Consider the following 55,703-nt stretch of genomic DNA (forward strand, 5'->3'; position numbering starts at 1 on the left):
TGTCATTCTTCTCGAGACCATGCTGGAGCAGGATCGTCGCAGATCTGCTCCCAATATGGACCCGACCCAACACCACACGTTCTTCGTGGCGAAGCACTATCTGCGCCAGAACTTCAGTCTTGGCCACGATGACCTACTGAGTGGGATCGTAGACGGAGAGGGCGACTGCGGGATCGACGCGATCCACCTGTTCGCCAATTCGATGTGCGTACGCGACGATACGCCCCTGGGCATGCTTGGGCGACGGACCCGGCTCGAACTGGTGATCACCCAGACGAAAAATACCGCCGGCTTCACCGAGCCTCCGATCGACAAGCTACTCGTCAGTCTCCCGAAGCTACTGACTTTCGGCCGGGACGAGGCGACGCTGGCCCAGTCTGCCAATCCCCGACTAATTGAGGTTACCCGGCGTTTCCTGGAGACGTACCGAGCCTTGGAACTGCCTGAATTACAGATCAACGTGGTCTTTGCCGCGCTACGAGCGCAAGAGGTGCATCCAGGCATTCAACGCAAGGCAAAGGAACTTGAACACTGCCTCTCCCAGCTCTTCGCTGCCTGCGAGCCGCAGGTACGGTTTCTCGGCGCCGTAGAAATCAGCAACCTCGCTCGACACGCGACCAGCATTACCCGAAAGCTGATTCTGGCCGAGAACCCGATTTCCACAGACATGGAGGGCGGATACGTCGCAGTCGTGCGACTCGCCGACTACGAAAAGTTCATCACCGGCCGGTCCGGGGAACTCGACTCGCCGCTCTTCGAGGCTAATGTGCGTGACTACGAGGGCGAAACCGCAGTCAATCAGAGTATCCAGGACACTCTGGAACAGCCCGACCCGGCTGAGGACTTTTGGTGGCTGAACAATGGGGTGACAATCGTCGCCGAGAAGGTGCAGCCAGCCAACAAGATGCTCGAACTCAAATCACCACAGATCGTTAACGGGTTACAGACATCTTGGGAAATATACAAGCGGCGATCATCGAACTCCTCAACGGACCGAAGAAGCGTGCTTGTCAAGGTGATCGAGGCACAGGACAACGCCGCACGGGAACGAATCATCCGCGCCACGAACAGTCAGACCGCATTCGGTCCCAGTACCCTGCGTGCGACAGATCAGGTGCAGCGTCACATCGAGGAATACCTGGGCAGCAAAGGACTCTACTACGAGCGACGGAGGCGCTACTACTTCAACCAGGGCATGCCGGTCGACAAGATCGTCTCCATCGACCAGATGGGGCAGGCAGTTCTGAGCATCCTTGTGCAAACGCCACACATCGCCCGCTCAAGTCCAAGCAAAATATTCGACCCGGGTATCTACGAAAAGGTATTCGCTCCCGACCGGGAGCTTCCCACCTACTACGCCTGTGTCAAGATCTTGCGGGCTGCGGGAGACTTCTTGGTGGTCGATGGCGGGATCGGCATCGTTGAGGATTTCCAGTACCACTTGGCGATGCTGCTGGGGATGGTCCTGACCGGCCACGAGCAGCCAGAGCCACGAGATGTCGCTTCTCTGGCCGAGGCCGATTTCAGTACCGGCGTGGCAAGGGAACTGCTGCGCCTCATTCAGGCCGAGTACGAGAGAGCGAACCGTTCGAAGCGGGTGCTGCTGCTCGACAAACTCGCCAAGGACGCTTTCGTCACTGAACATGTGCTGCAGCGGGGCAGGGAGTTCCTCCACGGCACTACGCAGACGGCCGCGCCCACTCAGCGACGAGCCTCTCGGCACCGCGAGCGCAGCAAAGGTTTTTGAAGACCCGATTCGACGTGGCAGGGCCGCAGTGGTCAGGAACATCGTCAACGGAGACGCTAACGGGGGGAAGCTGCGCTCGCCTTAGAGCTTGTACTCCTTGAGCAGGCCCCGCGAGATGATGGTCTTCTGGATCTCCGAGGTGCCCTCGCCGATGAGCAGGAAGGGCGCTTCCCGCATGAGCCGCTCGATCTCGTACTCCTTGGAGTAGCCGTAGCCGCCGTGGATGCGGAACGCCTCCTGGACCACCTCGGCGCAGTACTCGGAGGCGAGCAGCTTGGCCATCCCGGCCTCGACGTCGTTGCGCTGGCCGGCGTCCTTGAGTCGGGCGGCGTTGACCATGAGGGCGTGCGCGGCTTCGATCTTCGTGCCCATCTCGGCGAGCTTGAAGGCGATCGCCTGGTGCTTGGCGAGCGGCTGACCGAAGGTCTTGCGCTGCTGGGCGTAGCTGACCGCCAGCTCGAAGGCTCGGATGGAGATGCCGCAGGCGCGGGCGGCGACGTTGACCCGGCCCACCTCGATGCCGTCCATCATCTGGTAGAAGCCCCGGCCTACCTTCTCGGCGCCGCCGAGGATCGCCGAGTCGGGCACGGTGACCCCGTCGAGCACCATCTCGGTGGTCTCGACGCCCTTGTAGCCCATCTTGTCGATCTTGCCGGGGATCGTGAGCCCCGGCGCGGTCTCGCCGAAGCCCGGCTCCTTCTCGAGCAGGAAGGTGCTCATGTTGCCGTACACCGACTCGGCGCCCGTGTCGGTCTTGACCAGGGTGGCCACCACCGAGGAGTACGCGCCGTTGGTCAGCCACATCTTCTGCCCGTTGAGCACGTAACGGTCGCCGTCGCGCACCGCCCGGGACTTGATGGCTGAGACGTCGGAGCCGGTCTCCGGCTCGGACATCGAGAAGGCGCCGCGCACCTCGCCGGTGACCATCTTCGGCAGCAGCCGGGCCTTCTGCTCGGGCGAGCCGTGCTGCGAGATCAGGTACGCCACGATGAAGTGCGTGTTGACGATGCCGGAGATCGACATCCAGCCCCGGGACAGCTCCTCCACCACGAGCGCGTACGTGAGCAGCGACTCGCCGAGCCCGCCGTACTCCTCGTCGATGGTGAGGCCGAACAGCCCCATCTCGCGCATCCCGTCGAGGATGTCGGTGGGGTACTCGTCGGCGTGCTCCAGCCGCTGGGCGTGCGGAATGATTTCCTTGTCGGCGAACTCCCGGACGGTCTCCAGGATCGATCGCTGCACATCGGTCAGGCCGGGCGTCTGGGCGAGTCGGGCCATCTCAGCCTCCGAAGATCAGCGCACTACTCGTGGGTAACTGAACGCTGGGTCAGTATCGGCCTCCGGGCCAGCGAGGCCAAGGTGACCAGTCCACACAACCGCTGTGAAAAGGTTCACCGCTACGGGTAGCGTCCGGCAAGAGGGACTTTTCCGGCATCGGCAGGAGAGGACAGCCGTGAGCGACCCACCGCCGTCGGGACCGCCCGGGGCCGAGCCGCCACCATCGCCGTACGAGCCGCCTCGGGACCAGTCGCCCTACGCGCCGCCGCCACCCGGTCAGCCGCCGTACCCGCCACAGGACCAGTCGCCCACCTGGCCGCCGCCGGAACGCTCGCCGTACGGGCCGCCGGCCGACGACCCGTCGCCGTACAGCCAGCCTCCGTACGGACAGCCGGGGTCGCACCAGACGGGGCACTGGGCACAGCAGCCGCCGTACGCCCCGCAGGGTCCCTACGCCCAGTACGGCCCGCCGCCGGGGCCAGCTCGGGGCACCAACGTGCTGGCGATCCTGTCGCTGGTGTTCGCCTTCGTGTTCGCTCCCGCCGGCGTCGTCCTCGGTCACCTGGCCAAGCGGCAGATCCGCACCAGCGGTGAGGACGGCGACCAGCTGGCCACCTGGGGGCTGATCCTCGGCTACGTCTTCACCGGGATCGTCCTGCTGGCCTGCTGCGGCTGGCTGGCCCTGGTCATCTTCGGCAACACCGGCCGTAGCAGCGGGTACTGACCGGACGACGGTGGACCGGCCCGGTCAGCGGAACCGGGCCTCGCGCACGCTGTTGCCCCCGTCGACCACCAGCATCTGGCCGGTGATGTACGACGCGGCCGGCGAGCAGAGGAAGCTGATCGCGGCGGCCACCTCGTCCGGAGTGCCGGGGCGACCGACCGGTGTCCCCAGACCCTGCTTGATCTCGGCCATCGTGGACGCCGCGGTGTAGATGGTGCCGGGCGCCACCGCGTTCACGGTCACCCCGTCGGCGATCATCTCCATGGCCAACGCCCGGGTCAGCCCGACCACCCCGGCCTTCGCCGCGGCGTAGGCGGCCTCGGTGGGCAGAGCGTTGACCGGGCCGGCGGTGGCCGCCAGATTGACGATCCGCCCCCAGCCCCGCTCGGCCATCCCGCCGATGAACGCCCGACTGCACAGGAAGGCGGTGCTCAGGTTGCGGTCGATCTCGCCACGCCACTCGTCGTAGGTGAGCTGCGCGACCGGCCGCAGCACACCCTGGCTGGCCCGGCTGGCCAGGCCGGCATTGTTGACCAGCACCTCGACGTCGCCCAACTGCTCGGCGACCGCGTCGGCCAGCGCGCCGACCTCGGACTCGTCGGTCAGGTCCGCGACGAAGCCGGTCACCCCCAGCTCGCCGGCCCGCTCGTGGATGCGGCGGGTGGTGGAGACGATGGCCACCCGGGCGCCCAGGTCGGCGAGCCGGCGGGCCGTGGCGTACCCGATGCCGTCCGGGCTGCCCGCCCCCGTCACGAGGGCGACCCGCCCGTCGAGCCGCATGGTCACCGGGTCGGCGAGCGCGACCGGCTCGTCCGGGCCGGGAGCCCCGGCCGGCGTCGTCGCCCGACCGCGTCGGGCCGCGCCCGGGCGGCTGACGTCCCGTCTCGGTCGACTGCCGGAACGGTCCGCGGCGCGCGCGTCGAATGCCATGCCGAGATCCTGCCCGGTCGGATCGGCCCGAGCAACGCGGCACCCGGTAGTGGGGGCATCGGTTTTGTGTGGTGCTGGCTACCCTGACGGGCGCACCCGACCTGACGGAGAGATCGAATGACCTATCCCCCGCCGTCCGGCGACTGGAACGACCCCACCCGGTCGAGCCAGCAGCCGACCCCACAGACGGACCCGACCCTGGTGGCCGGTCCGTCGGTGCCCACCCAGCCCGGCCCGGCAGACCCGTACGCGCCGGTCGCACCGTACGCCGACCCGAATCAACCCCCTGCCGGGTACGCGGTACCCGGCTACCCGCCGCCGTACGCCGGGTACGGCTACCCGCCCCCGCAGAAGACCAACGGGACGGCCATCGCTGCGCTGGTGCTGGCCCTGATCGGCCTCTCGTGCGGCCTCACCGCACCGGTCGGGGCGATCCTCGGTCACGTGGCCCAGAAACAGATCCGGCTCACCGGCGAGGCCGGCGAGGGCATGGCGAAGGCTGCGATCATCGTCGGCTGGGTCCTGACCGGGCTTATCGCGCTGGTGATCCTCGGCTACGTGGTCATCATCATCGTGGCCGTCGCGACCGGCGCCAGCAGCGACAGCAGCTACTGACCGACGCGCTCACTCCGCCGGCGGGGTGAACGACGAGGTACGGCTCATCCCGGCGGCCCGGCCCTTTGCGGCGATCACCAGTGCCATCTTGCGGGACGCCTCGTCGATCATCTCGTCGCCGAGCATCACCGCACCGAGCCGGCCGCCGGCCTCCGAGGTGTAGTGCTCGTACGCGTCGAGGATCAGCTCGGCGTGGTCGAAGTCGGCCTGTGCCGGCGAGTAGACCTCGTTCGCCGCGTCGAGTTGGCCCGGGTGCAGCACCCACTTGCCGTCGAAGCCCAGCGCCGCCGAGCGCCTGGCCACCTCGCGGAAGCCGTCGACGTCCCGGATCTGCAGGAACGGGCCGTCGATGGCCTGCTTGTCGTGCATCCGCGCGGCCATCAGGATCCGCATCAGGATGTAGTGGTAGGGGTCCCCCGGGTAGTCCGGGATCAGCGCACCGACCACCAGCGACTTCATGTTGATCGACGCCATGAAGTCGGCCGGGCCGAAGATGATGGTCTCGACCCGGGGCGACGCGGCTGCGATGGAGTCCACGTTGACCAGGCCAGCGGCGTTCTCGATCTGCGCCTCGATGCCGATCCGGCCGACCTCCAGGCCGAGCGTCTTCTCGATCTGCGTGAGTGTCAGGTCCAACCACTGCACCTGGGCCGCGTCCTGCACCTTCGGCAGCATGATGCAGTCCAGGTTCGCGCCGGCGCCCTCGACCACCTCGATGACGTCCCGGTAGGTCCACGGGGTGGTCAGGTCGTTGACCCGGACCACCCGGGTCTTGCCGGCCCAGTCACCCTCGTTGAGCGCGGCCACGATGTTCTTGCGCGCATCCGGCTTGGCCAGCGGGGCGACGGCGTCCTCCAGGTCGAGGAAGACCTGGTCGGCGGGGAGCCCCTGCGCCTTGCCGAGCATCTTCACGCTGGAACCCGGTACGGCGAGGCAGGACCGGCGGGGACGACCGACTGCGGCCATGAATGTGCTCCTAGAACTTAACGATCCCAAAGGGCGTGGTGACGCCACGGTAACCTCACGCCATGACCGGGGTGAATGGACCTGTGGAAGATCTCACTGGGCGACGACTGGTGGTGGTGACCGGGGCCAGCTCCGGGATCGGGCTCGCGGCTGCGGTCAACCTGGCCTGCCGGGGCGACCAGGTGGTACTGGTCGGGCGGGACCCGGCACGCCTGCAGGCCGCGGCGGCACGCGTACGGGAGAACGCGGGCGAGCGTCCCGAACTGTTCCGAGCCGACTTCGCGGTGCTCGACGACGTACGCCGGCTCGCCGAGCAGTTGCGGGCCGCGTACGACCGGATCGACGTGCTGGCGAACAACGCCGGCGCGATCGCGCTCCAGCCGCTCACCACGGTCGACGGCTTCGAGCTGTCCATCCAGGCCAACCACCTGGCGCCGTTCCTGCTGACCAACCTGCTCGCCGACCGGGTCGGCCGGATCGTGGTCACCGCCTCCGGCGCGCACCGTAGCGGCGCGCTGGACCCGGACGACCTGAACAAGCCGCTGCGCCGCTACCGGCCGCTGGTCGCGTACGGCACCAGCAAGCAGGCGAACATCCTCTTCGCCAGCGAGGCGGCACGTCGCTGGCCGGCCATCCCCACGCACAGCTTCCACCCCGGCGTGGTGCGCACCCGGTTCGCCAACGACAGCCGGCTGGCCGCGCTGGGCATGCGGTTCCTGCCGTTCCGCAGCCCGGAGAAGGGCGCCGAGACGTTGGTCTGGCTCGCCAACCAGGACCCGTCCCGACTCGTCGACGGCGGCTACTACGCCGACCGGCGGCTGCGCTGGACGTACCGCAAGGCGCGGGATCCGCAGCTCGCCGCCCGGCTCTGGGCGGCCAGCGCCAAGGCCGTCGGGATCGATGGGTAGCGTGGCGAAGGTGCTGCACCTGGTCGCGGTGGTCGAGTTCGCCGCCGGGGCCGAAGAGGCCGGGAGACGGTACGAGGACGCGGTGCTGGCCCTCCTCGGCCGGCACGGTGGTCGACTGGACCGGCGGCTGCGCAGCACCGACGGGCAGGCCGAGGTGCACGTGATCCGGTTCGACGCCGCGCCGGATACGAGGCATTCATAGCTGACCCGGATCGGACCGCGCTGCGTGCCGCCCTCGGCGAGACCGCACCGACCGCCCGCGTGATCGAGGTGAACGAAAGCTAACCCCGTCCACTCCGTCGATCATGGAGTTGTGGTGAGCGACAAAGTGGTTGCTTTAGCACAATCGTGGCACCACGCTTGCATAGTCAACGAGGCCCGAGGTGCCCCTTCCCGCGATCTTGCGGTTGCTGCCTCGACGTAGCGGGCATCCCACGCAAATCGGCGACCGAAACTGCAAGATCGGCGAGGCGAGGCGAGGCGGGGAGGGGAGGGGAGGGGCGGGGAGGGGAGGGCGTGGCCTCCGGTCAGCCGTTCAGCGGGACCGGGTCGGCGGGTAACGCGGTGGGGGCGGCACGGCTGCCGGCTCGCGCACCGCCGAGCACCACGACCGCCACTCCGACCAGCGCCAGCGCTAGTCCCAGCAACGCCTGCGGGCGCGGCGACTGACCCAGCCAGAGCCACCCGAGCAGGGCCGCGCCCGGCACCTCCAGCAGGATCAGCACGCTGACCGTGGTCGCCGGTATCCGGTGCAGGGCGTAGTTGAACATCGAGTGGCCGAGCAGTTGGGCGCCGGCCACCAGGGCCAGGATGGCCAGCCAGGTACGCCCGTCGAAGCCGACCAGCCGGACCCCGCCGAGCAGGCAGACCACCAGCAGGACCAGTGCGCAGATGCCGTAGCAGATGGTGGTGTACGTGGTGGTGCTGATGCTGGCCCGGGCCCGCTCGCCGAAGGCGGTGTAGATGGCGGCGAACATGCCGCCGGCAACCGCCAGCAGGTCGCCCAGCACGGCCCGCCCGGAGATGCCCACGTCCGCCCCGGTGGCGACCACCGCGCCGCCGACCGCCACCGCGATGCCGATCCAGACCAGCGGTGGTAGCCGGCGACCCTGCGCGCGGGCGATCAGCCCCTGCCAGACCGGCTGGGTGGCGCCCAGGGCGGTGGCCGTGGCGATCGAGGTGAGCTGGGCGCTCGGCATCCAGGTGGCGAAGTGCGCGGCCAGCGCCACCCCGGAGAGTACGCAGAACAGGCCCTCCCTCCGGCCCACCCGACTGGCCAAGGCCCGGAACTCGACGCGCCGACGGGACAGCGAGAAGGGGCTCAACACCGCCACCGCGAGCAGGTTGCGCCAGAACGCGATGGCCAGGGCGGGGGCTGCGGCGTACACGATCAGCGGTCCCGACGACGAGACGGCGACCACGGCCAGGCCCACCGCCCCGGTGGTCAGCGGGTCCAGTGGCGGGCGGTGGTGAGGTGCGGGCACGGGGTGCATCCTCACACGATCACGGGACGGCACGGACCGTCAGCGCTCCGTTACGATCACGCCCGTCCGCGCGGACGACCCCCTACCGTCCGGAGGCGCCACCCCCATGCCCAGGTACCAGGCGGTGCTGTTCGACTTCTTCGGCACGTTGACCCGTTCGATCCAGCGGGGCGCCGCGCACCGGGGCACCGCCGAGCTGCTCGGCTGCCCCGCGGACGTGCTGACGGCGGTGCTGGATCGGACCTTCTACCAGCGGGCCACCGGCCACTTCGGCAACGCCGAGGCGACCCTGCGTTGGGTCTGCGCGCAGGCCGGCGTACACCCGAATGACCGTGCGGTGCGCGCGGCCGTGGCCTCCCGGCACGCGGCCGTCCGCGCGGACACCCGGCTCCGGGCCGACGCGGTGCCGGTGCTGACGGCGCTACGCCAGCGGGGGGTGCGCACCGGAGTGATCAGCGATTGCACCCACGAGCTGCCGGCCTTCCTGCCGCAGTTGGCGGTGGCGCCGCTGCTCGACGTGCGGGTCTTCTCCGTGCAGGTCGGGCGGTGCAAGCCGGATCCGGCGCTCTACCTGGCCGCCTGCCAGCGGCTGGGGCTCACGCCCGCCGACTGCCTGTACGTGGGCGACGGCGGCAGCCAGGAGTTGACCGGCGCCGAGCGGGCCGGGATGAGTGCGGTCCGGCTGGCCGCGCCCGACCTCGGCGAGCACATGGTGTTCAACGCCGACCTCGACTGGCAGGGCCCGGTGCTCGGCGCGCTGCCCGAGGTGCTCGACCTCGTCGGCCCAGAGGTCGTCGGCGCGGGCGGTCGGGCCGGCTGACCACGGCGTTTGCGCGGGTCAGCGTCGGCGGACCCGGTGCAGGCGGAACGGCTTGCGGGTTGCCCGGACCGCCGGAGTGTCCCGGGGTGGCTCGGCCTGCGCGTCGGCCGGCAGGTCGGCGCCGGCCAGCGGCTCGCCGGCCGGGGCGAGGCGGTTGACCGCGCACCCGTCGGCAGCCCAACGGGCCACCAGGTCGGCCGTCGGGCCCGGGGCGTTCAACCGCTTCCCCGCCACCAGCGGCGCGGTGGTGGCCCAGGCCTCGGTGTCCGGCAACAGCCGGGTCACCCGGGCCGGCCAGGTGACGATCCGGCCGCCGTGATCACCGCGCAGGGTGACCTGCGCCTCGGTCGCGTCGGCAAGCCCCGGCGCGGCCTGCTCACCGGGGCCGCTGACCACGAGGAGCGCGCCCTCCAGCGGGGCACACCACAGCGCCAGCGCCGGACCACCGGCCACGCTGACCCAGGCCACGGCGGCCTTCTTCATCGCCTCGTCGACCAGCGGCGTGCCGGCCGGAGCGCCCTCGTCGGTCACACCCGCATCCTTCCCCATCGAGCCCCGCGTGCGGCCTCAGCCCACGAAGGGTGGCACGGCGATCTCACCTCGGGCCACCGGCATCACCTCACCGGCGACCGTCGCGCCGACGGCCGCGCCGTTCGCCGCGGTGACCGTGCAGGTCAGCGCGGACGGTCGGTTCATCTCCGCGCCCTGCCGCACGGCGAAGCGGGACTGCCCCTCGCCGGGCAGCAGACCGCTGGCCACCAGCCAGACGCCGAGGCCGAGCGCCGCCGAGCCGGTCGCCGGGTCCTCCGGCACGCCGATGCCCGGCACGAAGACCCGGGCGTGCGCGGTTTGCGTGGCGGCGTCCCAGGAGAAGACGCTGACGTGCGACACCCCGTACCGTTCCGCCGCCGCCGGACTCACCATGGCGCGAGCCACCGACTCCGGCCGTACCGGCAGGTACGGGAACTCCAGCCCGCACCCGGCGACCCGCGGCGCCGGCCCGACGTGGTCGGCCGCGACCAACCCGGCGATCTCCAGCAACGGCTCCGGATCCAGTTCGGGGCCGAGGGTGGGTGTGCCACCGGTCAGCGTCGCCCCGGACGCGGTCACCTCGATCGGCAGCACACCCGCCCCGCACTCCTGCGTGACCTGCCCCACACCGAACATTCCGCGTCGGCGCGCGGTGACCGCGGCGCCGACGCTGGGATGCCCGGCGAACGGCAACTCCTCGACCGGGGTGAAGATCCGGGCCCGGTAGGTGGCGCCGACCTGCGTCGGCGGCAGCACGAACACCGTCTCGGAGAGGTTGAACTCCAGCGCGAGCGCCTGCATCTGCTCCGTGGCCAGCGCCTCCGCACCGAACACCACGGCCAGCGGGTTGCCGGCGAACGGGCGATCGGTGAAGACGTCCACGATCTCGTAGGCCAAGGTCGACATGTTGATAAACACTAGGCGCTTAGGCTGATGCTGTGAGCACGCCGACCCGGGTCTACATCGCCCGCCTCGCCGGAGTCGCCGTCTTCGATCCGAACGGCGACCAGGTGGGGCGGATTCGCGACGCGGTGGCCCGACTCCGGGCGACCAAGCGCCCCCCGGAGGTGGTGGGTCTCGTCGCCGAGATGCCCATGCGTCGGCGGATCTTCCTGTCCATCAACCGGATCACCTCGATCGACCCGGACGCGGTGGTGCTCGGTTCCGGCACCCTCAACCTGCGGCGCTTCGAGAAGCGGCCGAACGAGCTGCTGGTGCTCCAGGAGTTGCTCGACCGGCGGGTGCAGGTCGACCCGGGCGGCCAGCCCGGTGCGGTGGTGGACATCGCCATGGAGTGCACCCGCGGCGGCGAGTGGTCGCTCAGCCGGGTCGCGGTCCGCGAGCAGACCGGCCGGCTCACCCGCCGTGGCCACCTGCACCAGGTGGAGTGGGACCGCGTGCGCGGACTCAGCGGCATCGCCGACAGCCGGGGTACGGCGAACCTGCTCGCCGTACTGGAGGACATGCGCCCGGCCGACCTGGCTAATGCGCTACAGGACCTGCCCGACGCGCGGCGCAACGAGGTCGCGGCCGCGCTGGACGACGAGCGGCTGGCCGACGTACTGAGCGAGTTGCCGGAGCACGACCAGGTCGAGATCCTCGCTGCACTGGACCGGGAGCGGGCCGCCGACGTGCTGGAGGAGATGGACCCGGACGACGCCGCCGACCTGCTCAACGAGCTCCCTCCGCCGGAGCAGGACGTCCTGCTGGACCTGATGGAGCCGGACGAGGCCGACCCGGTCCGCCAGCTGCTCAAGTACACCCCCGGCACGGCGGGCAGCGTGATGACCTCGGAGCCGGTCATCATGCCGCCGGACGCCACCGTCGCCGAGGCGCTCGCCCGGATCCGGGAGCCCCAGCTCTCCCCCGCCGTCGCCGCCCAGGTCTTCGTGACCCGGGCGCCGCAGAACACCCCGACCGGCCGCTACCTGGGCATGGTGCACTTCCAGTCGCTGCTGCGCGAGCCACCGGCGGATCTGCTGGGCAAGGTGGTGGTCAACGACATCGACCCGCTGCGCCCCACCACTCCGTTGCCGGAGATCACCCGCCGGATGGCCACCTACGACCTCGTCGCCATGCCGGTGATCGACCGGAACAACCGGCTGGTCGGCGCCGTGACGGTGGACGACGTGCTCGACCACTCGTTGCCTCGGGACTGGCGGGACCGGGACGCCGTCGGCAGCCCGAGCGCCACCGACCCGGTGTTGGATGGCGCGGATGGCTGACCAGCGGCGGGCACCACGACTCGACCAGCCGCGCGAGCCTCGCGGCGTCAAGCTGCCCCGCTTCGACGCGGAGGCGTTCGGCCGCTGGTCGGAGGGCATCGCCCGGAGCATGGGCACCGCGAACTTCATCGTCTACATGACGGTGGTGATCGCGGTGTGGTTCGGCTGGAACACGCTGGCCCCGGCCAGCCTGCGCTTCGACCCGTACACCTTCACGTTCCTCACCCTGGTGCTGTCCCTGCAGGCCAGCTACGCGGCACCCCTGATCCTGCTGGCGCAGAACCGGCAGGCCGACCGGGACCGGGTGGCGCTGGAGGAGGACCGGCGGCGGGCGACCGCGCAGAAGGCGGACACCGAGTACCTGGCCCGGGAGATCGCCGCACTGCGGATCGCGCTCAGCGAGGTGGCCACCCGCGACTTCCTCCGCTCCGAGCTGGCCCGGCTGGCCGAGGAGCTGGACGAGGCGGGGCAGCGCCGGCAGCGGTTGGAGCGCCGCCAACAGGACAGGGGCGGCCCGGAGAAGCGCGGTCAGCGGGCGATCGGCGGCGAGGGGCTGGACGAGCCTCGCGACGACCTGGACGGCGACTTCGCACGCGACACCCGGCCGGATGGCGCGGGGCCGCGCCGACAGGACAGCTGACCGGCCGCCGAGACGGGTCATCGATTCGCTCACACCGCCCCGGCCAGCGGCTGGCGCGGATGCCCCGCGACGTAGCATTGCGGGCATGTCAGCACCCGTGCGCACCGTCGAGGACGCGATCCAGGCCGCCCTGGCCACCGTCAACGACCCGGAGATCCGCCGGCCCATCACCGAGCTGGGCATGGTCCGCTCCGCCACGATCGCCGACAGCGGCGTCGTACGGGTCGAACTGCTGCTCACCGTCGCCGGCTGCCCACTCAAGGACAAGCTGCGCACGGACATCACCGCTGCGGTCGCCGCAGTGCCCGGGGTGACCGGCGTGGAGATCGACTTTGGGGTGATGAGCACCGAGCAGCGGCAGTCGTTGCAGTCGCAGCTGCGCGGCGGTGGCGCCACCGAGGAGCCGGTCATCCCGTTCGCCCAGCCGGGCTCACGGACCCGGGTGTACGCGGTGGCCAGCGGCAAGGGCGGCGTCGGCAAGTCCAGCGTGACGGTCAACCTGGCGGCGGCGCTGGCCGCACGTGGGCTCTCCGTCGGCGTGGTCGACGCGGACATCTACGGCCACTCGGTGCCCCGGATGCTCGGCGCGGACGGCCGCCCGACCCGGGTCGAAGACATGATCATGCCGCCGCAGGCGCACGGCGTGAAGGTGATCTCGATCGGCATGTTCACCTCGGGCAACGCCGCCGTGGTGTGGCGTGGCCCGATGCTGCACCGGGCGTTGCAGCAGTTCCTGGCCGACGTCTACTGGGGCGATCTGGACGTGCTCCTGCTCGACCTGCCGCCGGGCACCGGCGACGTGGCCATCTCGCTGGCCCAGTTGCTGCCCAACTCGGAGATCCTGATCGTCACCACCCCGCAGACGGCCGCCGCCGAGGTGGCCGAGCGGGCCGGCGCGATCGCCCTGCAGACCCACCAGCGGGTGGTCGGCGTCATCGAGAACATGTCCTGGCTGGAGCTGCCGGACGGCTCCCGGATGGAGATCTTCGGTGCCGGCGGCGGCGCGGCGGTCGCCGAGTCGCTGAGTCGGACGATCGGCGCACAGGTGCCGCTGCTCGGGCAGATCCCGCTGGACACGCGCGTCCGGGAGGCCGGCGACGCCGGCAATCCGATCGTGCTGGCCGAGCCGGAGTCGCCGGCCGCGCAGGCGCTCGGTGTCGTGGCCGATCGGCTCGCGCTGCGTCGGGAGTCGCTGCTCGGCAAGCCGCTCGGCCTCAAGCCCGCCGGGCGCTGAGCGCCCGATCCACCGCGCGCGGCCTACAGGGCCGCCGGGCGCTGAGCACCCGATCCACCGCGCGCGGCCTACAAGCCCGCCGCCGGCATGATCGACTGGACTTTCAGGAAGTCGGGGCATCTCCGCCGATTGATCGACCGACTTCCTGGAAACCGAGTTGATCACGGCTCGATCCAGGGTCGGTGGGTCCGGCTAGACAAGTGCGGGCCGGACGGGTGGCGGGTCGGTCAGGTGGCGTCGTCGTAGCTGACCCGGGGGGCCGGCGCCGACGGGGTCCCGGTGGCCGTGCCGGAGCGGGGCCCACTCGAGCGCAGGTCCGCGGCGTTGGCCACGTCCTTCAGGTCGTTGTGCACGCCGGTGACGTCCGCGCGCAGGTTGTCGTAGACGCCCTGCAACGGCTTGCGGATCGCCGCCTCGTCCTCCTCGCTGAGGAGGTGCTTGCGGATGAACGCCTTCGGGTGCAGATCCTCGAGCTGGATGTCGGTGCCCAGCTCGCGGCTCAGGTCACCGGTGGCGTTGCGGGCCATGTTGCGCAGGTTGCGCACCATGCGCATGCCGTCGTTGATGACGGCGGGCAGCCGGTCACCGAAGATCAACAGCGCCAGGAGCAGCAGCGCACCGATCTCCCACCAGTTCAGGTTGTCGAGCATCCCGCGGGCCTCCTCTCGGCGTCAGCAGCAAGACTACGCACGCCGGGCACCGTTCCGGCAGGGGGTGACCCGCAGTTCACTTGGCATCCGCGGCGAGAGTGACCGAAGTGTTCTGCCGGCTGGCCCCTCGCCGGAACTCGACGGTCACCACCGAGCCCGGGGCGAATTTGCGGACCAGAGCGATCAGGTCCGTGGGCTCGGTCATCGGCCGGCCGTTGAGCTTCAGGATGACGTCGCCGACCTTCAACCCGGCATCGGCCGCCGGCCCGGACGGCTCCACGGCGGCCAGCCGTACGCCCCCGCCACCGCCCCCGCCGCCGGCACCCGGCCCGCCGACCTGGGCGCCGATCACCGTACGCCGGGCCTTGCCGGTGCCGATGATGTCCTGGGTCACCCGCTTGGCCTGGTTGATCGGGATGGCGAAGGCGAGGCCGATGTTGCCCGCCTCCTGCCCCTCGGCGACGAGCGACTTGATGGTGGAGTTCACCCCCACCACCCGCCCGGCACCGTCGACGAGCGGGCCGCCCGAGTTGCCGTGGTTGACCGCGGCGTCGGTCTGGATCGCCGCGTAGTAGCGCACCGGGCCCCCCGGTTCGCCAGCCTGCATCGTCCGGTCCAGGGCGCTCACGATGCCGGCGGTGACCGTGTTGGCCAACGAGAGTGGCGAGCCGATGGCCAGTACGGGGTCGCCGACCGCCAGCGCTTCGGAGTCGCCGAACTCCACCGGCCGCAGCCCGGTCCGGTTCACCTTGATCACCGCGATGTCGGACTCCGGATCCTGCCCGACCACGGTCGCCGGCGCGGAGCTGCCGTCATTGAAGATCACCGAGGCCTTGCCGGTGCCGCCGGCCACCACGTGATCGTTGGTGATCACGTGGCCGTCTGCGCTGGCGATGAAGCCGGAGCCCTCGCTCGTCCCACCGAGGCTGGTCATCCGGACGGTGACCACGCTGGGTAGGACCCGTTCCGCGACCCCGGCCAGCGACTCCGGCTTGCGCTGGGCCAACGCCGGTGGTTCTGCCGCCTCGGCCCCCAGCACCGTCCCACCGACCCCACCGCGCACCGCGAACGCGTAACCCAGCGCGCCACCGAGGGTGCCGGCGAGCAACGCCGTGATGACCGGAATGAGCAGCAGTTGGCGCAGCTTCGGCCGGCCCGGTGCGTCCGGATCGGTGACCGGCTCGGGCTCGGTGCCGGCCGTGACCACGGCGGGGAGCACCACTGCGGCCGGTGCCGCCGGGTCCCGCCACGGATCGGCGAGCGCATCCGACCACCAGGGCGACGGCGAACCGACGCCAGGTCCACCCGGCGAGACCACAGGCGCGTTCGGCCAGGCCGCAGGCGCACCGGGCACGGCCGCAGGCTGATTCGGCCAGGTCCCCTGCGCACCGGGCACGGCCGCAGGCTGATTCGGCCAGCTCCCCTGCGCACCGGACACGGCCGCAGGCGCACCCGGCGAGGCCGTAGGCGTTTCGGGCAGGGCTGCGGGCTCGTTGGCATCCGCTGGCGCGGTCGGCGACCCCGCTGGCGGGGTCCCTGCCCCGGGCGGTCGCGCCGGAGTCTCACCGCCCCGGCGCCACTCCCAGCCGTCGGTCACGTCGGTGCCTCCCAGTCCGTCCCCGGATCCCGCGCCGCGTCGCCCGGCCACGGACCGGTTCGGTCGCGGCTGACGGGATACCGCCTCCAGGATTGCACGGATGCCGTCAGTGGAGTCAGCGGTTGCCCCCGCCGATCGCGAGGGACGGAGGCGCGGCTGCGCTCGGCGACGGTCGCCTCTACGCTCTCAGTTGCCAACCCGCCCCCGCACCACGCGCCGCCCGGAGGTGCCCCATCGCCACGGTCGCCGGTTCCGGCAGTTCCATGGCCCAGGCTCAGCAGTTCGCCGAGTCGTACGTCACCGAGGATCTCGTCCTCCGCACGGCCCGCAGCCTGGCCCACGAGGTCGGCCTGGACGCGGTCACGCCCGGCGCGGGAGCGGCACTGCGGCTGCTGGCCGCGGCCGGCAACGCCCGGGCCGTGGTGGAGATCGGCACCGGCACCGGAGTGAGCGGGGTCTGGCTGCTGCGGGGCATGCGCGTCGACGGCGTGCTCACCACCATCGACGTGGAGGTCGAGCACCAGCGGATCGCTCGGCGGATCTTCGCCGAGGCGGGCTTCGCCGGTGGTCGCACCCGCATCATCACCGGACGCGCGCTGGACGTGCTGCCGAGGCTCGCCGACGGGGCGTACGACCTGGTGTTCGTGGACGCCGAAGCGACCGGCTTCCACGCCTGTGTGGAGGCGGCCCTGCGCCTGCTGCGCCCAGGCGGCGTGCTCGCGCTCAACGGCGTGCTGGCCGGCGGCCGGATCGGTGACCCGGCCGCCCGGGACGCGGAGACCGTGACCGTCCGCGAGACGATCAAGGCCGTGCGGGAGTCGGAGCACTGGATCCCCGCGCTGCTCCCGGTCGGTCACGGGGTGCTCGCCGCGGTGAAGTGCTGACGCCGGTCAGTCGACGCTGGCCAGCCAGCGCAGCAACGAGCGGACGCCCCAGCCGGTGGCGCCGCGGGTCAGCTCGGCATGGTCGCCGTCCGCCCAGGACGGGGCGGACATGTCCAGGTGCAGCCAGCGGTCCCGTAGCTCGCCGGTGAACTCGCGCAGGTACAGCGCGGCCAGCACCGACCCGGCACCCTGGCTCGGTGCGCTGTACAGGTCGGCGATGTCGCTGCTCAGGTACTCGACGTAGTCGGGGTGCAGCGGCATCCGCCAGGCCGCCTCGCCGGCCGCCTCGGACGCGGCCAGCACGTCGGCCGCCAGTCGGTCGTTCTCGCTGTAGAGGGCGGCCGTGCGCTTGCCCAGCGCCACCGCGTTGGCACCGGTGAGGGTGGCCAGGTCGAGCAGCAGGTCGGGTGCCAGCTCGCGAACCGCGTACGCCAGCGCGTCGGCCAGGACCAACCGGCCCTCGGCATCGGAGTTGGTCGTCTCGCTGGTCGTGCCGCCGTAGTGCCGGATGACGTCGCCGGGGCGGAAGGCGGAGCCGCTGACCATGTTTTCGGCCAGTGGGGCCAGCGTGGTCACCCGGACCGGCAGCCCCAGCGTCGCAGCGCCGAGGGTGGCGGCGACGACCGCCGCCGCGCCGCCCATGTCCTTGCGCATCAGCTTCATGGCCGGCACCGGCTTGATCGAGATGCCGCCGGTGTCGAAGGTGATGCCCTTGCCCACCAGCACCACGTGGGTCCGGGCGTCGGCCGGGTGCCATTCCACCTCGAGCAGGCGCGGGTCGCTGGCCGAGCCACCGCCCACGGCGAGGATCCCGCCGAAGCCCTCGGCGGCCAGCTCGGCCGGGCCACGGACCCGCAGGCGCAGGCCCGGCAGGTCGGCTGCGGCCGCGGCCACCTGGTCGACGAACCACTGCGGGTTCTTCACCGACGAGGGGGCGTTGGTCAGGTCGCGGGCGAGGTGCGTCATCGCGGCGGTGGTCCGCGCGGTCGCGATGGTGGCCTCGTGCTCGGCCGGATCAGTGAGCAGCAGGTCGACGCAGTCGAGCGCGGGTCGGTCGCCGGCCTCGGTCAGCCGGAACCGGTACGACGCGAGCAGCAGCCCCTCGGTCAGTCCGCGGACCGCGGCCGGCGTGACGTCGGCCGGAAGCGCGATGGTGATGTGCGTCTCATCCGCGGCGGAGCGGGCCAGGGCCGCGCCAGCGGTCCGCCAGGCCGCCTCGCCACCGTCGCCGATGCCGAGCAGCAGGAGCCGGCCAGGGGTACGCCCGGGGCGAAGCTGGGTGCGGATCTCGCCGGCACGGCCGGTCAGCCGGGCTGCCGGGGCCAGCGCGGCGGCCTCGTCGGCGGTGCCGTCCGGGGTCGTCACGGCGGTGGGCACCGGTTCGGCCGCGGCACCCTCACCCGTTGCCGGAGTGGTGGGGCGGACGGGCAGGACAAGGACGTCGAGCCGGTCGGGCTCGGTGACCGGATGAATGGCGAGCACGCGGAACCGTACCTCCAGGAAAGTCTCGCGGAGCGGGAACGGGCGCGTCTGCCCGCACCGATGAAGTCCCTGAGCCACCGGAGGAACCGGTGGCTCAGGGACCGAGGATCGTCCCGGGCGGCGCAGGCCGCCCGGGTCTCTCCTCGCTCAGCCGGCCGCTGCCTTCAACGCGTCACCGAGCGCGTTGGCCTCGTCGGGAGTCATCTCGACGACGAGCCGGCCACCGCCCTCCAGCGGGACCCGCATGACGATGCCCCGACCCTCCTTGGTGACTTCCAGCGGACCGTCGCCCGTCCGCGGCTTCATCGCCGCCATGTTGTCTCCCCTCAGACCTACACCAGGGTCGGTGGGTTGCCCCACAGCCACTTCGTCACGACCACCCGCAACGGTCGCGGGGGTGTCGACCAACGATTTTCCCTGATGAACACCGCCGGACCCAAACCGGAGCAGCATTGATGTAACAGCATCTAGCTTATCTTGAGAAGGCCTGTCACAATGTGCGGTCATGCAGGCACGGTCGGCACTCTTCGACCTGTACGGCGACCACCTCCGACCGCGAGGTGGCCGGGCACCGGTCGCCGCCCTGGTCAAGCTACTGGCACCGCTGGGAATTGCGCCGCCGGCCGTTCGTACCGCCGTGTCCCGGATGGTGCGTCAGGGCTGGCTCGATCCGCTCCGACTGGCATCCGGACCGGGATATTCGATCACACCGAAAGCCGCCCGGCGACTGGACGAAGCGGCGGCCCGGATCTACCGGACCGGCCGGGTGAGCTGGGACGGCCGGTTCGATCTGCTCGTGCTGGACGCGCCGGGCTCCCGCCGGGACCGGCAACGGCTCGCCGCCAACCTCAGCTTCCTCGGCTACGGCACGCTGGACGAGCAGACCTGGGTGGCCACCCGCCCCGCCGAGGACGTCGACCTGCTGCTCAGCGAGGCCGGTGTCAGATTTGAGCGGTTCACCGCCGCACACTTCGCCGGCACCCCGGGCGCGATGGGCGTCGTCCGCCGCGCCTGGGACCTGAACGAGATCGGCCGCGCCTACGAGCGGTTCGTCGCCGAGCAGCGCCCGCTGCTCAGCGCGGTCACCGTCCGCAGCAGTGACGAGGAGGCGTACGCCGCCCGGTTCCGGCTCGTGCACGCGTGGCGTACCTTCCTCTTCCGGGACCCGCAGCTGCCCCCGGCGCTGCTGCCCGAGCGCTGGTCCGGCACCGCCGCGGCCAGTTTCTTCGACCGGCACGCGGCCCGCCTGCGTCCGGCCGCCGACCGGTACGTCGCGCAGTGCCTCGACGCCGGCAACCGGATCGTCCGACAGAAGGGTCGTTGAACACGTGACCGAGCCGTTGCTGGTCGACCGGACCGACGCCGTCGTCACCCTCACGCTGAACCGGCCGAACGCGATGAACGCGCTCGACGTGGCCCTCAAGGAGGCGCTGCGCGACACCCTGGCCGAGTTGGAGGCCGACCGGTCCTGCCGAGCGGTCGTGCTGGCCGGCTCGGGTGGCTCGTTCTGCGCCGGCCAGGACCTGCGCGAGCACGTGTCGACCCTGGAGAACTCCGCCAACGACCCGCTGGGCACGGTGCGGGCGCACTACAACCCGATCGCCGCCCGGCTGGCCAACCTGCCCAAGCCAGTCGTCGCAGCGGTCCGTGGGATGGCTGCCGGGGCCGGCGCGTCGCTGGCCTTCCTCGCCGACATCCGGATCGGCGGCCCGACCACTAGCTTCCTGATGGCCTTCGCGAAGGTCGGCCTCGCCGCCGACACCGGCGCCTCCTGGACGCTGCCCCGGCTGGTCGGTCACGCCAAGGCGGTGGAGTTGCTGATGCTGGCCGAGCCGGTCCGCGCCGAGGAGGCCTGCCGACTGGGGCTGCTCAACCGCTTGACGGACGACGACGAGCAGGTGCTGCCGACCGCGCAGGAGTTGGCCGCTCGGCTCGCCGCCGGCCCCACCGTCGCGTACGGGGCGATCAAGCGGCAGCTCTCCATCGCCGACGCCGGCACCCTGGCCGACGCCCTCGCCGCCGAGGCGCAGGCGCAGGCGATCTGCGGTGCCACGGCGGACCACCGGGCGGCAACCCTCGCCTTCGTCGCCAAGCAGAAACCGGTCTTCGAGGGGCACTGAACGCGATTCGCACCCCGTCCTTACCGTCCTCGAACACGGGCCGCCTAGCGTCAGCGAACATGACCGATCGCGAAGCGGTGGCGCACCTGTTGCGCCGGGCGACCTTCGGGCCGACCGCAGACGAGGTGGACGTGGCCGAACGGGCCGGACCGGCGGCGACCCTGGCCAGCCTGCTCGACCCGGCCCGTGCCGACCGGGGTGCGCTGGCCACCCCGGTGCCGGCGCTGCCGGCGGATCCGTACGCCGCGCTGACCAAGGAGTCCAGCCGTGAGCAGCGGCAGAAGGCCAACGCGCAGCGCCGGGAACAGCTCCAGGGGCTGACCCTCTGGTGGCTGGACCGGATGGTGGCGGCCGAGGACGGGCTGACCGAGAAGCTGCTCTTCTTCTGGCACGGGCACTGGGCGACCAGCGCGCAGAAGGTCAAGTCGGCGCGGATGATGCTGGGTCAGCTGGAGACGCTGCGCCGCCACGGACGAGGGCCGTTCGGCTCGTTGGTCGCCGCGATGGTGCGCGACCCGGCCCTGATCGTGTGGCTGGACGGGCAGAAGAACACCCGCAAGGCACCGAACGAGAACCTGGCCCGCGAGCTGATGGAACTGTTCACCCTCGGCATCGGTGGCTACACCGAGGCCGACGTGAAGGCCGGCGCCCGGGCGCTCACCGGCTGGGTGGTGGACCGGCGCACCGGCGTGGCCCGCTTCGAGGCCCGTCGGCACGACCCGGGCGAGAAGACCATCCTCGGGCAGAGCGGTCGGTTCGACACCGAGTCGTACGCCGAGCTGCTCGCCGCCCAAACCGGGGCGACGACGTTCGTCGCCAACCGGCTCTGGTTCCGCTACGCCGGCACCGAGGTCCCCGTGCCGGAGGGTCTGGCCGGCGCGGACACCGTCGCCACCCTGCGCGCGTTGTTCACCTCCCCGGCCTTCGCACAGACCCGCGGCACCCTGGTCAAGCAGCCGGTCGAATGGCTGGTGGGCGCGCTGCGGCAGCTCGGCGTCCGCCCCTCCGCCCTGCCCGAGCAGCAGCGCAAGCAGCTGCTTCCCGGCCTGAACGCGCTGGACCAGGTGCCGCTGCGACCGCCCAGCGTGGGCGGCTGGCCGGCCGGTGCCGCCTGGCTGACGACCTCGTCGTTGCAGGCCCGGCTCCGAATGGCCGCACTGCTGGCCGCAGCCGCGGCGCCGGCGGTGCTGACCCGGCTGACCGCGGCACCTCCCGCCGGCCGGCCGGACGCCCTGGCCCGGCTGCTGGTGGTCGACGGCTGGGGTGGACGGACCCGGGCCGCGCTGACCCCGTTGGCCAACGAACCCCGGAAGCTCCTGGCGGCCGGTCTGGTCAGCCCCGAATACACCGTCAGCTGAGCGGAGGAGTCGACCGATGGACACCCTGACCCGACGGAAGTTCCTGCTGACCAGTGGGGTGGTCGGCGCGAGCGCACTGGCCGCCGGCGCCGGCGCGTACGGCCTGCGGGACGTGCTCGACACCGCCGGGGACCGCGATCCGGAGTCTCGCACCCTGGTGCTGGTCACCCTCTACGGCGGTAACGACGGCCTGAACACCGTGATCCCGTACGGCGATCCGGCCTATGCGGCGGCGCGGCCCGAGCTGGCGTACCCGGCCGGGGAGGTGCTGCGGCTGGACGACGACTTCGGCCTCAACCCTGCGCTGGTCGGGTTGCAGAAGCGCTGGTCCGGCGACGGGCTGGCGATCGTACGCGGAATCGGCTACCCGAAGCCGGATCGCAGTCATTTCCGGTCGATGGACATCTGGCACACCGCCCAACCGGACCGGCCGGGCAACACCGGCTGGCTCGGCCGCTGGCTGGACGCGGCGGGTGGCGACCCCCGGCTGGCCGTCTCGTTCGAGCCGGCACTGCCGCCGCTGCTGGCCGGCGCGAGCAGTGCGGGTGCCTCGGTGCCGGTGACCGACCGGAAGGCCACCAAGGGGTTGTCGACGGAGACGCTGACCGCGTTCGCCGCTGCCGAGGCGGGCGAGTCCGCGGCCCGGGCCCGGGCCGCCGCCTGCTTCGCCGACCTGCGTTCGGTGGACGAGATGATCCGGGAGGTCCGGGATTCCGCCGACGCGGACGCCCCGGACCCGGACGGCGAGGAGGCGCCCGCGACGGCCACCGGCGGGGCGCGCACACCGTTGGACGCGCAGCTGGACCTGGTCGCGCAGTGTGTCGAGGCCGGGGTGTCGACCCGGGTGTTCTCGGTGTCGCTGGGCGGCTTCGACACGCACGCCGACGAGAAGCAGTTGCAGGCCGTCCTGCTGGGTCAGCTCGACCGGGCGTTGACCGGGTTCACCGACCGGATGAGTCGCAGCGAGGCGGGGCGGAAGGTGGTGGTGGCGGTCTACTCGGAGTTCGGCCGCCGGGTCCGGGCCAACGCGTCGGACGGCACCGACCACGGCACCGCCTCGGACCTGCTGCTGCTCGGCGCCGGGGTGCGCGGCGGCTGGCACGGCGAGGCACCGAGCCTCACCGACCTCGACGACGGCGACCTGAAATACACCACCGACTTCCGGGACGTCTACGCCACGCTGCTCGAACGGGTGTTGGACACCGATCCGGGCCCGGTGCTCGCCGACTGGCGGGGGCGGCTGAGCACTCTGTTCTAGGCAGCGTCTCGCTGGCAGCGGGCCGGGGTCTCCGCGTTGACTCCACGATCGCCTGGACTTGAGTACAGGCGGCGATGGATAGATCCGGAGTCGTGTGGCGTCTGTAGTGGTGACTGAGATCGGAGAACGGGTTGAAGGGACGACGAGGAGCAAGCCCATCTTGCCCGATCTGCGCGGATCGGACCCTCGGCGTGAAGCGGATCGGAAGCTCTGCTGTACACAGGGCGGCCGACAGGCCATGAAGCCGAATGGAATTTACGATGAGAGTTGGCATTCTCCTGCTGCTGGCGGGCGCCACGACACTGGTTGCGCCGAATGCCGCGATGGCAGATGCGGGAGCACCGGACTCGGTAACGTCCTGCCTGGTCGAGCGACTTACCGAGACTGACAAGACCTGGCGCCTGAGCATCGCTACGGCGGCGGATCCGAGTGGCCGTTACGTCGCCGGTCGCGGTTACCCGCAGGATGGCGGCTATGCCCGGGTACCGGTGCTCTGGGACCGTGGCGCGCCGACCGTGGTGAAGATCCCTGGGATCGATCAGATCATCAATGACGTGAATGCCTCGGGAGTCGCCGTGGCTTCGAGCTACGACGAGCAGACCTGGGAACCACTAGCTCCTTCGATCATCCGAAATGGGCAAGCCAGCTCACTACCGGGCGTCGCCTCCGGGACGGCCAACGGGATCAACCAGCGCGGTGATGTCGTGGGCGAGACGGCGGACCTGCAGCCTGTCCTCTGGCCAGCCAGGGGAATCGTCGGCGGCACGGCCGTGTTCCTGCCTCTGCCCAAGGGCGCCGTCGGGGCCGAGGCGCACGACATCGATGACGACGGCACAGTCGTCGGGTCCCAGTTCGATGTCAATGGGATCGAACGGGCCACGATCTGGACGCCCGACGGCAAGGTCAACGTGCTGCCGTCGCTACCGGGCGCCGCGGACGGAAGCGCCGCGTTCACCATCCGCGCAGGTTGGATCACCGGACGTGCGTTGTCCACGGACGGCGCATGGCAGCAAGTGCGGTGGCAGGTGACAGGTGAGCCGCAGGCTTTCCCCCGATTCGACCATCTGTCCAACGCGAACGCGTCCGGATGGCTCGTCGGTAGCGGGCTGAACCAGAAGCCGCTCCTCCGAGCCAATTCACAGTACGTCGAACTGCCCGGCCTGGCTGCCGCCGCCGAAGACAGCTACGACGAGGCGACCGACATCAGCGACGACGGCCGGACGATCGCCGGCTACGCCACGGACGAGCAAGGAGCTCTGCGCGCCGTGCGATGGACGTGTCTCTGATGCGACCGGTGCTGCGAGGCTGAAGAGCGGGTCGCCTACCGCCTGGGGCGCCTCGTCCCAACACTGAGCTGCCCGCGACCAATCGGTCGCGGGCAGCCCGGGTCTACAGGCCGGGGGAGCTACGGCGGGGGGAGCTCAGTCGTCTTCCTCCGGGTCCTGGTTGGCCTCCGCGCCCAGCACGAACGCCTGCATGGCCAGCTCGTCCCCGGATGGCGAGACGAAGGCGGGCAGCTCACGCGGCCCCAGCTCCTGCACGTAGGACCAGAACAGGCGGACCGCCTCGGCCGGCGTGCCGGCCTCGATCGGCAGGTCGAGGCTGACCAACCAGGTGCGCCGCGCCGGGGGTGGGCCGAGCCGGTCGGCCAGCGCCCGGAACGCCGCCGGGTCGAGTGCGGTGACCGGCCCGTCGAGCGTCAGCCGGTCGGCGGGCACCGGCTCGTCGAAGGCCCTCCGGGTGTACGCCACGACGAGCGCCCCCGGCTCGACCGGGGACTGCGGGTCGTCCGGGTCCTCCCGGTGCGCCAGGGCCGGCGCGGTGACCCGACCGAGCGCCACCAGCCGAGGCGGCTCGTCGGCCAGCACCGCCACCCGGTCACCCGCGCTGGGCTGGCCGACGTCGGGCAGCCCGGTCAGCTCCAGCGTGTCGTGGTGCACGAGCCGCTCGGCCTCATAGCGCTCGGCCGGCAGCAGCACGGCCCAGGTGCCCGCCCCGTCGGCGTGGCCGGTCCCGTCGGCCCGGTACGCGGTCTCGGTCGTCATGCCTGCCATCCCATCACGCCGCCGGTGGGAGCGTGACGTGACAGCCGACGATGTGATCGTCGACCATGCCGGTGGCCTGCATGAGCGCGTACGCGGTGGTCGGGCCGACGAACCGGAAGCCGCCCTTCTTGAGCGCCTTGGCCATCGCGGTCGACTCCGGGGTGATCGCCGGGACCTCGGCGAACGAGGCGGGGCGGGTCGGCCGGGGCGCTGGCGCGTACGACCAGAGCAGCGCGGACAGCCCGTCGGGCAGGTCGAGCGCGGCCCGGGCGTTGGAGATCGCCGCCTCGATCTTGGCCCGGTTGCGGACGATGCCGGCATCGGCGAGCAGCCGGGTCACGTCGGTCTCGTCGTAGTCCGCGACGGTCTGGATCCGGAACTCGTCGAAGGCCAGCCGGAACGCCGGGCGCTTGCGCAGGATCGTCAGCCAGGACAGCCCGGACTGGAACGCCTCCAGGGTCATCCGCTCGTAGAGCGCGTCGTCGCCGCGCAGCGGCCGGCCCCACTCCGTGTCGTGGTAGATGGCGTAATCGGGGGTGCTCGCCCCCCAGGCGCAGCGCGGCAACCCGTCGGCACCGATCACCAGGTCAGTCACGCTGCACACGCTAGGGCATCGCACCGACAGCCCATTGCCACCGGCCGGCCGGCTGCCTATGGTCGTGGTTACCGACCGGTAGGGCGGGGTCACCCACCGCCGCGTTTCCGGGCGGCAACGGCGAGCGGAGGCGGCGCGATGAAGGAGTTCCCGGACGTCATCGCCTGGTCGATCCCGGCTTTCCTGCTGCTCGTCGTGCTGGAGCGGGTGTCCTACCTGCTGCACCGCGACGACGACGAGGTCGGTTACGGCGGCGCGGACACCGCCACCAGCCTGGCGATGGGGTTGGGCAGCGTCTTCACCGACCTGCTCTGGAAGGTGCCGATCGCCGCCGCCTACGCGCTGCTCTACGCGCTCACCCCGCTGCGGGTGGCCGAGGTCTGGTGGAGTTGGCCGCTGATCCTGTTGGCGCAGGACTTCTGTTACTACTGGTCGCACCGAGGCCACCACGTGGTTCGGATCCTCTGGGCCGCGCACGTGGTGCACCACTCGTCGCAGCGGTTCAACCTGTCCACCGCGCTGCGGCAACCGTGGACCAGCCTGACCGGCTGGATCTTCTACCTGCCGCTGGTCCTGGCGGGTGTGCACGGCGGTGGTGGCGTTCTGCGGCTCGGTCAATCTGCTCTACCAGTTCTGGATCCACACCGAACGGATCGACCGGCTGCCCGGCTGGTACGAGGCCGTGTTCAACACCCCGTCGCACCACCGGGTGCACCACGCCTCGCAGGGCAGCTACCTGGACCGCAACTTCGGCGGCATCCTGATCATCTGGGACCGACTGTTCGGCTCGTTCGCGCCGGAGCGGGAGCGCTGCGTGTACGGCCTGACCAAGAATGTCGGCAGCTACAACCCGATCCAGGTGGCCTTCCACGAGTACGTCTCGATCGCCCGGGACGTGCGCGCGGCGACAGTGTGGCGGCACCGTGTCGGGCACCTGTTCCGCGCGCCGGGCTGGCAGCCCGCGCCGGCGGTGGTCAGGGTAGTCGACCCTGCTCGATCAGCCGGCCAAACCTCTTCAGCGCCTGGGTGAGACCGACCTTGGACCCGGGCCAGAGCACCGGCCACGCCAGTCGGCCCGCCGGGCCGCCCGGCACGTGGAACCACTCGTGCCAGACGACCTGGGTGCGATCCCGGGCCAGCGGGGTGCAGCGCAGCACGCCCGGGCCGCGCAGTATCCGGCCGCAGTGCACGACGCCGATCTCGTAGGGCTCGTCGACCCGGGTCACCCGCATCTCGTCGCGCAGCACCGCCGGGCCGAGCGTGGTCACCGCCTCGATGAGGCTGCCCTCGCGGCCGTCACCCTCGACCACCCGCACCTTGGTGAACGGGATCCAGTCGGACTGGCGGTGCCAGGCGAGCAGGGCGGCGAAGACCCGCTCCGCCGGAGCTTTGACGATGACCGTCGCGGTCACCTCGCCAGCGCCCGGTTGGGCCGCCTCGCGAAGATCGTCAGAGCCCTGCGGGTCGGTCACGCCGACTCCGACCGGACCACCGCGCCGTGTTGCCCGACACCGTTGGTCGGCTGACCGTGGGCCGGCGCCACGCCGTCGGCATCCGCCGGGGAGGCGGTGGCGTCGGGCAGCGGCTCCCCGACGGTCGAGCCGGCCGGGGCCGCGCCGGAATCGGCGTCGTCGACCGGCTGGGCACCCACGGCCGACTCGCCCGCCACGCCGTCGACCGGCACGCTGCCGACCGCCGCGCTGCTGGCGTCCGCCTGTTCGCGAGCCTGGCGCAGCACGTCGGCGTCGGCGATCCGGCCGTCCCGCAATGCGATGACCTCCGCCTCCAGCACGCCGATCAGCTCCGACTTGTAACCGATGTCGTAGGCGGCGCGGCGCATCGCCTGATCGACCTGGGCCATCCGGTACCCGCGCAACGCGGTGTCGAAACGAACCGCGCCCACGTCGGACTCGCGCAGTGGCCGGGTGCCGGGCAACGGCACGGCCAGCGAGTCGGCCTCGACCGGCACCAGGCCGGGATCACGACCGCTGACCAGCACCGTCACGCCGAACACGACCGCCGCGACGGTCAACGCCACGACCAGGAGGAGCAGAAGCTGACCCATGTCACTGATCGTGGCACGGCGGACGGGCCGGGAGCGAGCCCGCCACCCACCCTGATCAGGATCAGCCCCGATGCCCGCCCGGCGCGGCAGCCATCCGACCGGCTAGCGTCGGGACCGGCCGGCGCGGCAGCGGCGGTGCGAACTCTCGGGAGGCGGGCATGGCCGGGGCGCTTCGGCTCGGTGGGCGGACGTTCGCCCCCGGTGAGCTGGTGGTGATGGCGATCGTCAACCGCACCCCGGACTCGTTCTTCGACCGGGGCGCCACCTTCGCCGCCGACAGCGCGCTGCGCGCCGTGGAGCGGGCGGTGAACGAGGGCGCCGAGATCATCGACATCGGTGGGGTGAAGGCCGGCCCGGGCGCCGAGGTGGACGCCACCGAGGAGATCCGGCGCACCGTGGGCACCATCTCCGCCGTCCGGGCCGCGTTCCCCGAGGTGGTGATCTCCATCGACACCTGGCGCGCCGAGGTCGCCACCGAGGCCGTGGCTGCCGGTGCGGACCTGCTCAACGACACCTGGTCGGGTGCCGACCCGGCGCTGGCCCGGGTGGCCGCGCAGACCGGCGCCGGTCTGGTCTGCTCACACGCGGGTGGCCTGGTGCCACGGACCCGGCCACACCGGGCGGCCTTCGACGACGTGGTCGCCGACGTGGTCACGACGGTGACCGGGCTCGCCGAGCGCGCGGTGGCGACGGGGGTACGCCCCGACGGGATCCTCATCGACCCGGCTCACGACTTCGGCAAGAACACCCGGCACTCGCTGGAGATCACGCGTCGGTTGGACGAGCTGACCGGCAGCGGTTGGCCGTTGCTGGTCGCGCTCTCCAACAAGGACTTCATCGGCGAGACGCTGGACCTGCCGGTGGCCGAACGGCTGGAGGGGACGCTCGCCGCCACGGCGGTCTCCGCCTGGCTGGGCGCCCGGGTGTTCCGGGCGCACCAGGTGGGACCCACCCGTCGGGTGCTGGACATGGTGGCCTCGATCCGCGGTGACCGCCCGCCGTCGGTGACCCGCCGGGGGCTGGCCTGACCGGTCGGCGCGGCGACCGGCCTTGAACGGCCGGGCGGACGACACGATCGCCGGAGGCCGAGGCGCTCAGGTCCAGCGCAGGATGTTCCTACGCCAGGCATAGAGGATGCCCAGCGCCAACACCGCCACGAACACCGCCATCTCCACCACCGTGACCAGGCCGAAGCCCGGCCGGTCGAAGACCACCGCCCAGGGGAAGAGGAACACCGCCTCGACCGCGAACAGGACGTACAGGTAGGCGTAGACGTAGTAGCGGATCTGCATCTGCGCCCAGTCGTCGCCGACCGGGTCGAGCCCGCACTCGTAGCTGGCCCGCTTGCCGGGCGGGTCGGCGGGACGAGCTGGACGTAACACCCGGTTGGCCGAGAACGCTGCAACGAAGAACAGGACGCTGGCGAGCAGCAACAGCCCGAGCGTCGCGTACGAGCCCAGGTAACCGGTCACGTCCGGGAGCCTACCGCCCCGCTCGGCAGGGCCGTCCCGAACACGTTACGGAGTTGTTTCCAGTTGGGACTAGTGCACCGGGGCAATTGTTGCTGAATATTGGAGCCTCACCCATGTCACCGGAGGACAGATGGCCCGCGTGAACGTACCGCCCGCTCACCGGGCGGCGGGGTGGCGTACCACGCCCCTGCTGGCGGTCTCGCTCGCGCTCGGCCTACTCGCGGCATTCGCCGTGGGTCCGGCCTGGGCGGATGCCGCGGTGCCGAACGCCAACCTGGTCGCGGCAGAGCCCGCTCCGGGGACCGAGGTCGAGCCGGACCCGGAGACCACGGCGGCGGAGCCCACCCCACCGGACGAGCCGGAGGAGCCCGTGCCGAGCGACCCGGCACCGGTGACCACCGCACCGGCGCCGGAGACGACGCCACCGGACCCGGAGACGACCGCGCCGGAGCTGCCGACACCGAGCAGCAACGCGCCCGCCCCGGGCACCACCACCTCGGCGCCCACCCTCGGGCCACCGCCACCGCCGCCGTTGCCCCCGCCGGCGCCGGGGTCGGACGCACCACCGCCGAACCCGCTCGGCGTACGGGTGACCACCGAGGACGTCACCCTCGCCGGCGCGTACTGGAACACACCGAGCACGGCCAGCACGCTGCGGGTGACGGTGACCAACACCGGCACCACCGCCCAGCGGATCCGGCTGAAGTACACCCTGCCGGCCGGCCTGACGGATGCTGGAACGAGTGGCTGCACCGCCATCGGCGGCGGTGTGCACACCTGTGGGGCCTGGACGGCCGCGGCGGGCGCGCGGTTCAGCAGCCTGGTCCGGCTGCGGGTCGCTGGCACCGCCTGGCGGCAGATGCCGCTCAGCGGTTCCGTGCAGGTCACCGCGGAGGCGCCGGGAGTGACCGGCCAGGCGGCCGACGACCAGGGCTTCGCGGTGCTCTTCCCGCCCGGTCCGCCGGTGCCGGGGATAGCACTGGCCGCCGACGAGGTGGGCTTCGACATCAGCGGCGCGCCGAGCACCCTCACGGTCCGGTTGGGCAACACCGGCAAGGTGGACGCCGCCGGTCGGCTCGAGGTCGTCCTGCCGACCGGGGTGACCGTGCCGACCCCGCCGGCTGGCTGCGTGGCGGTCGACCCGGCGCGTACCCGGTGCGACGCCGGTCTGGTGCTGGCGGGCGGAACGGCCGAGCTGCGGCTGCCGGTGGAGGCGACACCACAGGCACAGCGGGAGGCGCCCCTGTCCGGCGCGGTGATCGGCCGGCTCGATCCCCGCAGCGGCCCGACCCGACAGGTGCAGATGAGTTTCCGGATCACCGCCGCGGCCGCGCTGGCAACCCCGGTGGTCTCACCGCCCGCGCCGACCGGCTCCCAGGGCGTACTCCCAGGGGGCGCCGCCACCGACGACGGCGGGATGACCTCGACCCAGCGCACCGCGGTCATCCTGATCTCGGTCTCCGCGCTGCTGGTGGTGCTGGCCCTCACGCTGGCCACCACCGCGCTGCGCCGCCGGCTCACCGACCAGGTGCCCGGCCCGACGGCGGCCCGCATCGACTGACGGGTTGGCGACCCCGGCCGATCCGGCCGGGGTCGCCGACGTGCCGTCAGCGGTGATCTGGATTACGGCGTGCAGGGTAATACGTCGCAATTCCGGGTAAATCTCGTCGTGATCCGGTCCCAGTCGGCGGACCTCTTGGGAAGGCCGAGGGCCTCTTCGACGTAGGCTCTCAGGTGAGGTACGACAGCGGACCGGACCACCCTGGGGCGGTGCGGTACAGCGTTGCGTCAAGGAGGTCCCGTGGCCGGGCAAGGCGAGGTCACCATCATGTTCAGCCGCCCGCGCCAGCGTGCACAGCGAAGCGAGGTACAGGCGTGAGCGCGAGGAGTGAGCGGGTTTTGCGAGCCGCGCAGTCGCGAGCGAAGGTGGCACAGTGACCAAGCAGATCCGTCAACTCGACCGGGTGATCATCCGGTTCGCCGGCGACTCCGGCGACGGCATGCAGCTGACCGGGGACCGGTTCACCTCGGAGACGGCGCAGCTCGGCAACGACATCTCCACGCTGCCCAACTTCCCCGCCGAGATCCGGGCTCCCGCCGGCACCCTGCCCGGCGTGTCGAGCTTCCAGGTGCACTTCGCCGACTACGACATCCTGACTCCCGGCGACGCGCCGAACGTGCTGGTGGCGATGAACCCGGCAGCGCTCAAGGCCAACCTGGCCGACCTGCCGCGCGGCGCCGACGTCATCGTCAACACGGACGAGTTCACCAAGCGCAACCTGGCCAAGGTCGGTTACCAGACCAGCCCGCTGGACGACGACTCGCTGGCCGGGTACGTGGTGCACCCGGTGGCGCTGACCTCGATGACGGTGGGCGCGCTCGCCACCCACGCGGTTTCCAAGAAGGATGCCGAACGGTCGAAGAACATGTTCGCCCTCGGCCTGCTCTCCTGGATGTACTCGCGTCCGTACGAGTCGACGCTGCGCTTCCTCGAGACCAAGTTCGCGAAGCGCCCGGAGCTGGTCGCGGCGAACGTGGCCGCCTTCAAGGCCGGCTGGAACTTCGGCGAGACCACCGAGGACTTCGCAGTCCGCTACGAGGTCAAGCCGGCCAAGATGACGCCGGGCACCTACCGCAACATCACCGGCAACGCGGCTCTCTCGCTGGGTCTGGTCGCCGCCGGGGTCCGGTCCGGGCTGCCGGTGTTCCTCGGCGCGTACCCGATCACGCCGGCGTCGGACATCCTGCACGAGCTGAGCAAGCACAAGCGCTTCGGCGTGCTCACCATGCAGGCGGAGGACGAGATCGCGGCGGTCGGCGCCGCGCTGGGCGCGTCGTACGGTGGGTCGCTCGGTGTGACCACCACCAGCGGCCCGGGTGTGGCCTTGAAGAGCGAGACGATCTCTCTGGCGGTGGCCCTCGAGCTGCCCCTGGTGATCGTGGACGTGCAGCGCGCCGGCCCGTCGACCGGCATGCCGACCAAGACCGAGCAGGCCGACCTCAACATGGCGCTGTACGGCCGACACGGCGAAGCGCCGGTCGCGGTGATCGCGCCCAAGTCGCCGGCGGACTGCTTCTTCGCGGCGCTGGAGGCGGCCCGGATCGCGCTGACCTACCGCACCCCGGTGATCCTGCTGTCCGACAACTACGTCGCCAACGGCTCGGAGCCGTGGCTGCTGCCCGACGTCGAGTCGCTGCCCGACCTGCGGGTCGAGTTCGCCACCAAGCCCAACGGCGAGGACGGCACCACCTTCCTGCCCTACCTGCGCGACCCGGAGACCCTGGCCCGTCCGTGGGCGATCCCGGGCACGGCGGGGCTGGAGCACCGGATCGGCGGCCTGGAGAAGGCCGACAAGACCGGTGACATCTCCTACGACCCGGCCAACCACGACTTCATGGTCCGTACCCGGGCGGCCCGGATCGAGACCATCCCGGTGCCCGACCTCGAGGTGGAGGATCCGGACGGCGACGCCCGGGTGCTGGTGCTCGGCTGGGGCTCGACGTACGGGCCGATCGGCGCGGCGTGCCGCGGGGTCCGCCAGCGCGGCCTGTCCATCGCCCAGGCTCACCTGCGGCACCTGGCCCCGATGCCGGCCAACCTGGGTGAGGTCCTGCGCTCGTACGACCGCGTGGTCATCCCGGAGATGAACCTGGGTCAGCTCGCCCACGTCATCCGAGCCCGCTACCTGGTCGACGCGATCAGCTACAACCAGGTCCGCGGCCTGCCGTTCACGTCCGCCGAGCTGGAGACGACGCTGGAAGAGGTGCTGAAGAATGTCTGAGCCCGTCGCGCTCAAGCTCACCGCCAAGGACTTCAAGTCCGACCAGGAGGTGCGTTGGTGCCCCGGCTGTGGCGACTACGCGATCCTGGCGGCCATTCAGCAGTTCATGCCGGAGTTGAACATCCCCCGGGAGCGGACGGTCTTCGTCTCCGGGATCGGCTGCTCGTCGCGTTTCCCGTACTACATGAACACCTACGGGATGCACTCGATCCACGGTCGCGCCCCGGCGATCGCCACCGGCCTGTCGGTGTCCCGGCCCGACCTGTCGGTCTGGGTGGTCACCGGCGACGGTGACGCGCTCTCGATCGGCGGCAACCACCTGATCCACGCGCTCCGACGCAACGTCAACCTCAAGATCCTGCTGTTCAACAACCGGATCTACGGGCTGACCAAGGGCCAGTACTCGCCCACCTCCGAGGTCGGCAAGATCACCAAGTCGACTCCGGCCGGTTCGGCGGACGCCCCGTTCAACCCGCTCTCCCTCGCGCTCGGCGCGGAGGCCAGCTTCGTCGGCCGGACCATCGACTCCGACCGCAAGCACCTCCAGTCGGTGCTGCGGGCCGCCGCCGAGCACGAGGGTTCGGCGTTCGTGGAGATCTACCAGAACTGCAACATCTTCAACGACGGGGCGTTCGAGCAGCTCAAGGACCCGGGCACCCGGGACGACTACCTGATCCGCCTGGAGCACGGGCAGCCGATCACCTTCGGCGCCGACGGGCGGTTCTGCGTGGTGCACCCGCCGGGCGGTTTCGGCCTGGAGGTCCGGGAGACCGCCTCGGTCCGCCCGGAGGAGATCGTCGTGCACGACGCGACGGTGGCCGACCCGGCGTATGCCTTCGCCCTGTCCCGGCTGCCCGGTCTGGACCTGCGCAACACCCCGATCGGGGTGTTCCGTTCGGTGGATCGACCGTCCTACGACAGCGTGGTGCAGAGCCAGCTCCAGGCCGCCCGGGCGAAGGTCACCGAAACTCCGGAGCAGCAGCTCGCCGGCCTGCTGGGCAGCGGCGACACCTGGACGATCCTCTGATCGGTCCGACCTGACGAGAGCGGCCGTCCCCTGGTGGGGGCGGCCGCTCTCGTCGTACGTACGCGGGACTCAGCGCTGGGCGGAGGCCGGCAGCCAGAGGTTGTCGATCTCCTTCTCGGCCGCCGCGAGGCTCGTCTCGTGCAGCGGGATCAGCTCGGCCATCGCCGGGACGGTGGGCGCGAGCGTCAACTCGGCGCTGATGAAGCGCGGCTCCAGGCCGGTCATCGAGAGGCCGTGCGGGAGCCAGGGCTCGGCGTGGTCCCAGCCGTTGCGCGGGGTGCCCTCGCCGTAGCCGCCGCCCCGACTGGCGACCACCACGAACTCGCGGTCGCCGAGCAGGCCTTGCGATGTCGCCGGGTCGTACGCGAGCCCGGGCAGGATCAGGTGGTCGACCCAGGACTTGACGCTGCTGGGGGCGCCGTAGTTGTAGAGCGGCAGCCCGAGCAGCACCACGTCGGCCTGCTTGACCTCGTGGACCAGTCGCTCGCTGAGCTCCCAGGACTCGCGCTGCGCCGGGGTGTGCTGATCCGGCGGCGTCATCCGGGCCAGGCCGCTGTCCGAGTTCAGGTGCGGTGGCGGCTCGGCGCCCAGGTCCCGGTAGGTCACAGTGCCGTCCGGGTGGGCCGCGCGCCAGACGGCGGCGGCGCGGGCGGTGAGCTGTCGGCTGACCGACCAGTCACCTCGGATACTCGAATCGATATGCAGCAGGTGCATTACTCCCCCTCCAAGGATCGTATGTGTAGCACCAACTATTTATAGCAGGCAGATGTTCCGTTGGCTCGGTAGAGTGGGTCACATGCCTGTCCAGCCGGAACCGTCGGAGCACCGCGCCGGCCCGCTGCTGGATCACCTGGCGCGTCGGATGCGACTGCGGGCCGAGTCGGTGTTGGCACCGTTCGACCTGCGGCCCCGGCACCTCGTCGCACTCACCGTGCTGCGCGCGGGCGGCGGCATCAGCCAGCAGGCGCTCGCCAGCACCCTGGAGATGGACGGCACCAACATCGTCGGGCTGCTCAACCACCTGGAAGCGGGCGGTCTGGTCGAGCGGCGACGCTCACCCGCCGACCGTCGACGGCACGTCGTGGAAATCACCGACGCCGGGGCAAAACGCCTGAACGAGGCCGAATGCGCTCTGTCGACCGCCGAGGACGAGGTGCTGACGGCACTGGATCCCGCCGAGCGGGAGTCGCTCTACGAGCTGCTGCGCCGCGCCACCACCGGAGCGGGCGCCAACGAGATCACCTGCGCGGGCGCGGGCGAGATCACCTGCGCGGGCGCCGAGCTTCCTGACGATCCCGCCTGCTGAACGGGGCGCGGCCGCTCGTCCGACACCCCTGGCGGGGCGGCGGACCGTCGGTCAGGCGACGGACGCGGACGACGGGCGGTCGTCGCGGACGTGCACCAGCATGTCGCCGGTCTCGATCACCGCGCCCGCCCGATCGGCCAGGGTGACCACCTTGCCCCGCCGGACCAGTGCGATGACCAGGGTCTCCAGCTCCCGCGGTGAGCGACCCACCTCGTCCCGCTCCGCCGAGCGCATCGCCAGCGCCATGCCCTGACCGGGGGTGAGCAGATCCTCCACCACGTCGATCAGTGGCGGCGCCGAGGTGGAGAGGCCGAGCAGTCGACCAGCGGTGGCCGAGGAGACGATCACGTGGTGCGCGCCGCTCTGCTTGAGCAGCGGGGCGTTCTCGGCCTCCCGGGCCGCCGCGATGATCCGGACCTGACCGGCGGTGAGCTGCCGTACGGTCAGCGCCACCAGCACCGAAGCGTCGTCACTGTCGGTCGCGATGATCACGGCCTTCGCGTTCTTGACGTGCGCCTCGTTCAACACCGACGACCGGGTCGCCGAGCCCTCGATGGCGACCAGCCCGGCCGCGGTGGCACCCCGCAGGGCGGCGGCGCTGCGCTCCACCACCACGATCCGAGACCGGTCCAGGCCGTTCTCCAGCAGGGCGGAGACCGCGCTGCGGCCCTTGGTGCCGTAGCCGCAGATGATGACGTGGTCCTTCACGGTTCTCCTCCACCGCGACAGGCGACGGCCGGTCCGGTACTGCTCGGTCAGGACTTCCAGAGTGGTGCCGACCAGGATGATCAGGAAGAGCACCCGGGCCGGAGTGACAAAGAGGACGTTGACCAGCCGGGCCGACTGCGCGGCCGGCGTGATGTCACCGTAGCCAGTGGTGGAGAGCGAGACGACCGCGTAGTAGAAGCAGTCGAGCAGGGTGAGGCCGTCGTCGTTGACGTCGCGATAGCCGTCCCGGCCGATATAGACCGCGGCGACCACCGCGAAGACCAGGCCGAGGGCGGCAGCCAGCCGAAGGCTCAGCGCACTCAGCGGGCCCCGGCGCTGCGCGGGAAAATGGATCACCGTCGAACCTGTTCCGCCACCGTCGCCTGCACGCCCACAACATAGCGGGTACGGCGTACGCCGCACGTCCGGGTCGCGCGACGGACAACCGATGCCCGGCCCGTACCCGACTAACGGGCGACAACGACGAACCGGTGCAGGCCGGCAGACGGAGGGGGCGCGACCCTCGTGACAACCAGCGGCGGACGGCGGGCCGAGGCCGACCGCGAATACACCGAGTACGTCCGGTCCCGGATGCTCCAGTGGCGGCGGACCGCCTACCTGATGTGTGGGGACTGGGACCGGGGCGACGACATTCTGCAGCGGGTGCTGACCGAGCTGTACCGCAACTGGGCACGAGCACGGCAGGCCGACCACCCGGACGCGCTGGTGCGCACCATGCTGCTGCGGCGGTTGATCGACGAACGGCGGCTGCGCTGGGCGCGGGTCCGGCTCGGCGGCCCGATGCCCGAGGCGTCGACGACCGTCACCGATCCCACCGACCGCGTCACCCTGGTCGGCGCGCTGCGCCAGGTGCCGCCACGGCAACGCGCGGTGCTGGTGCTGCGGTACTTCCAGGACCTCAGCGTCGAGGAGACCGCCCGCGCGATGGGCTGCTCGACGGGGACGGTCAAGAGCCAGACCGCCAAGGGCCTGGCCACCCTGCGCACCCTGCTCACCCCCAGCCTGACCGGCAACTGAGAGGAGCGACGATGCTGGACGAACGCCAGATGGGCGACCTGATGCTGGCCGAGATCGAGTCGGCCGAGCGGCCCTCCGGAGTGTTGAACCTGGACCAGGCGATGACCACCGGGCGGCGGCAACGCCGCCAGGCCCGAGGAGCGGGCGCGGTGCTGCTGGCGGCGGCGCTGGCCGTCGGCGGGCTCACCGTGCCCGACCTGCTGACCGCCGAGCGGCCGCCGGCCACGGCCCCGTTCGGCCCCGGCCAGACCGGCCCCGGCCAGACCGGCCTGCCGGCTGCGCTCACCACGGTGGATCCACAGCGGGTGTACGTCCGGTTCGGCTGGCTGCCGGACGGGCTGCGCGACCTCCAGTACCAGGCCGGGCTGATGCTCGGCGGCTCTGGCGTGTACCTCGGCGCGTCCAACGGCCAGCCCAACGACGCACGGTTCGTGGGGGTCTCGCTCCTCCCGAAGGGCGTGCAGCCGTCGGCACCACAACGGGACAGCGGCGAGCCGGCCAGTCCGACCGGCACCAGCAACGGGCCCGCACTGAACGGCGGGGACAGCACCTTCGCCAGCTACTCCGGCGCCGAGAAACCGGAGGCGATCCTGCGCTGGCGATACGCCCCGGACGGCTGGGCGCAGGTCCGCGTGTTCGGGATGGGCCCGGATGCGCGGGGCATCGCGGCACAGGTTGCCCGTTCGCTGCGCTTCGGCAACGACCTCGTTCCGATGCCCGCGACGGTGCCGGACGTGCCGGCCGCCCTGCGGCTGATCGAGGTGAGCGTGCACGAGTCGCTGGACAAGCCCGAGGACTGGTATACCCGGATGACCTGGTCCCCCGAGCCGGCCACCGCCGAGCCCCGCTGGCAGCGGGCCCGCACGTTGTCCGTCGGCGTCTCCCGCTACCGCAATGTCACCGATCCCGCCGACAAGGCGTACGTCGACCCGAACACCACGCTGGACGGGCACCCGGCGCGGTTCGGCGGGAAGGACGGCAATGAGACTCTGACCGTGTACGACGTCGACGGAGCGACCGTCTCGATCGACGACAGCGCGCTGCTGCCCGCCGGCGGCACCCGGGCACTGTTCCCCAAGATCACGCTGGTGGCCGAGCCGGCCGCCTGGCACACGCACCTGCACCCGTGAGGCCCCGGGCCCGCGCCGCCGTCGCGACGCGGGCCCGCAGGGGTCGGCCGCGACGGCCGAAAACGGGCATGATGGGGGTGTCCCCGGACGACGACCGCGAAAGTGAGGCCCGCATGTCGTTGCTGCGACGAGTGATCGGCGGGGTGCTGCGCCGGCAACGCCAGAGCCAGGGCCGCACGCTGCGCGAGGTGGCCGAGTCGGCCGGCGTCTCCGTGCCCTACCTCTCCGAGGTGGAGCGGGGGCGCAAGGAAGCCTCCTCCGAGGTGCTCGCGGCGATCTGCCGGGCACTCGGCATCCGCCTCTCCGACCTGCTCGAGGAGGCCCGCGACGACCTGCGCCGGGTCGAGCCGCGCATCCCGGCCGCACCACGGGCAGTGCTGACCCGACTGGAGCACGCCACGGCCGTCCGGCCGGCCGCCGGTCAGCACACCCTGCGCACCAGCGGTCCGAACCTGCACCTCGCGCCGCGGGTGAGCGGGCCGACCCTCTGCGTCGGTGCTCTGGCCTCCGCTGGTGGCTTGCGCCCCGGTCCGCGTACCGCCGCCCTGCTGGGCTGCGTGCGGGCCCGGGCGGGCGCGCGGCGGCTGACCGCCGCGTAGGCCGCGCCGGTTCTGCCGTCGGCGGATCTGCCGGCGGCAGAATTCCTGGGCCCGACGGCACCGACGCCCGCACGCTGGGAGGGCCGGTCCACCGGGCGGTCCGCCGCCCGCCGGCACGGTGGAAGGCGGCGACAATGATCGGGTACGGCGTACGGATGCTGGACGGCGGGCAGCCGACCTTCGGTGACCAGGTGTTCGAGCGGCTGCTACGGGAGCGGATCGTCTTTCTCGGCACCGAGGTGACCGAGGAGTCGGCCAACCAGATCTGCGCGCAGATCCTGCTGCTCGCCGCCGAGGACGCCGAACGGGACATCTTCCTCTACATCAACTCGCCGGGTGGGTCGGTGAGCGCGGGGATGGCGGTCTACGACACGATGCGCTACGTCCGTAACGACGTGGCGACGCTGGCGTTGGGATTTGCCGGCTCGATGGGGCAGTTCCTGCTCTGCGCCGGCGCGGCTGGCAAGCGGTACGCGCTGCCACACTCACGGATCATGATGCACCAGCCGTCCGGCGGGATGGGCGGCACCGCCTCGGACATCACCATCCAGGCCGAGAACATGCTGCACGTCAAGCGGACGATGCAGGAGCTCATCGCAGAGCACAGTGGACGCACGCTCGACGAGATCCAGCGGGACTGGGACCGGGACCGTTGGTTCACCGCCGAGCAGGCCCGGGAGTACGGCCTGATCGATCGGGTGCTCACCCGGGCCGAGCAGCTGCCGGCGGTCTGACCCCTCACCCGGATGCCGGGCCACGGTCCGCGAACTCGTACGTGGTGGTCAGCGCCTCGGGCAGGTCGGGAACCAGGGCGTTGGTGCCGTCGACGACCTGGACGTAGCGCTTACCGGAGAAGATCGAATAGCTTCCGTCGGGGACCTGCTCGATCGTGAAGCGCTGCGTCTGGACCGTCGGGTCGCACACCTGGCCACGGACACTGCCCGGCGCGGCGTCGTGCACGACGGTCATGCAGACCTGGCCGCCGTCGCGCGGCGCGGCCAGCACGATCCGGAACGCGTCCCCCTCGGGGCGCAGCACCCACAGCGCCCGGTCGTCGATGCCCCGCTCGGTGGTGGCCCGCACCCGGTCGGTGTCCCGGTCGATCGCCAGTGCCGCCCCAGCCATGCTGGGCACCTCGATCAGGACCTGCCGCCGACCGCCGAGGATCTCCTGCGGTCCCGCCGGGGTGGTCACGGAGGGAACGACCGACGGTGAGACCCAGCTCGGCGTCTCCACATGCTCGCGCCCGGGGAGCAGGGTGCTGCCCGCCGCCACCGCCAGCGCGACCAGCCCCACGCCGGTGGCGGCCACCCGGTGCCGCCGACGCTGGTCGCTGCGGCGACGCAACGACTGCGCGGCGGGCAGGGTGGTGACTCGCCGGACCTCGTCGACGATCGCCGTGAGGTCGTCGTGCGGATCAGCCATGAGAGGCCTCCTCCTGGTGCGCCTCGGTCAGCATCCCGGCCATCGCCCTCCGACCGCGGGCGAGATACGTCTTGACGGTCCCGACGGGGATCTCCATCTCGGCTGCCACCTCGGCGACACTCAGGTCGTTCAAGTGGTGCAGCACGACGGCGCGGCGCTGGTTGGCGCTCAGCCGCTGGAGCGCCTGCAGCAGGGCGACGTGGTCCTCGCTGAGGCCGGGCACGCCCTGGTCGACGGCAGCCCGGTGGTGCGCACGGATCCGGTTGAACGTCTTGCGCCAGCTACTCACCGCGATCCGGGAGGCGACCCGGCGCACCCACGCCTCCGGGCTGTCCGCCTCCCGTACCGTTGGCCAGCGCTGCCAGGCCCGCATGAACGCCTCGGCGACGGCGTCCTCCGCCTCGCTCCGGTTGCCGGTCAGCGCGTAGACGTGACCCACGATCCGTCCGGCGCAGGCCGCGTAGAGGGCGTCGAACTCCTCGGCGTCACGCATCTGACCTGCGCCCCCTCGCACCCTCGTCCCGCCACCACCGCGCATGGAACTCGCCCGGGTCACCTGGCCGCACCGGCGCGGGGCAAGATTGTGTTCACCGTCACACCCGAGGTGATCAACCTAACGACCAGGTCAGGCGTCATCGTGCCGTCCCGGGAAAGGCCCGTGGCGGAGAGGACGAAGTGCGACGACGGCAACGACGCGCCCTGACAGCCGGCGTGCTCACGACCGCGCTGGTTGCGGCGGGCCTCACGGCTCAACCGGCGCAGGCGCGGCAGAAGCCGGAGGCTCCGGTCTCCGGCACGCACGGCACGTCCGGCACCTTCACGCTGATCACCGGCGACCGGGTGTTGCTGGACGCGAACGGCGACCTGGACATCCAGCGGGGGCCGGGGCGCGCCGACATGCGGTTCGTGAGCAGCCGGGAGGAGGGCCACCAGTACGTCATCCCGGTGGACGCGCTGCCGCTGCTGAACGACGGTCAGCTCGACCGGCGGCTGTTCGACCTCACGGCGCTCGGCGAGTTCGGTTACGACGACCGGACGGCCGAGCTGCCGCTGCTGGTCGCGTACCCGCAGAACATGGCGGCACGGGCGCGGTCCGTCGCCGTCGCGGGTGCCGCGCGGGTGCGGGCCGATCTGCCGGCCGCCCACGCGCTGGCCGTACGGGCGGACCGCGGCGACCGCGTCGAGCTCTGGGCTTCGCTGACCCGCGGCACGGCCTCGGAGCGCACGCTCGCCACCGGCGTCACCCACGTCTGGCTGGACGGCAAGCGCAAGGTCTCCCTGGACCGCAGCGTGCCGCAGATCGGTGCCCCGGCGGCCTGGCAGGCCGGCTTCGACGGCACCGGCGTCACCGTCGGCGTGCTGGACACCGGGATCGACGCGAGCCACCCCGACTTCGCCGGGCACCTCGCCGAGGTCCGGGACTTCACCGGCGGCAACGACCCGAGCGACAACGTCGGCCACGGCACCCACGTGGCGTCGACCATCATGGGCAGCGGCGCGGCCTCGGACGGCAAGTACCGCGGCGTGGCACCGGGCGCGAAGCTGCTGGTCGGCAAGGTCTGCGCCACCACCGAGTGCCAGGACTCGGACATCATCACCGGTATGCAGTGGCTCGCGCCGCAGACCCGGGTGGTCAACATGAGCGTGGGCGGCACCGACACGCCGGGTCTCGACCCGCTGGAGACCGCGGTCCAGGACCTGAGCCACCGGTACGGCACCCTCTTCGTGGTCGCCGCCGGCAACGAGGGCAAGCCGAAGTCGGTCTCCTCGCCGGCCACCGTCGACGACGCCCTCGCCGTCGCCGCGGTCGACGCCGACGACCAGCGGGCGTACTTCTCGAGCCGGGGTCCCCGACTCGGCGACAACCACATCAAGCCGGAGATCAGCGCGCCGGGCGTCGACATCGTGGCGGGTGCACCCGGTGGCGGCTACGCCACCATGTCGGGCACGTCGATGGCGACTCCGCACGTCGCGGGTTCCGCCGCCATCCTCGCCGGGCAGCACCCGGACTGGTCCGGCCCGCAGCTCAAGGCCGCCCTCATGGACTCGGCCAAGCCGGGCGGCGAGGGCAGCCTGTACGAGCAGGGCGCGGGCCGGCTGGACATCGGCCGCGCCGTCGCCCAGCCGATCACCGCCGAGCTCGCCGCCATCGACTTCCCGGTCCAGCGGTGGCCGCACGGCGACGACACCCCGTTCACCCAGGTCATCGGTTACCGCAACGCGGGCAACACCCCGGTCACCCTGTCGCTGGCCGTCGCGCCGGCCCCGGCCGGCATGATCACCATCAGCCCGACCACCCTCGTGGTGCCGGCTGGCGGCCGCGCCGAGGCGACGATCACCGTGGACACCCGTGTGGACGCCCCCGATGGCCTCTACCCGGGCGCGGTGACCGCGACCGGCGCCGGCGACCTGCGGGTCCGGACGCCGTTCGCGCTGAACCGGGAGATCGAAAGCTACGACGTCCGGCTCGACCACACCGGGCGTGACGGCAAGCCGGCCACGGAGTACAGGACCGTGGCGGCGAACCTGGCGACCGGCGAGTTCACCGACCTCGCCAACGTCTCGGGCGGCGGCACCATGCGGCTGGCCAAGGGCCGCTACGCGCTCTACAGCACCATCCACGAGGGCACCGCGTCGACGCTGCTCGTGCAGCCAGTGCTCGACGTACGAGGCCCGGTCACCGAGGCGCTCGACGCCCGCACGGCTCGGCCGGTCGCGCTGACTCTGCCGCAGAAGGACGCCGCACCGATCTCGATCAACGTGGCCGCGAACTGGAACGACGGCTTCCGCTACCCCGGTGTCCAGCTCAGCGGGGTGTCGTTCGGCGACGTCTTCTTCGGCCGGGTCGGGCCCGCCGTCGAGGCCCCCGAGTTCGCCGCGACGCTGGGTGTCGGGCTCGCCCGCCCCGGCAAGGACGGGACCTTCCGGAACAGCCCCTACACGTACGACCTCGCGTACGTCCGCCAAGGCGACATGTTCACCGGCCTGACCAGGACGCTGTCGCCGAAGAACCTCGCCACCGTCAAGGCCACCTACCGGAGCCAGTCCACCACCAGGACCGCCGCCCGGTTCCACCGCGCGTCGGCCCCCGGCGGGCCGGGCCCGATCGGGTCGAACACGGCGATCGACCTGCCGTTCCACGCCACCGAGTACTACAACACCGACGGCGGCATCGTCTGGACGTCCACGTTCCTCGAGGGCGAGAACCTCACCACGCAGGAGGCCACCTACCAGGCTGGCCGGACGTATACCCAGACCTGGAACGCGGCGCCCTTCGGGCCGACGGTGAGCAAGGCCCCGGCCTGGTCACCAATGGGGTACGCGGGCCGCGACGGGGACACGATCTCGATCGCGGCGCCGCCTCTGTTCGCCGATGCGACCGGCCGCCCCGGTGACCGTAGCGACCTGCAGGTCCACCTGCGACTGTCGCGCAACGGCAAGGAGATCGGCACCGCGGACAGCCCGTACGCGGACTTCACGGTGCCCGCCGCCAAGGCCACCTACCGCCTCGAGGCGACGGTGACCCGGGGCGCTCCGGACACCCTGTCGACGTCGGTCTCGGTGGCCTGGACGTTCACCTCGGCGCACGCGTCGACGCCGGCGCCACTGCCCCTGACGACGGCCCGGCCGATGCCGGTGCTCGACGACACCAACTCGGCCCGGGCGGGCTGGCCGATGGTCATCCCCGTGGCGCTGGACCGGCAGACGGGATCGGCGGCCGCGCCCGGTCGGACGCTCAGCGTCTCGGCCTCGTACGACGACGGTAAGACGTGGGTCGCGTTGCCGGTGCTCCACAACGTCGCCCTCAGCGCCCACCCTCGGAAGCCCGGCTTCGTCTCGCTGCGCCTGACGGCCACCGACACCGCCGGCAACTCGGTGACGCAGACGATCCAGCGGGCCTACCGGATCGCCTGACCAGGGCCCGGTCCGGGGCGGCGGCTGGTGCCAGCGCCGCCCCGGACCACGTCGTCCACTCCGACGCCATGGACTATCCATCGATGCTCGCTACGATCGCGCCGATGATCGACGGCAACGACGGCGACGACCGTCGTGCCCGTGCCAACGGCTCGTGGTCGCAGAAGGAGCGGAAATGACGCAGGACGACGACCTCAACTGCTGCGGGGGCGGCAGCGATCCCACACCAGGCATGAGCCGGCGCACGGTGTTGCGCGCCGCGGCGCTCGGCGCGGGTGCCGTGACCGTGGGCGGGGTGCTGATCCCCGGTACGGCGCAGGCCGCACCGGCGATCTACAACCCGTTCAGCGGCTACCCGATCACCGACACCTGGGAGGGTCACCTCAGCCGTGGCTCGCGCGGCGGCATCGACTTCGGCATGCGGGTGGGCACGGCCCTGCCCGCCTGCGGCGCCGGCACCGTCCAGAACATCCCCTACAACGGCGACGGCGGGCACACCGTCACGATCCAGCACGCCGACGGCTACCGCAGTCAGTACCTGCACCTGTCGCAGTTCCTGCTCGCCAACGGCACCAGCGTCAACGCGGGTGACATCGTGGGCCTGTCCGGGGGTGCCGCCGGCGCGCCCGGCTCAGGCAGCTCCACCGGCCCGCACCTGCACTGGCACATGATCAACCCGTCCGGCACCTACATCAGTCCGCTGGTCTACATCCAGCAGAATCCGGTCGGACAACCGCGGCAGGTGTTCGAGGCGGCCAGCAACGCCGGTTGGCAGGCCCTGCCGGTCTCCGGCAGTGCTGGCGCCGTCGCCGGCACGGCGGTGGCCGCGATCACGCTCGGCAGCACGAAGATCCTCTACAGCCTCAACGGGGGCCGGATCTACGAGGCCGCCAGCAACGCGGGCTGGACGAACCTGTGGACCGGCATCTACGGCGCACAGGGCACCGCCCTCGCCGCACTCAACCTCAACGGCGTGAAGTACATCTACAACGTCGTCGATGGCTACGTGCACGAGGCACACAGCGCCAACGCCTGGCGCAACCTCAACACCGGCATCGGCGGCGCGAGCTCCTCCTCGATCTCGGTCATCGAATTGGCCGGGGTCACGTACATCTACAGCATCGTCGGCGGTTACGTGCACGAGGCGCACAGCGCCAACGCCTGGCGCAACCTGAACACGGGCATCCCGGCTTCGGCGGTCGCGGCGATCACCGTGGGCAGTACGAAAATCATCTACAGCCTCAACGGCGGCCGGATCTACGAGGCCGCCAGCAACGCGGGCTGGACGAACCTGTGGACCGGCATCTACGGCGCACAGGGCACCGCCCTGGCCGCACTCAACCTCAACGGCGTGAAGCACATCTACAACGTCGTCGACGGGTACGTGCACGAAGCCGCCAGCAACAACGCCTGGCGCAACCTCAACAGTTCGGTGCGCGGCACCGCTGCGGCCGTACTGGGACTGGCCGGCGTCAAGCTCATCTACGCCGCCTGACTTGGCAGCGGGGGACCTCCGGCAGCCGGAGGTCCCCGCGCTCGGTCGCCGGAGACCCCCGCGCTCCTTGTGCTTCAGGTCACAGGAGGTAACAGTCCGTCGGGCGCGCTCGTCCTTGGGGCAACCAACCACAGGGAGGGCTCATGTTCGCCGCCTATGTCACGGTCACCGTTATCGCCTCGGTCTTCACCGGCTTCGCCGCCGTCACCTACCTGATCGGCCACGACTATCCGAAGGCCCAGGCCGACATGAAACGCGTACCACGGTCGTGGATACCGGTGCTGGGCATGTTGCTGGCGGCGGGTTCCCTGGGGCTGCTGGTCGGGTTCGCCGTACCGCTGCTGGGCACACTCGCCGCCGCTGGCCTCGTGCTCTACTTCATCGGCGCGCTGGTCGCGCACCTGCGAGTGGGTTCCCGTCAGCTCGTGGGATGGGCCGTGTTCTTCTCCACCGTGGTGGCGACACTGGCCGTGAACCTGAGCTACCACTGGTGACCCGCACTTCGGCACCAGAGGCCGGCCGCGACAGATGTGACCTGGCAGGCGATACCGAGCGCAGATCAGATGAATCAGTAGCCCGGCTCGCCGCCGGCGGCGAGCCGGGCCACTGCCTCGGCGGGCGTGTCGTCGTACCCCGGCCGGGCCAAGAGCACCGATTGGAAGAAGTGCCCCTGTTCCTCGTCCCGGTCGTCGTCCGCGGCGAACGGCCGCCACAGCGCGAGGTACAGCTTCCGCGCGGTGAACCCGTCGTCATCCTCATTCGACACGATCTCGACATGGTGACGTAGGCGCTTCACGACCTCCGGCGCGGGCAGTCCGAAGACATCGACATCGTGGTACCGCACCAGGTCGTGCTCTTGCGGACGCCACACCTCGATTGCGTTGACCCGGTCCCGTGTCGACCCGACCCCGAAGCCGACGCTGAACCCCAGCCCGCTCGGCAGGTGCACGGCCAACTCGCCGTGGGCGGTCGGCGTCAGCCGACCGAGCGTTTCGAGCGCCCCGCAGGCCTCGTCGGTCGTCATCCCGAGCCGTAGCGGACCTACCCCGCGCGGTGGATCGAGTACGAACTCCATCCGCCGATCATCGCAGCGGGGGAACTCAAGATCGCACAGATTGAAGCCGAGGCCCCGATTTGCTTTCCGCTGGTCAGGGCCTCGCACTGGTGCCCCCGGCAGGATTCGAACCTGCGACACACGGTTTAGGAATCCTCTGATCCGCTGCCTGCTCGGAGTCTCAGCCTGTGGCTGGCGCTGATCGACGACGTCAGGACGCGGTCATCTTTGACCGCCATTACCCCTCGGCGTCCGTCGCATCGGGCACGCAACGGGCACGAGTTTGTGAGGTAGCTAGCCGCGCTGCATTTGGCGTAGGGCTACGGCAGGCCGTTTCGTGTCACCCTCGATCCCGGGGCAGTGCCCTGCTCTGCGGTAACAAGGCAGGGCACTGCTTCTCGGGTTTCGTTACTGGACGAGCCTGTGAAGCCTGTTGGCTACCACCAGGCCGGTCATAACCAGAGTGACGACGCCGCAAGCGACTCCCAGGGCGATGCTGGGGCCGAACCCTAGTGCGGGGTTGGTCTGGACAGCCGTGGTCAAACCGGCGACCACAGCAGCGAGCAACCCGACAATCAGCGTGATCACGAGGATGAGCAAGTCCCGCTGCGTCAAGAGGTATCGATCATGGTTTGTTGCTCCGTCGTCCAGGGATTCTGCCTGCCGTGGGATGCGTCGGGGACTACTACGGCTGGACGCAGAGACAGGGCGCGCCGACCCTCGTCGGCTGGGGGCATTCCTAGTCATGTTTCCTCGATGTGAGCGATTATCAAATTGGCTGCAGGGCAGTAGGGACGGTTGACCTCGGACCCGTGAGATACCCGCCTGGGAGGGCACTTGCCGGTTACCGCCGCGCACGTGCGACGGGCATCTCACTCCCGCTAACGAGGACTTCCTTTCAAGGTCACGGCACCCCCCAGTGCGACGTGCCACTCACACACCGTGTCCGTTGTCCGTCGCACGTACCGCGCAAAAACGGACTCGTCGGCTCAATTTTCGTCACCCTGAGTAACCTTTAATCTTTCATGAAATGTGACTACTCAGTTGATAACTTTCGATATCTTGCCTCGGCGACCAAGCTTGAACCTGCAGGAGCGACATGCCCTGACCTGGGGCTAAACAGACTAGACTTGGGCTCATGTCGATGTCCTAGAAGTGACTCACGAGTCAGCTACTCAAGGCGCGAGACGCCACCCCGAGCACCGAGCGCGTACCGAAGTAGAAAAGGCATCGTTATGAGTAACGAGATGTGAGCCAAGGCTTCAGTAGGCGCACACCTCGGACTGAACGGCCCTCTGTTACCGCAGAGGGTCGTTCGCGTGGAACTAACTCTCCTGGTGCGGCTCCCGCCCGTGAGCGCGGCCTCGTTCGGTCGGCCTGCTCAGATGGTGCGTAGGCGGCCTTACGCAGGGCAGCGGCAGTGTGACTCTCGTTGTATCTTCGGCGACATGAGTGGGGGCCGGAGGTCAGGTAGCCGTAACAGGCGGCGACAGGTCAGCGAGGATCAACGTGCTGCGGCGGCGGAGGCCTACCGCACGTCGGTTTCTCGTCTGCAGCGCACCGCTCACCGGAACATGCGGCAGACCGTCGCATACGCCACGATCTTCGTCGCGGTCATGGCCACCTGGATGATCTTCATCGGCCAGCCCACGCCGAAGACGTTCCCGTGGTACGCGATCTCGATCCTCAGTGGCGCGTTCGGGCTGTCCACCTACGCGGTTCGAGAGCCGCGCCCGCGGCTCTACGTGCTCGCCGCCGCCGTCGTCTTCGCCGTCGTGGGCGTGACCGGCATCTTCCTCACCGACTAGGCGGCACCGATGACGCTGTCTGTCGAGCCGCAAGCTTTGGTCGGCTTCGCCCGCCAAGTCGACCGCGCCGCCGGCGACGTGTGGGAGATGCGTAGCTACCTCTACCGCCATGCGGACGTCGCAACCGGTGGCGAGCAGATTGAGATCGCCAAAGCCGCGCACGAGCAGGCGGTGGAGGCCATCAATGGCACCCTCAACCGCCTCGCCTGCCTCCTAGAAAACTCCGCCCCCGAGCTGCGGGCCGCCGCTGGCTACTACCGCACCACCGACCTTGCCAACGCCGACCGCCTTGACCGCACCCTCCCGCCAGCAGGCGACCGGTGCATCACCACCCTTGAACTGGAACTGGCGAACAACCCCTGCGCCCCCGCGAACTTCGTCGATGTGCGCGACGTACGTGGCCACCTCGATACCCCGGGCGACCCAGACAAGCCCGCGAACTCCCTCGGCTGGATGGACTACATCAGCCCAGCGAGTTGGCTCAACGAAGTGTTCAATCACGTCTTCGGCTTCGATCCCATCGGGAGGCTCCAGAGCCAGGTCTCCGGAGACTGGGAGGCCCTTGCCAAGATGGCACCCGCCGTCGACAACATCGGTGGCGCCCTCCATGACTTGGCTTACAACGTCCAGTCTGGCACCACCACCCTGCACCCGCTTTGGCACGGCATCGCCGGCGACGGAGCCTTCCGCTACTTCACGACCACCGCCAACGCCACCGCCGACCTCCACACTCCTCTGTCCGCCATCAGCACGGCTTACCGGGAGATGGCCGACGCGGTCTGGTCCGCAGGGGAAGCCCTCGGTGGCGTCATCAAAAGCCTCATCGACGCCGCCATCATCACCGGCCTCGCCGCTGCCGCCGGCACCGCCACCTCGGCAACCGGCGTCGGCGCGCTCGTTGGCTACGGCGTCGCAACCGTCGAGGTCGCGAATATGTTCCGGCTCTGGGCCGAAGCGACCAAGCTTTGCCAGCAGATCGCCGCTGCCGTCCTGGTCTTCCGCGCCATCCTCACTCGCGAACTCAGCGACCTTGATGCCGTCGCCCTTCCCGCGCTCCCCGACGGCGGTCGCTACGACCATCCCCTCGCGGACGCGAAGGCATGAGCGCGTGGACTACCTAGACGACCTCACCGGCGGCGACGAGGATCGAAGCCACGCCCTTCGCCGGATCCTGGACCAGCTCGCTCGCGGCGATAACCCGCTACTCCGCGAGATGGCGGCCGCTGTCCAAGACGGCCAACTCACCCTGCGCCAGGCCGCCACCAGCCCGACCTACGGCACCGAACTAACAGCTTCTTTCCAGACCTTCTGGAAGGCCTACCGGGAGATGAGCCCAGAAGAGCGCCACGAACTCGCCGCACGCTCTCGAGCGCCAGAGTGACGCGTCTCTTACTTCGTGCAGCATCCGAGCCCGAAAGTGTCAAACATGCGATTGAAAAAGGGAGCTTCAGGTTGATGGGCGATCATGATCAGGTGGTGGGCTTCTGGAGCTACGCCCGGGAGGACAATCGCCTCGATGGAGATGCAATATTAAACCTTTCCGCTGCCCTGCAGGACGAATTCGACCTGATCTCCGGACGACCGCTTAAGATCTTCATTGATCGCGAGTCGATAAGCTGGGGCGAGGAGTGGCGACAGCGCATTGATTCGGCACTAACCAGCGCCACCTTCCTCATACCAATCATCACGCCCCGTTACTTCACGAGGCCAGAATGCCGTCGGGAGCTGTTGGATTTTTACGGGCGAGCAAGGAGCTTCGGCCTCGAGCAACTAGTATTGCCCATCCTCTACATCGACATTGGCGAGCTAAGCAGCGATAACAGCGACGAGGCAATCGCGGTCGTTGGGCGTACCCAATACGTAGATTGGCGGGAGCTGCGCCTCGAAGGCCCCGCCTCAACGAACTACCGCAGGGCCGTACACCAGCTCGCGAAGCGCTTACATGAGATTGAAGGTGTAGCCAGCAAGATACAGCTATCCCGAGAGCTAGACCCTGGTTCCGATGAAGAGCCTGGCCTCCAAGACCTCATCGAGGAAATCGATTCCGCTTTGCCAGACTGGCTCTCGGCGGTCTGGGGGGATACGGTAAATTCGGCGCAGATGCGGGCGACATACGACCAACATAAGGAACGCATACGGAGGCTACGCGCAAGGAGAAGCCCTAACTCCGCTATCCTGGCGACCCAACTACGTTTCGGCCCGGACATGTTGCCGCTCGTCGAGCGCTTCCATACCGATGGGCAAGTCTACGTAGCCCGAACCTCGCAACTCAATCCGCTAATGCTCAAACTAATTCGGCACTTAGATCAATATCCGCAAAGTGCGATTCTTGCGCACCACATATTAGAGGGCTTGTCGGACGCGATCGAGAACATTATATCCAGCGAGTATAAGACCAACCCGGAGTATCTCAATTCGCTGGCGCACCTGAGCCATACGCTCAGGAGGACCGCCAAGCTCTTAATGGATACAGTGCATCTGGCGCACGCCGCTAACGAGATTGTCGTCAAGTGGTGGAACATGGGTCTCGGCGAGATTCTGGAAGGCGACGACTTCCGACCCATCGTGCCCACCGGCGTTTCCAATGAATGGGCTAGAGAGGGCGTCAGCGATCCGCGGATAATTGATCGTGCTGTCATTGATTAATCTTCGATGGGCGCATCTAAGCACCGTTTCCTGGTCCGGATCTAGATGGTTAGGCGCACCAGATCGATAACAACTTGGTGGGGCTTCTTTGTATCGCAAATAGCTAATACAAATCCAGCCAGACGCATCCCGATGTTCCTGGAGATGTCAACCCCGGCCCCTTGCCCCCAGGCAACCAACACAACTGCCCGACCTGCTCACCTACGGCAGGTGAGCGGCGAAACCAGTCCTCCGGCGTCCACGGTTGTCCGCCGACGTCGGTACCGGTCGTCACTCAGTTCGTCACCCAGCTTGCCTCCCGTGAAGCGGGCACGCCTCCAAACCGCTGGATCTGAGTAGAACTGGCCGCGTATCGTTCCTCGCACTCCCCGACAACAGGTGCCGCCGGGGCACCCGAGGCGTGAGCCAAACCGGTGGGAGTAAGAGGTTGTAGCGGGGTTGCAACACGCGTAGCGCGCGTCCGGCGCTCTGAGTAGACCCCACCGGACCCGGCGCGCCGATGACGTCCTTCGTCCCGAAGGAACTACCAGCCGGCTGTGAGCAGCGCAGGCAGGAGGGCTGACCTGCCGGGACGGTCCACTGAAGTCCATGGGCATCCGGTGTTGCTCGCGCCCATCGTCACCGAGTTGGTCACCCAGCTCGCGCCTAGACGCGTGGCAACGATCGTTCGGGTTGCATTCACCTGCGAGTCTGGGCGTGTGGGAAATGCCGATCAGCTGTCTCGCCTACTCGCGATTGCCGCCCTGGTAGTGGCGCTCTTAAGCTTTGTCGTTTCGGTACTAACGTACCGCAGGGCTGGTGCAAAAATTCAAGTGTTTTTGGATATCGGCTCTACAGGTTGGGGCCTGACGGGCTTCCACCCAGTATGCATGAATGTGCGAATTAGAAATGAAGGGCTGGCGACGGTTCAGATAGATTCTGTTAACATCGCATTCGAAGGGATAGCCCATCCGTCCTACAACCACCACCACCTGCGAGGATTTCAGGTACCTGGGAAGCTGGAGGGGCACCACTCGGTAACCTTGTATTACCCGATCGCGGCGGCCCTGGAGTTTTTGACACCGGCCAAGCTGGCAGGAGCACCTTTGCAGGCGACCGTAGAGCTTGGTTCCGGCCATCGAATTAAGAGCAAGAAGCGTAGGGCGCGACGTAGTGATGTTAAATATGCCATCCCTGAGTACAAGATGGTTCGGAAGATCCTCGATCTCGAATTTGCCAAAATGAAAAAGGGGCTTGATGAAGATTTCGTGCGCGCCATGAAGGAGCTTGGTTGGGAGCCTCCCCAAGATTAGAGGATTCGGTAATCGCCTACTCGCCACCGTGTTTGCTCGCGGCAGCATCAAAACCCAGCAGTTGTTGCCATCCCGATGCTCCTATGGATGTCAACGCGACCCCTTGACCCCCAGACCTCGGCAAGGTGGTCGGGTGAGGTTGGCACGGCTGCACAACAGCCCGGTCGGTGTCGTCGGCCGCCCGGCTGCCGCACGGTTCGGGCGACAATGATCACGTGCTCACCTACGTCCGTTGGTACTGGTCGGATGACGACCGTTGCCGTCCACGGGCGCCCAAGGCAGGGAGCACCCATCGTCATCCGAATAGTCGCTCAACGTGGATGGCTCCGACCTAGGGTGCAGTCACATGAGACTGTGCGCGATGTTCCATCTCGTACACAAGCCTTAGCAATTGAGTCGTGAAGGCAAGTGTATTCAGTGCTCGCTCTTGGCTTGCCGCCTCTAGACGGTGGGTAGAAAGATTGCCATGCGTCCTAATAAGGTCGAGCCATGGCCGCATTGGAGGAGTGATGTAGCCTGTCGTTGTCAAGTGATCCAGGTACTCTACGAATGTTTTTCCTTCCTGCGCACCCTTGTCCGCAGCAATGTGCATTAAAATCTTTCGACACATCAATTCGCAGGACGTAAAGGCTCCCGATCCGGCCGTCTGGCGTGCCTCCAGAAAAGCAGCCTCCACCTCGATCGGAAGGCCCTCGACCACCTCGCCCGCAAGCGTAGAAGGCGACATCGTGCCGTTGTTGTGAACCACCCCCTTGCCACACCCAAGGCAGCGACTCCAACCCACAAACTCGTTGTTACCCGTAGTGTGCGCAATTACAGCAGCATTCGTTTTACTTCCGCAATGAGGGCATCGATAAACAATCACCGAATTTTCGTGAGAGATATCATAATTTTTAACATCTCTAGCCGAAACCGAAAAATGCGCAATTCCATTGTGTCCTGCCACAACTGCACCGTACCTGACCGGTCGGAGAGCACCTATCCTCCGGCCCGACAGAAACATCGCGCCATCCCGTCTGCCGCCGACCCGCCCTCATGGGGAGCGGGCCGCCGCCCGGTCCGCCACGTCAAGCGGACCTTGACGCACGTTCGGACGCTGGCGGGCCGGGTGGTGGTCTGCTCGGCTCGCCCGGGTCGGCGGTCGGCGGGGTGGCGCTGCAAAACCGCCCACGGGCCGCGACGCGCCGATGGACCCCCGGCCATCTCGGAGTCGTTGCGCCCCCGCCGGAGGCGCGTTAACCGCGACTGATCCGCCACCGCGACCCGCCGCGCGGACCGGCGTGCCCTTCCCTGCGCCGCGCCGATCGGGCGCGGCCCGGCCGGCTGCCGGCCCACCAACCTCAATCACTCCTCGCCGATACCGTCTACGGCGGCCCCCGGGCTTCCCGCTCTCCGCGCCAGCCGCCGGGCGTTCTGCGTGGCCGGAGTCGGAGCGCTAGCGGAGCGACGGACGCGCGCCCAGGCGGCGGCGCGCGCGGCCCGTCTCGGGCCGCCTTGAAGACGTACAGAAACTTTGAACCACTTCGCCGGCAGCTCGGCCGGCACCAGAACACGGGATGGCGAGCGGACCGGGTGCCTCCGTACCCTGGCGATATGGCCGACCTCGTCGACACCGCTCGGGAAGTTGCACGACGCCTGCTGGAGACACCGTTGCCACGTCGATGGAGTCACGTCCAGGCGGTCGCCGCCAAGGCGGACCGGATCAGCGGAGCAGTCCCGAGCGAGGATCGTGAGGTGCTCGTAGCGTCGGCCTGGCTACACGACGTCGGTTACAGCCCTGACCTGGTCGACACCGGCTTCCACTCGCTTGATGGTGGCCGCTGGCTACGCCGTGAGCACTTCAACGAGCGGATTGCCGCCCTGGTCGCTCATCACTCCTGCGCCTGGCTGGAAGCCGACGAGCGTGGGCTCGGTGAGGCCCTGGCCGCCGAGTTCCCTCGGGAGGAAACCGCGGTGACCGACGCCATCTGCTGCGCAGACATGACGACCGGACCGGATGGCCAGGATTTCGAGGTGTTGGACCGGCTAGCGGAGATCCGTTCGCGATACGGGCCGGAGCACCTGGTAACCCGATTCATCGGCCGGGCCGAACCGGAGATGGTCGCTGCCGTGCAGCGAACTCAGCGCCGGCTCTCGGGCGCCCGTCAGCCGATGTAGGGCTCGCGACGTTCCTCGTAGCCGTGGTTGATCCGGAGCAGGGTCGACGGGTGGATGTCGAGCGCGGCCAGCTCGTCGCGGGCCACCCACCGGACATCATGTGACTCCTCGCTTGGTCTCGGTGTGCCGCTGATCGGTTCGGCGCGGAAGCAGAGCGAGAACTGTTGCCGCACCTCGCCGTCCGAGTACTCGATGACGTGGCCGGGGTCGGAGTAGACGCCTACCATCCCGGTCACCTCGACGACGATGCCCGTCTCCTCGTGGGTTTCTCGGATTGCCGTCTCTGCGACCGATTCGCCGATCTCCTGACCACCGCCGGGCAGGGACCACAGGCCGTTGTCGGTTCGCTGGATTAGTAGCACTCGCTCGTGATCGTCATGCACGAAGACAGAGACGGCGACGACGATACTGTTGGCTTTCGGCGCATCCGCGTCGTGGTAGTGCTCGGTCCTTGCCATGTGTCTAGGCTGCCACTCCGTCGCCTGGCAGAGGCGTAGCGGAGACCAAGACGCGGTCAAAGCTGTCGGCGTACGTGCCGAACAGGTCGCCTCCGTTGAGCCTGCGCAGGTGCATCACGGGCGCGTGTGGTGCCGGAAACCCGAGCACGTGCATGTTCACCAACATCTCGTCATCAAAGCGGTAGATCGAGTTGTACAGCGTCGTGTCGTGGTAGCGGATCTTCACACCGGGCGA

At 69.9% G+C, this 55,703-nt stretch carries 56 protein-coding genes and 1 pseudogene (2 of these 57 running past the window's edge); 34 read left to right on the forward strand and 23 right to left on the reverse strand.

What is annotated here, in order from left to right; genetic code table 11:
* Window positions 1-1,747, forward strand: partial view of an AIPR family protein gene (locus V6V47_RS15020; protein ID WP_334628810.1) — the 3' portion only. 14 nt of this gene lie to the left of the window's left edge; the window shows 1,747 of its 1,761 coding nt (coding positions 15-1,761); the start codon falls outside the window, past its left edge; its stop codon occupies window positions 1,745-1,747.
* Between the two features lie 81 nt (window positions 1,748-1,828).
* Here V6V47_RS15020 and V6V47_RS15025 read toward each other — a convergent pair whose 3' ends face one another.
* Complete coding sequence (locus V6V47_RS15025; protein WP_334628811.1) at window positions 1,829-3,025, reverse strand: acyl-CoA dehydrogenase family protein; 1,197 nt, start codon at window positions 3,023-3,025, stop codon at window positions 1,829-1,831.
* Window positions 3,026-3,200: 175 nt separating this feature from the next.
* Between V6V47_RS15025 and V6V47_RS15030 the strand changes: the two genes are divergently transcribed.
* On the forward strand, window positions 3,201-3,749 hold the full coding sequence (locus V6V47_RS15030; RefSeq protein ID WP_334628812.1) for a DUF4190 domain-containing protein: 549 nt from the start codon (window positions 3,201-3,203) through the stop codon (window positions 3,747-3,749).
* Between the two features lie 24 nt (window positions 3,750-3,773).
* On the opposite strand, the gene V6V47_RS15035 is transcribed toward V6V47_RS15030, so the two are convergent.
* Window positions 3,774-4,679, reverse strand: coding sequence for an SDR family NAD(P)-dependent oxidoreductase (locus V6V47_RS15035; RefSeq protein ID WP_334628813.1), 906 nt, complete (start codon window positions 4,677-4,679; stop codon window positions 3,774-3,776).
* Between the two features lie 117 nt (window positions 4,680-4,796).
* Between V6V47_RS15035 and V6V47_RS15040 the strand changes: the two genes are divergently transcribed.
* Window positions 4,797-5,294: a DUF4190 domain-containing protein gene (locus V6V47_RS15040; protein WP_334628814.1), complete on the forward strand. Its 498-nt coding sequence runs from the start codon at window positions 4,797-4,799 to the stop codon at window positions 5,292-5,294.
* A gap of 9 nt (window positions 5,295-5,303) precedes the next feature.
* Here the strand turns inward: V6V47_RS15040 and V6V47_RS15045 are convergent, their stop codons facing one another.
* Entirely contained in the window at window positions 5,304-6,260 is a 957-nt protein-coding gene (locus V6V47_RS15045; RefSeq protein ID WP_334628815.1) for an HpcH/HpaI aldolase/citrate lyase family protein, read from the reverse strand.
* 83 nt (window positions 6,261-6,343) lie between these two features.
* Between V6V47_RS15045 and V6V47_RS15050 the strand changes: the two genes are divergently transcribed.
* Window positions 6,344-7,168, forward strand: coding sequence for an SDR family NAD(P)-dependent oxidoreductase (locus V6V47_RS15050; protein WP_334628816.1), 825 nt, complete (start codon window positions 6,344-6,346; stop codon window positions 7,166-7,168).
* Complete coding sequence (locus V6V47_RS15055) at window positions 7,161-7,370, forward strand: hypothetical protein (protein ID WP_334628817.1); 210 nt, start codon at window positions 7,161-7,163, stop codon at window positions 7,368-7,370. The genes V6V47_RS15050 and V6V47_RS15055 overlap by 8 nt, the downstream gene beginning before the upstream one ends.
* Window positions 7,371-7,695: 325 nt before the next feature.
* Here V6V47_RS15055 and V6V47_RS15060 read toward each other — a convergent pair whose 3' ends face one another.
* Window positions 7,696-8,652, reverse strand: a complete 957-nt coding sequence (locus tag V6V47_RS15060) for a DMT family transporter (protein ID WP_442934237.1) — start codon at window positions 8,650-8,652, stop codon at window positions 7,696-7,698.
* Between the two features lie 106 nt (window positions 8,653-8,758).
* On the opposite strand from V6V47_RS15060, the gene V6V47_RS15065 reads away from it, so the two are divergent.
* Window positions 8,759-9,472 carry an HAD family hydrolase gene (locus V6V47_RS15065; protein ID WP_334628819.1) on the forward strand — a complete coding sequence of 238 codons (714 nt, stop codon included), beginning with the start codon at window positions 8,759-8,761 and terminating at the stop codon, window positions 9,470-9,472.
* A gap of 18 nt (window positions 9,473-9,490) precedes the next feature.
* On the opposite strand, the gene V6V47_RS15070 is transcribed toward V6V47_RS15065, so the two are convergent.
* Together V6V47_RS15070 and V6V47_RS15075 are read right to left on the reverse strand one after the other, a co-directional pair.
* Window positions 9,491-10,021, reverse strand: coding sequence for a hypothetical protein (locus V6V47_RS15070; RefSeq protein ID WP_334628820.1), 531 nt, complete (start codon window positions 10,019-10,021; stop codon window positions 9,491-9,493).
* Window positions 10,022-10,039: 18 nt separating this feature from the next.
* Entirely contained in the window at window positions 10,040-10,909 is an 870-nt protein-coding gene (locus V6V47_RS15075; RefSeq protein WP_334628821.1) for a PhzF family phenazine biosynthesis protein, read from the reverse strand.
* Window positions 10,910-10,941: 32 nt separating this feature from the next.
* Here V6V47_RS15075 and V6V47_RS15080 point away from each other — a divergent pair, with 32 nt between their 5' ends.
* The 3 genes from V6V47_RS15080 (at window position 10,942) to V6V47_RS15090 (ending at window position 14,102) form a co-directional block, all read left to right on the forward strand.
* Complete coding sequence (locus tag V6V47_RS15080) at window positions 10,942-12,228, forward strand: magnesium transporter MgtE N-terminal domain-containing protein (RefSeq protein WP_334628822.1); 1,287 nt, start codon at window positions 10,942-10,944, stop codon at window positions 12,226-12,228.
* Window positions 12,221-12,868 carry a DUF1003 domain-containing protein gene (locus V6V47_RS15085; RefSeq protein WP_334628823.1) on the forward strand — a complete coding sequence of 216 codons (648 nt, stop codon included), beginning with the start codon at window positions 12,221-12,223 and terminating at the stop codon, window positions 12,866-12,868. Before V6V47_RS15080 ends, V6V47_RS15085 begins: the two co-directional genes overlap by 8 nt.
* An 85-nt stretch (window positions 12,869-12,953) precedes the next feature.
* Window positions 12,954-14,102: an Mrp/NBP35 family ATP-binding protein gene (locus tag V6V47_RS15090; RefSeq protein ID WP_334628824.1), complete on the forward strand. Its 1,149-nt coding sequence runs from the start codon at window positions 12,954-12,956 to the stop codon at window positions 14,100-14,102.
* Between the two features lie 227 nt (window positions 14,103-14,329).
* Here V6V47_RS15090 and V6V47_RS15095 read toward each other — a convergent pair whose 3' ends face one another.
* On the reverse strand, window positions 14,330-14,752 hold the full coding sequence (locus V6V47_RS15095) for a preprotein translocase subunit TatB (RefSeq protein WP_334628825.1): 423 nt from the start codon (window positions 14,750-14,752) through the stop codon (window positions 14,330-14,332).
* A 76-nt stretch (window positions 14,753-14,828) separates the two neighbouring features.
* Window positions 14,829-16,106 carry a S1C family serine protease gene (locus V6V47_RS15100; RefSeq protein ID WP_334628826.1) on the reverse strand — a complete coding sequence of 426 codons (1,278 nt, stop codon included), beginning with the start codon at window positions 16,104-16,106 and terminating at the stop codon, window positions 14,829-14,831.
* Window positions 16,107-16,612: 506 nt separating this feature from the next.
* Here V6V47_RS15100 and V6V47_RS15105 point away from each other — a divergent pair.
* Window positions 16,613-17,233 (forward strand): O-methyltransferase, encoded by a 621-nt coding sequence (locus V6V47_RS15105; protein WP_334628827.1) that lies wholly within the window; start codon window positions 16,613-16,615, stop codon window positions 17,231-17,233.
* Between the two features lie 6 nt (window positions 17,234-17,239).
* Here the strand turns inward: V6V47_RS15105 and V6V47_RS15110 are convergent, their stop codons facing one another.
* Complete coding sequence (locus tag V6V47_RS15110; RefSeq protein ID WP_334628828.1) at window positions 17,240-18,715, reverse strand: leucyl aminopeptidase family protein; 1,476 nt, start codon at window positions 18,713-18,715, stop codon at window positions 17,240-17,242.
* Window positions 18,716-18,862: 147 nt separating this feature from the next.
* A complete protein-coding gene (locus V6V47_RS15115; RefSeq protein ID WP_007455245.1) occupies window positions 18,863-19,030 on the reverse strand; it encodes a DUF3117 domain-containing protein in 168 nt (55 codons plus the stop codon).
* A 190-nt stretch (window positions 19,031-19,220) separates the two neighbouring features.
* Between V6V47_RS15115 and V6V47_RS15120 the strand changes: the two genes are divergently transcribed.
* From V6V47_RS15120 to V6V47_RS15140, 5 genes are all read left to right on the forward strand, one after another.
* On the forward strand, window positions 19,221-20,039 hold the full coding sequence (locus V6V47_RS15120) for a PaaX family transcriptional regulator (protein WP_334628829.1): 819 nt from the start codon (window positions 19,221-19,223) through the stop codon (window positions 20,037-20,039).
* Window positions 20,040-20,043: 4 nt separating this feature from the next.
* Complete coding sequence (locus V6V47_RS15125) at window positions 20,044-20,835, forward strand: enoyl-CoA hydratase-related protein (RefSeq protein ID WP_334628830.1); 792 nt, start codon at window positions 20,044-20,046, stop codon at window positions 20,833-20,835.
* A gap of 59 nt (window positions 20,836-20,894) precedes the next feature.
* A complete protein-coding gene (locus tag V6V47_RS15130) occupies window positions 20,895-22,193 on the forward strand; it encodes a DUF1800 domain-containing protein (protein ID WP_334628831.1) in 1,299 nt (432 codons plus the stop codon).
* A gap of 16 nt (window positions 22,194-22,209) precedes the next feature.
* Window positions 22,210-23,451, forward strand: coding sequence for a DUF1501 domain-containing protein (locus tag V6V47_RS15135; protein WP_334628832.1), 1,242 nt, complete (start codon window positions 22,210-22,212; stop codon window positions 23,449-23,451).
* A 260-nt stretch (window positions 23,452-23,711) separates the two neighbouring features.
* The gene (locus V6V47_RS15140) at window positions 23,712-24,737 is read left to right on the forward strand and encodes a hypothetical protein (RefSeq protein WP_334628833.1); all 1,026 of its coding nucleotides are present in this window, start codon (window positions 23,712-23,714) and stop codon (window positions 24,735-24,737) included.
* 135 nt (window positions 24,738-24,872) lie between these two features.
* Here the strand turns inward: V6V47_RS15140 and V6V47_RS15145 are convergent, their stop codons facing one another.
* Both V6V47_RS15145 and V6V47_RS15150 read right to left on the reverse strand, forming a co-directional pair.
* The gene (locus tag V6V47_RS15145) at window positions 24,873-25,496 is read right to left on the reverse strand and encodes a hypothetical protein (protein ID WP_334628834.1); all 624 of its coding nucleotides are present in this window, start codon (window positions 25,494-25,496) and stop codon (window positions 24,873-24,875) included.
* 13 nt (window positions 25,497-25,509) lie between these two features.
* Entirely contained in the window at window positions 25,510-26,091 is a 582-nt protein-coding gene (locus tag V6V47_RS15150) for a DNA-3-methyladenine glycosylase I (protein WP_334628835.1), read from the reverse strand.
* A gap of 279 nt (window positions 26,092-26,370) precedes the next feature.
* Between V6V47_RS15150 and V6V47_RS15155 the strand changes: the two are divergent.
* A pseudogene (locus V6V47_RS15155) lies at window positions 26,371-27,121 on the forward strand (sterol desaturase family protein).
* Here V6V47_RS15155 and V6V47_RS15160 read toward each other — a convergent pair.
* Both V6V47_RS15160 and V6V47_RS15165 read right to left on the reverse strand, forming a co-directional pair.
* Entirely contained in the window at window positions 27,066-27,563 is a 498-nt protein-coding gene (locus tag V6V47_RS15160) for an SRPBCC family protein (RefSeq protein ID WP_334628836.1), read from the reverse strand. The pseudogene V6V47_RS15155 and the gene V6V47_RS15160 sit on opposite strands and share 56 nt — an antisense overlap.
* Entirely contained in the window at window positions 27,560-28,156 is a 597-nt protein-coding gene (locus tag V6V47_RS15165) for a DivIVA domain-containing protein (protein ID WP_334628837.1), read from the reverse strand. The genes V6V47_RS15160 and V6V47_RS15165 overlap by 4 nt, the downstream gene beginning before the upstream one ends.
* A gap of 158 nt (window positions 28,157-28,314) precedes the next feature.
* On the opposite strand from V6V47_RS15165, the gene folP reads away from it, so the two are divergent.
* Entirely contained in the window at window positions 28,315-29,184 is an 870-nt protein-coding gene (folP, locus tag V6V47_RS15170) for a dihydropteroate synthase (RefSeq protein WP_334628838.1), read from the forward strand.
* A gap of 66 nt (window positions 29,185-29,250) precedes the next feature.
* Here folP and ndhC read toward each other — a convergent pair whose 3' ends face one another.
* Window positions 29,251-29,628, reverse strand: coding sequence for an NADH-quinone oxidoreductase subunit A (ndhC, locus tag V6V47_RS15175; protein WP_334628839.1), 378 nt, complete (start codon window positions 29,626-29,628; stop codon window positions 29,251-29,253).
* Window positions 29,629-29,758: 130 nt separating this feature from the next.
* Between ndhC and V6V47_RS15180 the strand changes: the two genes are divergently transcribed.
* The 3 genes from V6V47_RS15180 to V6V47_RS15190 all read left to right on the forward strand — a co-directional run bounded on the left by V6V47_RS15180 (window position 29,759) and on the right by V6V47_RS15190 (window position 34,437).
* Entirely contained in the window at window positions 29,759-31,189 is a 1,431-nt protein-coding gene (locus V6V47_RS15180; protein WP_334628840.1) for a hypothetical protein, read from the forward strand.
* A 373-nt stretch (window positions 31,190-31,562) separates the two neighbouring features.
* The gene (locus tag V6V47_RS15185; protein WP_334628841.1) at window positions 31,563-33,410 is read left to right on the forward strand and encodes a 2-oxoacid:acceptor oxidoreductase subunit alpha; all 1,848 of its coding nucleotides are present in this window, start codon (window positions 31,563-31,565) and stop codon (window positions 33,408-33,410) included.
* Window positions 33,403-34,437 (forward strand): 2-oxoacid:ferredoxin oxidoreductase subunit beta, encoded by a 1,035-nt coding sequence (locus V6V47_RS15190; RefSeq protein ID WP_334628842.1) that lies wholly within the window; start codon window positions 33,403-33,405, stop codon window positions 34,435-34,437. Before V6V47_RS15185 ends, V6V47_RS15190 begins: the two co-directional genes overlap by 8 nt.
* Before the next feature lie 69 nt (window positions 34,438-34,506).
* On the opposite strand, the gene V6V47_RS15195 is transcribed toward V6V47_RS15190, so the two are convergent.
* On the reverse strand, window positions 34,507-35,151 hold the full coding sequence (locus V6V47_RS15195; protein ID WP_334628843.1) for an FMN-dependent NADH-azoreductase: 645 nt from the start codon (window positions 35,149-35,151) through the stop codon (window positions 34,507-34,509).
* 82 nt (window positions 35,152-35,233) lie between these two features.
* Here V6V47_RS15195 and V6V47_RS15200 point away from each other — a divergent pair, with 82 nt between their 5' ends.
* Window positions 35,234-35,743, forward strand: coding sequence for a MarR family winged helix-turn-helix transcriptional regulator (locus V6V47_RS15200; protein WP_334628844.1), 510 nt, complete (start codon window positions 35,234-35,236; stop codon window positions 35,741-35,743).
* A 51-nt stretch (window positions 35,744-35,794) separates the two neighbouring features.
* On the opposite strand, the gene V6V47_RS15205 is transcribed toward V6V47_RS15200, so the two are convergent.
* Entirely contained in the window at window positions 35,795-36,808 is a 1,014-nt protein-coding gene (locus V6V47_RS15205) for a potassium channel family protein (RefSeq protein ID WP_334628845.1), read from the reverse strand.
* Between the two features lie 168 nt (window positions 36,809-36,976).
* Between V6V47_RS15205 and V6V47_RS15210 the strand changes: the two genes are divergently transcribed.
* The 4 genes from V6V47_RS15210 (at window position 36,977) to V6V47_RS15225 (ending at window position 39,952) form a co-directional block, all read left to right on the forward strand.
* A complete protein-coding gene (locus V6V47_RS15210; RefSeq protein ID WP_334628846.1) occupies window positions 36,977-37,489 on the forward strand; it encodes a SigE family RNA polymerase sigma factor in 513 nt (170 codons plus the stop codon).
* 11 nt (window positions 37,490-37,500) lie between these two features.
* A complete protein-coding gene (locus V6V47_RS15215) occupies window positions 37,501-38,619 on the forward strand; it encodes a hypothetical protein (protein WP_334628847.1) in 1,119 nt (372 codons plus the stop codon).
* Between the two features lie 113 nt (window positions 38,620-38,732).
* Window positions 38,733-39,218: a helix-turn-helix domain-containing protein gene (locus tag V6V47_RS15220; RefSeq protein ID WP_334628848.1), complete on the forward strand. Its 486-nt coding sequence runs from the start codon at window positions 38,733-38,735 to the stop codon at window positions 39,216-39,218.
* A 134-nt stretch (window positions 39,219-39,352) separates the two neighbouring features.
* Complete coding sequence (locus tag V6V47_RS15225; protein ID WP_334628849.1) at window positions 39,353-39,952, forward strand: ClpP family protease; 600 nt, start codon at window positions 39,353-39,355, stop codon at window positions 39,950-39,952.
* Window positions 39,953-39,956: 4 nt separating this feature from the next.
* Here the strand turns inward: V6V47_RS15225 and V6V47_RS15230 are convergent, their stop codons facing one another.
* Entirely contained in the window at window positions 39,957-40,643 is a 687-nt protein-coding gene (locus V6V47_RS15230) for a hypothetical protein (RefSeq protein ID WP_334628850.1), read from the reverse strand.
* Entirely contained in the window at window positions 40,636-41,136 is a 501-nt protein-coding gene (locus V6V47_RS15235; RefSeq protein WP_334628851.1) for an RNA polymerase sigma factor, read from the reverse strand. Before V6V47_RS15235 ends, V6V47_RS15230 begins: the two co-directional genes overlap by 8 nt.
* A 182-nt stretch (window positions 41,137-41,318) precedes the next feature.
* On the opposite strand from V6V47_RS15235, the gene V6V47_RS15240 reads away from it, so the two are divergent.
* The 3 genes from V6V47_RS15240 to V6V47_RS15250 all read left to right on the forward strand — a co-directional run bounded on the left by V6V47_RS15240 (window position 41,319) and on the right by V6V47_RS15250 (window position 46,547).
* The gene (locus V6V47_RS15240) at window positions 41,319-44,558 is read left to right on the forward strand and encodes a S8 family peptidase (protein ID WP_334628852.1); all 3,240 of its coding nucleotides are present in this window, start codon (window positions 41,319-41,321) and stop codon (window positions 44,556-44,558) included.
* A 175-nt stretch (window positions 44,559-44,733) separates the two neighbouring features.
* Window positions 44,734-46,053: a M23 family metallopeptidase gene (locus tag V6V47_RS15245; RefSeq protein WP_334628853.1), complete on the forward strand. Its 1,320-nt coding sequence runs from the start codon at window positions 44,734-44,736 to the stop codon at window positions 46,051-46,053.
* 143 nt (window positions 46,054-46,196) lie between these two features.
* Complete coding sequence (locus V6V47_RS15250; protein WP_334628854.1) at window positions 46,197-46,547, forward strand: DoxX family protein; 351 nt, start codon at window positions 46,197-46,199, stop codon at window positions 46,545-46,547.
* 74 nt (window positions 46,548-46,621) lie between these two features.
* Here the strand turns inward: V6V47_RS15250 and V6V47_RS15255 are convergent, their stop codons facing one another.
* Window positions 46,622-47,128 carry a hypothetical protein gene (locus tag V6V47_RS15255; protein ID WP_334628855.1) on the reverse strand — a complete coding sequence of 169 codons (507 nt, stop codon included), beginning with the start codon at window positions 47,126-47,128 and terminating at the stop codon, window positions 46,622-46,624.
* Window positions 47,129-48,681: 1,553 nt separating this feature from the next.
* Here V6V47_RS15255 and V6V47_RS15260 point away from each other — a divergent pair.
* The 5 genes from V6V47_RS15260 to V6V47_RS15280 all read left to right on the forward strand — a co-directional run bounded on the left by V6V47_RS15260 (window position 48,682) and on the right by V6V47_RS15280 (window position 52,853).
* Complete coding sequence (locus V6V47_RS15260) at window positions 48,682-48,915, forward strand: hypothetical protein (RefSeq protein ID WP_334628856.1); 234 nt, start codon at window positions 48,682-48,684, stop codon at window positions 48,913-48,915.
* A 9-nt stretch (window positions 48,916-48,924) separates the two neighbouring features.
* Complete coding sequence (locus V6V47_RS15265) at window positions 48,925-50,019, forward strand: WXG100 family type VII secretion target (protein ID WP_334628857.1); 1,095 nt, start codon at window positions 48,925-48,927, stop codon at window positions 50,017-50,019.
* A gap of 4 nt (window positions 50,020-50,023) precedes the next feature.
* On the forward strand, window positions 50,024-50,296 hold the full coding sequence (locus V6V47_RS15270; RefSeq protein ID WP_334628858.1) for a hypothetical protein: 273 nt from the start codon (window positions 50,024-50,026) through the stop codon (window positions 50,294-50,296).
* Window positions 50,297-50,370: 74 nt separating this feature from the next.
* Window positions 50,371-51,561 (forward strand): toll/interleukin-1 receptor domain-containing protein, encoded by a 1,191-nt coding sequence (locus V6V47_RS15275; RefSeq protein WP_334628859.1) that lies wholly within the window; start codon window positions 50,371-50,373, stop codon window positions 51,559-51,561.
* Window positions 51,562-52,097: 536 nt separating this feature from the next.
* Window positions 52,098-52,853: a hypothetical protein gene (locus V6V47_RS15280; protein ID WP_334628860.1), complete on the forward strand. Its 756-nt coding sequence runs from the start codon at window positions 52,098-52,100 to the stop codon at window positions 52,851-52,853.
* A 331-nt stretch (window positions 52,854-53,184) separates the two neighbouring features.
* On the opposite strand, the gene V6V47_RS15285 is transcribed toward V6V47_RS15280, so the two are convergent.
* On the reverse strand, window positions 53,185-53,799 hold the full coding sequence (locus V6V47_RS15285; RefSeq protein ID WP_334628861.1) for a DUF4145 domain-containing protein: 615 nt from the start codon (window positions 53,797-53,799) through the stop codon (window positions 53,185-53,187).
* 647 nt (window positions 53,800-54,446) lie between these two features.
* On the opposite strand from V6V47_RS15285, the gene V6V47_RS15290 reads away from it, so the two are divergent.
* On the forward strand, window positions 54,447-55,010 hold the full coding sequence (locus V6V47_RS15290; RefSeq protein WP_334628862.1) for an HD domain-containing protein: 564 nt from the start codon (window positions 54,447-54,449) through the stop codon (window positions 55,008-55,010).
* On the opposite strand, the gene V6V47_RS15295 is transcribed toward V6V47_RS15290, so the two are convergent.
* Window positions 54,998-55,468, reverse strand: a complete 471-nt coding sequence (locus V6V47_RS15295) for an NUDIX domain-containing protein (RefSeq protein ID WP_334628863.1) — start codon at window positions 55,466-55,468, stop codon at window positions 54,998-55,000. The two genes, V6V47_RS15290 and V6V47_RS15295, sit on opposite strands and share 13 nt — an antisense overlap.
* Window positions 55,469-55,472: 4 nt before the next feature.
* Window positions 55,473-55,703: the final stretch of an XRE family transcriptional regulator gene (locus V6V47_RS15300; RefSeq protein WP_334628864.1), read on the reverse strand. The gene runs 528 nt beyond the window's last position; 231 of the gene's 759 nt are visible here — the last part of the coding sequence; the start codon falls outside the window, past its right edge; it ends in the stop codon at window positions 55,473-55,475.

The organism is Micromonospora sp. CPCC 205539, from assembly GCF_036906815.1.
Taxonomy (GTDB): Bacteria; Actinomycetota; Actinomycetes; order Mycobacteriales; family Micromonosporaceae; genus Micromonospora.

Bases quoted from the DNA above. Each gene is read 5' to 3' on its own strand.
- V6V47_RS15025 (WP_334628811.1), bottom strand. From the start codon at position 3,025: ATGGCCCGACTCGCCCAGACGCCCGGCCTGACCGATGTGCAGCGATCG.
- V6V47_RS15035 (WP_334628813.1), bottom strand. From the start codon at position 4,679: ATGGCATTCGACGCGCGCGCCGCGGACCGTTCCGGCAGTCGACCGAGA.
- V6V47_RS15040 (WP_334628814.1), top strand. From the start codon at position 4,797: ATGACCTATCCCCCGCCGTCCGGCGACTGGAACGACCCCACCCGGTCG.
- V6V47_RS15045 (WP_334628815.1), bottom strand. From the start codon at position 6,260: ATGGCCGCAGTCGGTCGTCCCCGCCGGTCCTGCCTCGCCGTACCGGGT.
- V6V47_RS15055 (WP_334628817.1), top strand. From the start codon at position 7,161: ATGGGTAGCGTGGCGAAGGTGCTGCACCTGGTCGCGGTGGTCGAGTTC.
- V6V47_RS15065 (WP_334628819.1), top strand. From the start codon at position 8,759: ATGCCCAGGTACCAGGCGGTGCTGTTCGACTTCTTCGGCACGTTGACC.
- V6V47_RS15070 (WP_334628820.1), bottom strand. From the start codon at position 10,021: ATGGGGAAGGATGCGGGTGTGACCGACGAGGGCGCTCCGGCCGGCACG.
- V6V47_RS15075 (WP_334628821.1), bottom strand. From the start codon at position 10,909: ATGTCGACCTTGGCCTACGAGATCGTGGACGTCTTCACCGATCGCCCG.
- V6V47_RS15085 (WP_334628823.1), top strand. From the start codon at position 12,221: ATGGCTGACCAGCGGCGGGCACCACGACTCGACCAGCCGCGCGAGCCT.
- V6V47_RS15090 (WP_334628824.1), top strand. From the start codon at position 12,954: ATGTCAGCACCCGTGCGCACCGTCGAGGACGCGATCCAGGCCGCCCTG.
- V6V47_RS15095 (WP_334628825.1), bottom strand. From the start codon at position 14,752: ATGCTCGACAACCTGAACTGGTGGGAGATCGGTGCGCTGCTGCTCCTG.
- V6V47_RS15105 (WP_334628827.1), top strand. From the start codon at position 16,613: ATGGCCCAGGCTCAGCAGTTCGCCGAGTCGTACGTCACCGAGGATCTC.
- V6V47_RS15115 (WP_007455245.1), bottom strand. From the start codon at position 19,030: ATGGCGGCGATGAAGCCGCGGACGGGCGACGGTCCGCTGGAAGTCACC.
- V6V47_RS15120 (WP_334628829.1), top strand. From the start codon at position 19,221: ATGCAGGCACGGTCGGCACTCTTCGACCTGTACGGCGACCACCTCCGA.
- V6V47_RS15130 (WP_334628831.1), top strand. From the start codon at position 20,895: ATGACCGATCGCGAAGCGGTGGCGCACCTGTTGCGCCGGGCGACCTTC.
- V6V47_RS15135 (WP_334628832.1), top strand. From the start codon at position 22,210: ATGGACACCCTGACCCGACGGAAGTTCCTGCTGACCAGTGGGGTGGTC.
- V6V47_RS15140 (WP_334628833.1), top strand. From the start codon at position 23,712: ATGAGAGTTGGCATTCTCCTGCTGCTGGCGGGCGCCACGACACTGGTT.
- V6V47_RS15145 (WP_334628834.1), bottom strand. From the start codon at position 25,496: ATGACGACCGAGACCGCGTACCGGGCCGACGGGACCGGCCACGCCGAC.
- V6V47_RS15165 (WP_334628837.1), bottom strand. From the start codon at position 28,156: ATGGGTCAGCTTCTGCTCCTCCTGGTCGTGGCGTTGACCGTCGCGGCG.
- folP (WP_334628838.1), top strand. From the start codon at position 28,315: ATGGCCGGGGCGCTTCGGCTCGGTGGGCGGACGTTCGCCCCCGGTGAG.
- V6V47_RS15180 (WP_334628840.1), top strand. From the start codon at position 29,759: ATGGCCCGCGTGAACGTACCGCCCGCTCACCGGGCGGCGGGGTGGCGT.
- V6V47_RS15190 (WP_334628842.1), top strand. From the start codon at position 33,403: ATGTCTGAGCCCGTCGCGCTCAAGCTCACCGCCAAGGACTTCAAGTCC.
- V6V47_RS15195 (WP_334628843.1), bottom strand. From the start codon at position 35,151: ATGCACCTGCTGCATATCGATTCGAGTATCCGAGGTGACTGGTCGGTC.
- V6V47_RS15200 (WP_334628844.1), top strand. From the start codon at position 35,234: ATGCCTGTCCAGCCGGAACCGTCGGAGCACCGCGCCGGCCCGCTGCTG.
- V6V47_RS15215 (WP_334628847.1), top strand. From the start codon at position 37,501: ATGCTGGACGAACGCCAGATGGGCGACCTGATGCTGGCCGAGATCGAG.
- V6V47_RS15220 (WP_334628848.1), top strand. From the start codon at position 38,733: ATGTCGTTGCTGCGACGAGTGATCGGCGGGGTGCTGCGCCGGCAACGC.
- V6V47_RS15225 (WP_334628849.1), top strand. From the start codon at position 39,353: ATGATCGGGTACGGCGTACGGATGCTGGACGGCGGGCAGCCGACCTTC.
- V6V47_RS15230 (WP_334628850.1), bottom strand. From the start codon at position 40,643: ATGGCTGATCCGCACGACGACCTCACGGCGATCGTCGACGAGGTCCGG.
- V6V47_RS15235 (WP_334628851.1), bottom strand. From the start codon at position 41,136: ATGCGTGACGCCGAGGAGTTCGACGCCCTCTACGCGGCCTGCGCCGGA.
- V6V47_RS15245 (WP_334628853.1), top strand. From the start codon at position 44,734: ATGACGCAGGACGACGACCTCAACTGCTGCGGGGGCGGCAGCGATCCC.
- V6V47_RS15250 (WP_334628854.1), top strand. From the start codon at position 46,197: ATGTTCGCCGCCTATGTCACGGTCACCGTTATCGCCTCGGTCTTCACC.
- V6V47_RS15255 (WP_334628855.1), bottom strand. From the start codon at position 47,128: ATGGAGTTCGTACTCGATCCACCGCGCGGGGTAGGTCCGCTACGGCTC.
- V6V47_RS15260 (WP_334628856.1), top strand. From the start codon at position 48,682: ATGCGGCAGACCGTCGCATACGCCACGATCTTCGTCGCGGTCATGGCC.
- V6V47_RS15265 (WP_334628857.1), top strand. From the start codon at position 48,925: ATGACGCTGTCTGTCGAGCCGCAAGCTTTGGTCGGCTTCGCCCGCCAA.
- V6V47_RS15275 (WP_334628859.1), top strand. From the start codon at position 50,371: ATGGGCGATCATGATCAGGTGGTGGGCTTCTGGAGCTACGCCCGGGAG.
- V6V47_RS15290 (WP_334628862.1), top strand. From the start codon at position 54,447: ATGGCCGACCTCGTCGACACCGCTCGGGAAGTTGCACGACGCCTGCTG.
- V6V47_RS15295 (WP_334628863.1), bottom strand. From the start codon at position 55,468: ATGGCAAGGACCGAGCACTACCACGACGCGGATGCGCCGAAAGCCAAC.